A 57671-nucleotide genomic window follows, 5' to 3' on the forward strand; every position below is an offset into this window, starting at 1 on the left:
CCTGCATACCCTTTCCGGGCTGCTTCTTTTGGGTTACCCATTCCCCGGCTATGTTCTTCCACATATCGAAATACATCATGCCGACAAAATAGCGATCATTTTTATCCGCATAATAAGACAATGGTGTGATTTCCGTATTGGCTGCCGCCTTGTCGGTGGGTAAATAAAAAGGAGGGATCTGCAACAATAGCAGTACCCCCACCAGCAATATGGCCAAAATGAGCTTGGTGTTACTCATATGATTAATATCCTTTCCACGGATTAATCATCATCGGGATATAGTTCCTCGATGCGAGGTCAAAACCAATATACTCAATGTCTTGTAACTTAAAGGATTTATAGTTTTTAATCCCTAAGTACAGCTCATCAGCAGACGAATAGATCGGGTAATAAACCATTTTCGTACCGTCCCCGTTATCTTGCGTCATTTGTTCTAGTACAGGACGAAGACGTGCGTCTTTATTCTTTGTTAAGTAAAAAACCCCTCCTGAAGTAGAATTTGTTTTCACTCTCATCTGTAGGTATGGTACACCTTTAGAAGTTGTGTAAGGCTCAATTGAATATATATCGCGCAGCATCTTAACAGGCAAATCATATCGTTTGAAAATCACCACTTTATCGTATGGCTGGCCAATAACATTTTTTAAAAGACCTGGTGTTGTACCAATAGCCTTCTTATACGGCTCAATGCTCACCGCCTGATGCCCCGTATCCTCCAGCGCAGCAATCTCCTTCTTCCCAATCCATACCCAGCGGCTAACCTTATCCCATTCCACCGTCTGTCCCAAGCCTTCACTTACTAGCCGCAGCGGTACAAAAGTACGGTTCTGTTTCAAAATAATCTTCGTCTCATACGTCTTGGTCTGTCCGTCCACGGTAGCCGTGTTCTGTCCAACCGTCATGTTGACCGCATGTGCGTCATTCTTAATCGACACGGCCAACTGACCACCATTTTTTTCCCAGCCTACCTTAGCCCCCAGCGCTTCGGATACAAAACGAATGGGAACCATCACATAATCGTTCTCATCCTGAAAAGGCTTAGCGTCCGGGAATTGAATTTTTTTCGCATTCAATAAGACTTCAATCGGTTTGGGGCTGCTTGCTGCTTCCGTCGTAGGAATTGTACCTGTTGCTCCCCAAAGTAACGTGACTGCGGTCAAACTCAACATCCATTTTTTCATACTCATCTCTCGATCCCCTTTGTCTGCTTAAACTATAAACTATGTATACCAAGCCAAATCCCACGAACTTATCGCATCCCCACTTTCGGAAAATACTGGATACAACTTATATATTATATGTTTTCCCTGTCACAAAATCTATAAGAAAACTTCTAATATAAAGCATTCTAAAAAAAGCCAGGCTACATTGACCAAAGTTTTATTCCCCTAATATTCAGAAGACTAGCTCGTTCGAGTTATTGCCTTTCCCCAAAATCTCAACAAAAAAGGGCTGCCTCTCCCCTGTTAAGGAAGAAACAGCCCGTGTGCTTCACGCGCAAAATACGATAAATATATCAGTTCATACGATAATACTTGTTCCAGCATCATCCAATATTTCTTACATCATAAATCATAACTGACTAAAAATCAAACGTTACTTTTTTCTCACGAAACATCTCAAAGATCATACATGCACACCTGAACTCCCAGCTTGATATAGCTGCTCATACACGCCATATGATTGATGCATGCTATTTTCCGCCTTCACGCCTTCCTGCTCCAGCCCGAGGCTTTTGAACAGCTCCGGTATACACGCCTGCATGCTATGACACAGCCCCACCGTACGGACGCCGCCGTATACGTTCATCACATTCGTCAGTACAGCCATCGGGTTGGTGTAGTTGAGAAACCATGCATCCGGGCAAATCTCACGCACATCTGCGGCAAAATCGAGCATCACCGGAATCGTCCGTAAGTTGCGGAAAATACCACCAATCCCGACTGTATCGGCAATCGTTTGGCGCAGACCGTAGGTTTTGGGAATTTCAAAATCCGTAATCCTTCAGCCTTCCGGGGCCAATATCGAACAACGCCAGCTCAAAGCCCTGCAAAGCAGGTGTCAGCATACAATCATCAAGCACATTTTTGGCAAATGCCGTGCTGCCTGCACCCAGAAATGTAATCTTGCTCATGCCTTTTCTCCCATTCACATTCGTTTCGCAGCTTTGTACTCCAAATGCAAGAATACCCACCGCTACTCTCCCCTTTGCAGGAAGAAAGTGATGGTGGGAAAGGTTATTTAACAAGAGCTATTCGCTGTTTACTCCAGATCGTGATCCCCCTGCTGATTTAGCAGAGCTGACAGGAGCAGGTGTTTCAGGTGTTACGGAGTTAACCGGAGTTGTTGGCGTTTCCGGAGTACCGGAGTTGACAGGGGCCCCCGCCTCGATCACGGTCACCTTGGCAATCGCCTTCAATTCTGTTCCTTCTACATTGCCCTTCAATTCAAATGAACCCGGAGTAGCATATTGTGCAGGATCAATATTTTCCCACTCTACAGCTACCCACTTGGTGGAGCCTTCTCCATACGTAGCTTCCACCACGCTCGGCAGTTCAGGTTTTTCACCCGCACGTGTCGTCACGTTTACTTCTTTTATAGCCGTGATTTTCTCGGCTCCCGTCAGGCTCTGTGCTGTACCGGAAGCCAGACCTGCTACCTCGGAAGCATTCAGAGCGCGGCTGTAGATGCGGAATTCATCCACCAGACCGTTAAAATACGGATCAGGGTACTGAGACTTGCCAATAAAATTATTTTTCGTCTGGCCCAGACTGGTAGGATTCAAGGTCAGGCTGGTATTGCGTCCCACTTCTTTACCATCCACATACAAAATACCTGTGGAGCCCGAAAGCGTGACCGCAACGTGCTTCCACACCCCTGTCGACAGCACAGGAGCCTCAATCGTCTGTTCCTGCCCCTGCCCGTTGCCTTGGTTGGTAATCGCAAACAGCATCGTATTTCCGGCTTTGGGCGTGAGGAACATATATTCATTCGTCCCGGAGCCGAAGTCAAAAATCCGTACATAATCGCTCAGGCTGTTCGCCTTGACCCAACCGGATACGGTCAACTGCTGTGTCCGGCTCACGATGCCCGCTGGAAGCTGTACATAGCTGTCCTTGCCATTGAGGCTGACGGCATTGCCTTTTTTCCCTGCAGCCCATGCAGCCGTACCCTTCACGACAGCATCATTGTGACTGTCCGACGAATCCGCAGCAACAGAACCGCTGGTTTCATCAAACTTATACAACGCAAGCTGTTCAAGTAACGGAGCCGCCGGTTCTACGATTACGCTCACTCTGGCCTCCGCAGACAACAGCGAATCGCTGGCTGTCAGCTTGAATATATACGTTCCCGGCTCGGAAACGTCCACCTTCGTACGCAGCGATGCTTTACTGCTAAATGTGACCTTGGCATTCTGTGGCCCTTCGACCAGACTCCACTCGCTTGTAACCTTGCCTTGCGGAAGTCCATCATCCACAGCCGTACCTTTCAAAATGATTGGATCCGGCAGCTTCACCTTGGACGCTTTACCCGCATCTACGACAGGCGCCTTGTTCGGATCAGGCGTCGTTGGTGTCAGCTCCACCGTGTAGGAAGAGGCTGTGCCCATATCCAATTTCAGCTTGTTGGTAGGTGCATACGCATTAAATTTACCTTGCGATTGTCCGCCCACCTTAACCAAATACGTTCCCTTCTTCAAGCCATCAAATGTAACGTACGTGGAATGTGCTTGGCCTGGCGTTTGATTTTTCAGCTGGAGCCATACATAATCCTTGGATGTTGCCAGCTTGGCTTCTGTATATTGGTCCCTGTCCAGCTCGATATACAGCTTTTCCGTGATCAGATTGACCCGCTTGAACAGGCCGTCCAACGGCTTGATCGTATACACGTTACCGCTTTTGCTTACCTCTGCACCATAGCCCGTCAATCCGAAAATCGGGTCCACTGCAATGTCGGCGCTTAGCGTTTTGAGCGCACCGAACAGTCCAAGATCGGCCTCGCCGCTCATGCCGCGCCAGCCGTTAAAGAGCGGAACATTTTTACCGCCTCCGGTGCCGTTTGTTCCTTGGTTACCTTTTTCTGCCTGATAAGTCCACGCGACTGCCCCGATGTTGTCAGGGTCGGAGCTGATTTGCCCCGAGTTAATCGCCCCCACATTAGCGATTTTAGCTGCATAGGACAGACGCTGCTGTTCCTCGCGGTGATTGTCCTCATGGTGCCGAATCCAGTCGTCCATCGCATATCCGGCAAGCGAAGTCGTGTACTGGAAATTAAACCAGTTCTCCCCGGTAATCGTCACCGGATCGGTATAGTAGTACCATACTGGCATATGTCCGCGTGCTGCACGGGTTTTGGCATTGATTTTACTCATCATTTCCAGCGCCTTGCTTTGCTCGCCCTCTGTATCTATATTCTGCTTGGCTAACGTATATACGGCCTCTTCCCCAGTGTTATCGTAGCTGTATTCGGAGCCGTAAGGATATTTTGTATTTTTAAAATTGTTATATTTTCGATCCATTTTTTCCCTGAGATCGTTCGCCTCATCATCATAGCCTTCATCATGAAGTGCCTGGATAATATCCGGTGTGGTCAGTTCGCCCATCAAGCCCGTTTCCCAGTTGTACGCGACTGGCCCTTCGTACAATGCTTTGAAAATGTTATACGCCCGCAGCAAATACGTTTCCTTCGGCTGCTTGTAAGTGACAAGCTCCGGGTATTCCTTCGCAATCTTGTACATGCTGAAATAGGTGTTATACACATGCGGGTAAGCGTACCCCCGATAGGTTGGTGTATCGTTCGGCTCTGGCATCAGGAAATCATGAATCAGATAATCCTCATGATGACCGTTCATCAGATTCGTCCAGATCGCCGTCTCCAAATAATCGTCTACCGCCCGTACCTCTTTGGCAACCGGAGACAGTGTGTTTTTCTCAGCCAGGAACTGTCCGTGAGTCAGCCCCCAATCATCACCCCAGCCCCAATATCCGTTGAAAATGTTACGCTTGGATTTGTTATGCATCATCCAATCGTCAAAGACCTTGTCGCGCAGATCACCCGGTACATTCCACTGGGTTTTATCTACCATAAACGTAGCGTGCCGTTGCAGCGCCAAATCAATCGGCTCAATAGCATAAAACTGTAAAACCGACTTGTTGCCGTTTCCGTACTCCACCGTGATGAAGTTTGGACCCAGCTTGGTGAATTTCAGCTCATAAATGTGGTGCCCTCCAGTCTTGCTGTCCGTCTGCGGAATGACGGTTCCATCTGGATAGGTTACCTTGCTGATCGCCTGCTTGGTGCGCAGGTCCACTTTTGCCTTCTGATTCGTAGGCACGATCATGCCCGGTACAACCGTTGTATCCACCAGGTTTTCTTGATACAGCGTATCCTTCACATCATGCTCGTCCTTCACCGCCAGAAACTTGAAGCCATAGTTGCGGCTTTGGCCGGGGTTCAGGACCAGACTTGTGTTGGGCAAATATCCACGGTTGGTGGACTTAATTACGTTGGAGTGAATATAAAATACATTCAGTCCCTCCAGCCATTTGCCTTCATTCGCCGGATTCCAGGCCCATTTGCTGCCCGGATGCTCCTCATCCCGCCAGTGATCCTGATACTCGAAACCAGCACCCGTCGAGGAATCAGGTATCAGCAGCAGGGAAGAGCCAATGCCGCTGGGACGTCCAGCCGTAATATAGGAGCTGTTGTTGCCGACAAAGGAATGCGTCACGACCCTCGTTTCGTAAATCGCATCTCCGTTGGTCCATTGCTCATTAAAAGGCAAAGGCAAACCGAAATCGCCAATCTCCAACTTTTTGCCACTTGTGTTCTGTACCTGTATATTCCACAACACCGAACCGTTCGACTCTGCCGAATACGTTTCGATGACTTTGAAATTGCGAATGCCTTCTGCGTTGCTTGAATTCTCATACGTAACGGTAACGCGGTTGCCACTGGTCGTGATTTTGCGCGCGTCTGCCGACTTGTTCGTCCAAGCCTTCGTCCAGCTGCCTTCGTCCAATCGGTACGTGAACATCAGTTCACCGAGCCATTGATGATCCGCCGTATTCTGCTCGGGTGTTACCGTTGCGTTCATCACGTACTCTGTCGGGAAGGCATCTCCCTTGATACGGATGGATGAAATTTCGCCATGCTCGCCTGTCTGAATCGTTAGCTTGTCATTGGATAGTTCATAGGCCTCCGCCGTATGCGTCCCAAATAGTACAGAACCCGCGGTTAAAAACAAAAATGCCGCCAATATTCCTTTAAATTTCATCAACACGCCTCCTTTTGGATCCTGGGGTCCTGATTTGCTTGCCAATCACCTGAACTCTCTTCATTTCGCCGCAACCTCCTTGGAAATGTAAGCGCTACAACTCCATTGTACAAATACTTGTCCATTGGTAAAATCAACATTTTCAACCGATTTATATAGGATTTCAACCTAATAGGGGGATGAGTGCAAATTGTTCTTCCGATCGCTGTTGTAACGGGATTTTTTTATTGGAATAGGGATGTAAAGGGGAGAAGCCTGTAAAAGTTACAAACCAGCTTTTCGCGAGGCGTGTGCTGATGTAAGTAGTTTATCAACGGCAATTCAGGATCAATTCACCTTCGAATCACGATTGGCAATCTAATCAAAATCACAGTTGGTAAAAATATGTATAGCTGAATGAGAATCATAGGTGTTTGGGAAATTCCCGGCATAGATGATTCTTTTTATTTTTGACTATGGACAGTTCCTACGTTTTGATAAACTTGATAAGAACAAACAAAAATAATGGTTAATGTAACGAAAATCGCACCAATTAAGCCCATTTCCTTGAGTTTATATTAACCATATTTCTCGCTCAACTCCTTAATCAATAGAATTATTATTTTATCCAGTAGTGTTACCTTTTACTTGCAGGGACCATCTTCTTTTTAAAATAAAGTGATATAATGCTTATTATACATACGGTTGTTTATATTTCCCAGTAAATAATATTGCAATCTCTATATAAGCCGAAATAGGAATGGAGTATATCATGATCATTAACAAACAAGAATTTTATGTGAATGGACTAAATTATACTGTTAGATCGGCAATCGACAAGGATGCGGCAGATTTATCTGAATTAAGATTACAAATTGATGGAGAGACAGAGAATTTGGATAGAGAGCAAGGGGAGGCATTTATAGATGCATCGGGGTTTGAACAGATTATACAAACGGACACTGTAAAACCAAGAAATTTATTTTTAGTTGCTGTAGTTGGTGATCAAATCGTGGGGTTTTCAAGATGCGAAGGAGTTTATTTAAATAGATTCGCTCATAAAGTAGAATTTGGAGTCTGTGTTTGTAAAGAATTTTGGGGATATGGTATGGGAAAAAATCTGCTGAAAGCATCTATCGACTGGGCTGATTCCAATGACATTCAAAAAATGTCGTTGAATGTTTTAGAAACAAACGATAAGGCCATTGCACTGTATAAACAACTGGGGTTTGAGATCGAAGGTATATTAAAAAAAGACAAAATTCTGTCCGACGGTAAGTACCACAACACAGTTATGATGGGACGATTCAATGAATAATTTCAGCAATAAAGCTCCTGTGAATCATCACGGGAGCTTTGTTGTGCATGTTATGCCTTTTTACCTGTAACGTTTAGGATTATCTGTCTGATCAAGAATAAACCAAGTTGAACAAGAACGGAGTGGGCGGAATGGTGCTGTACAAGCGATAGCGTTCGCCTTTGTGCCCGGATTTCAACCTTCTTGGCTTGATTAAGAAATCCGGGCGCAACAGCGATGAGAAGCACCATCCGACCACGTAGTGGCGCCTCATGTACATTTTTAACTCAGCTTATAAAAAAAACTTTATGCAAATAACGCATAAATATCAATATGTAGCTTCCGCTTGACGTATACTTGCCTTGGGTGATGGATTTACGTGAGAACAAAGACTTAACAAAATAGTATTCATAGGAGGCATAATGAAAATGATTTTGGAGGATATGTATTATGGGAATTGGCATCCCAGTGAACCTACCGATCCTGAATCTCAAAAAGTGAATCAAAAAATTAGTGAACATATGGAGATGCTGAAAAATAAATTATCAGAAGTCGATTTTGAGCAAATGGAAATCATATTTGATTTATTGAACGAGTCCACCTCCCTGCACTCCGCAGCAGCATTCATCCACGGGTATCGAACGGGAGCAATGACGATGATTGAGGTATTTAGCGGAGAAAAGGGGGCGTGGTCAGCTAAAGAATAGGAGCCTAAAGCCAGTTTGCACCACGCCCTGAAACCTGCTCCATACTTCCTGCCTAAAAATAGGTTCATGCATAGGTCCGGCGGGGGTAACAGCGATGGGAAGCACAATCTGCACGCGCAGAGCCTCCCTGACACACCCCCACCAGTAACTATTTTTAAGCCTCCACCCGATTCAAAAACACCTTCGTCCGCTCCAGCTGCGGATTACCGAAAATCTGCTCAGGCGTGCCAGACTCGGCAATCTCTCCGTTGTCCATAAAAATCACACGATCCGCCACATCTCTCGCAAAGCTCATCTCGTGGGTCACGATGACCATCGTCATATGCTCCTCAGCCAGCTTTTTAATGACTCGCAGCACCTCGCCCGTCAGCTCGGGATCAAGGGCAGAGGTCGGCTCGTCGAACAGCAAAATATCAGGGTTCATCATCATTGCCCGTGCAATCGCCACACGCTGCTTCTGCCCCCCCGACAATCGGGATGGATACGCATCTGCTTTATCCGCCAAGCCGACTTTAGCCAGTAGCTCAGCGCTTTGACGGCGTAGCTCGGCCTTGCTCGTTTTTTTCACCAGCTTTGGAGCCAGCTCCAGATTATCCTGCACCGTCAAGTGAGGGAACAGATTAAAATGCTGGAGTACCATGCCCATCCCGGTAGTAATGCCCTTAATCTCGCCTGCCGGGGCATACTGACCATTTTCCACCAAAGCTTTATCATGAATGCGGATCGTCCCGCCCGTCACATCCTCCAGATGAACCAGACTGCGAAGCATCGTGCTTTTCCCCGAGCCAGAAGGACCGATGACCGCAACGACCTCACCTGCCTTGACGTTAAAGCTCACTCTTTTCAGAACGTCGAGCTTACCGAACGATTTTTTCAAATCGATTACTTCTATTGCGTTAGTGTTCATATCCCGACATTCCTTTTACTCGAATTTAAAACGTTTTTCCAGCGCTCTAAAGAATAGCGTCAGCACCAAGGCCAACAACAAATAGATCATAGCCGCTACAAAATAAGGCACAATCGTAAAATCACGGTTCACAGCCGTATTGGCAAAATGCAGCAGCTCCGGTACAGCTACCGCATATAGCAGCGCCGTATCTTTCACCAGTGTTGTCGCCTCATTCGTGACCGCTGGCAAAGCAATCCGTACCATTTGCGGCACAATAACTCGAATCAGCGTCTGCGACTTGCTCAGGCCCAGCACTTGAGAAGCTTCGTATTGCCCCTTATCAATCGACAACATCCCGCCTCTGAAAATTTCAGCAAAATAAGCCGCATAATTCAGCACAAACGCCAGCAACGCAGCCGTTGTCCGATCCAGCACCAGATATTCCCCGATCACAGGCAGCATCGGCAGACCAAAGCAAAAGAACAGCAGTTGCAGCAGAAGCGGTGTGCCCCGTATGACATAAATGTACGTATGCATCAGCCAGGCAATCGGCTTAATCTGGCTTTTCGCCAGCAACGTAACGATAAAACCCAGTGGAATGGACAAGATGAGCGTGATGAAAAATAAAATAACGGTCATCTGCGCCCCTTCGAGCATAGGCTTCATAATTCGTAAAATATAATCCATACTCATAACCTTCGACTCCTAAACCCTTAGTTCAATACACTACGTATTAGTTCAATACCTTATCTTCACCAAACCACTTTTTCGAAATTTCAGCAGCTTTGCCGTTCTTGTGCAGCTCATCCAAAGCGGATTGTAGCTGCGTCAAAAGCTCTTCGTTCCCTTTTTTCACGCCGATGCCGTATTCCTCAGGGGCCAGCGATTCACCAAGCAGCTTATACGTTCCAGGCTCTTTGGACATATAGTATTTGGCTACCACCTCGTCAATGACAACCGCATCCAGACGTCCGGTTTTCAGGTCGGTCAACGCGAGTACATTATCGGGATACTCAGACACCTTCACCTTGCTCTTGATCGGGTTCGCATCCAGTGCATCTGCTGCCGAGGACAATGTTTGAAGACCTACGTTTTTGCCCGCCAGATCGTCCAGCTTCGAGAGGTTGGATTTGGCCGGGAGCGCGATCACCTGACTATTTTTCAGATATGGCTTCGTAAACAGCACCTTTTCCTTGCGCTCATTCGTAATCGTATAGCCGTTCCAAATCAGATCAATACGGCCGCTGTTCAGCTCGGATTCTTTGGAAGACCAATCAATGGGCTGGAATTCCACTTGCTTGCCCATTTGCTCCGCAGCCGCTTTGGCATAATCAATATCAAAGCCGGTTAGCTCGTTATTTTCATCTCTAAAACCCATTGGCGCAAATTTATCATCAATTCCGATAATCAGCTTGCTGTTATCCTTACCACCGGAGCATCCGGCCAAAACGATCATAATCAATCCAATCATCATTGTGAACATGGCAGTTTTTCTCATCTTATTCCCTCCAGCAATGGTAACCTCCCTATCCACAGGACAGGCGGCAAACACTTTAGTTCGTTAACACGTTATCAGAGTATCATCATAACATACCGCAAGATACTCGTCGAGAGGATGGAGCGGAATCTTAGCCTTATAAAAATGGAAAACCTGTGACGAACATTTGACCATTGTTCTATAATGTAAAACCTTACCTTGACACGTCACCTAAACCGTTTTATCATTCCCAGGGTAGAACCTGAACTGATCCGTAAACTGGACATACAGCAACGTACGCTATTCCGTCAATTGGTATTCAAGCAAAATGCCTCCTCAATAACTGAGATTTGTAGGCTATTGAACGCTGGTGAACGGACGGTAAGAGAAAAGATTAAAAAATGGATTGAAGAAGGGTTCCTGGAACCAAAAGATCCGGAAGCGCAACGTATCCGTACCATCGTTCTTTCAGTCCAATATGAAGAGCTTGCCGTCGATATTCGCAATGAATCCGAAAAATATCAGTATCTTTTGGGTAGTAATGACTAAATGGACAGTATCCACCATGTTTCATTTGTTTCAATATGGATAACACAAAAAAGAGAGTTCCGCGAAGTTTAATCGTGGGACTCTCTTTTTTTGATATCTATTCTTTTTAAAAAAACTTTGTAGCATTCTCACATTACGAAGGCTTAGTCCGTCTAATTTACCATCTGCGGCGTTCGTCGCCTCTCAGGGGAAAGTCGCTTAGATCTCCGAGTTGGTCATGCGCATCTTTGTAAATTCGGATCATAGCTTGTACCTTGTTAAAATCGCTGTCTTCCGGGCCGAATCCTTCCATATACATTTTTTGAATGATATTCTGGAAAAATTCGATACGCTGGCGGATGGATTCCTGCTCCATATGCAGCACATCTTCAAAGCTGTGTGCCCCAGCAAATTCAGACAGCTCATCTGGCTCCTGCTCTTGATATCGCTCTCCCCGGGTTTCGGGATTGAGATCAATAGAGGTACGCAAGGCTGACAACAAAATATTTTCCCGTACCAGCATGACATGAAAATCCTTGTTCTTAAACAGGTCTGCCACGATCAGACGGCACATTTCCTTATTTTGCAACAGAATTCCGTCAAAAGGATGCAGCGTCCACACACCGTAATTAAAAAACAAATTAAAATTAAAGCTGCTGCTCCCATACTGATACACAATGTTGATTTTCGATTCGTCGATGATTTCAAATGAAAATTCCAGCATGCATTCTCCTTTAGGATTCCAATATTTAACTCTATCCTATCAGAAAATGCATGATTTTCAATAAAAAAATTTATTTCACAGCATCATTGAATTCCACGATAGAATCAGCTTGTTCACTACTGGCAGCTACAAGCAGATAGACAATCACACACCCCAAAATAAAGGACATCATACGCTCGTTCTCTCCTTTGTCATTTCACTTTTTAAGAGTTTATGCACGAGATGGCTATGTATGATTATCATGTCCGTTATTAGTTGCCCCCAAACCAAAAAAGACGCCTTTCAGGATCACTCTGGCGTCTTTTCAATAGGTTAGGTCTATTATTTTACATTTGTAAAATCAGTTCAGAAACGAGCTTAGTCCTTCGGAAGAATCTTTATCCTTCAAACTCTTGGGCTGTTCCTTCCCCTCTATACCCAGACGTTGGCTGAGGTCGGCATTGATTGCCGTCATTTTGCTCGTATAATCATGGCAGCTTTCAATAATTTGACGGTTGGATTTTTCGGACAGATCCAAAGCAGATACCAAATCTCCAATCGCCTGATTCACAGCCTCCAGTGACATCGAAGGCTTGCTAAGCAGATCTGTCGTTCTCTCGGTCGTCGTTTTGAGAAGCTTGGCATTTTCCTTGAATTGATTCTCAATCGTACGATTCGTGGCATCCACGGCTGAAATGATTTTGTCCTGGTCGGCCAGTGCCATCGCAATCATAGCTGATACAGTGATCAAATTCGACGTTTTATCAATGGCATTATTTACAGAATCAATCAGTTTATCATTATTATCATTAATAATATCCGTGGCCGCAATCGCCTGATTGTAGAGCAAAATCATTTCGGTCATCGACTGCGTGCGAGTAACCACCTTGCGCAGTCCCCGTTCCAGATGAGACTTCCTCAATTCATTCTCCGGCTTGGCAATCTCAGTCTCGAACAGCTCCTTCAACCGATTACCAAAGGCGATCTTCGTCTGCAAATTGTAGATTTCCTCAATGGAAGCCTTTTTCAACTGCCTCATGCTGACAATATTTTCTTCCAGATTGTCCTTACCGTCTCTCAAGGCTGTAATGATTTGCTCGATGTTTGTTTTGACCGACTGATACTTGTAAATGTAGTTCTTCAGCGGGCTTTTCCGTAGCAGCTTGCCGAAAAAGCTCACATTTTTGCTCTGCTGGAGCGTTTCACATTCATCCCGCAGCTTTAAGATCATGTTCGATACCTCAGCCCGGTCGCTGGACATGAGATCGTTCACTGGACGATCCAGCATTTTAAGAGTCTGTCCCGCACGCTCCTGCGTTTTGACCCCTAGCTTCCCGATGTCGTCCATTAAGGTATCCAGGCTCATGACATCGCTCTGTGACACCTTCTGAATGAGCTGAGAAGCCTCCTCGGTCACCTTTTGTTCGTCTTCTTTTTTCAATTCAGCCCATGGGGTCGCCATAACGCTAACCTCCTATTCTACACAATAACCGTTAACCAACGGCTAATAGTTATGGTTCAGAGCAGCTATGCTGCTGATTTTTTTAAAAAACACCCTACAATTCGGAACTGCTATACCGCTGGTGAATCAGCTCGGCTTTGGTTTGTAATTCAAGCAGATCCTTGTGCTCCACCGTGGATACAATCACCGATATCTTGCTATCCACATCCCGCAGGCCGTTTAATAACGTTCTCCGGTTGGTTCGCTTGGCATCACCGCTGAGCCGGAGAAACGGATTAATCAGTCCGTTCAGGTCCTTCAAAATCAATCTCCGAACTGTGTGGTTCACTTCGCTGTTATTTAATTCATGCAAAAGCGGAATCACCCGCTGCAAACGTGCGAACAGAGCCAATGCCTTCTCGACGATCTCGTTATCGAGCGAATCCTTTTGCCCCTCGGAGATCACCATATCCTCCAAGACCTCTAGATACTCCATGACCTGAGCAAATTCGCTGCTCACCTGTTCAGATAAGCGTGGTTTTCCAGTTACAGGCTCCGTTGGTGCCGAGGCTTCCTTTTCAATCTTCTGTGTCTCAACAGCTTGTACCTGCTCTACCGGAATAACGGAACCCGTGAGATTGGGTCGGGGATGGCGGATAGCCATAACAACATTGTATCCCCCTAAACAAATGACCGGAATCGCCAAACACACAAACAACGGCAGCCACAAGCTCAGCAAAAGCGCAATCAGATAGCTGCCCACGGCAATCGTGGTTCCCCACATTTTTGACGTCATAGCTTGTACCTCCTGACGTAAACCCTTTTCATATTGTAGAAAACACACTCTACCTGTGTCAATGTAAGGATTTACGTATGGTGATCGGCTGTTCGATATGACTGGCTAGAATGTCGTATTGCGGATGAAGCGAGCCGACCTCGTGGCCCAAAGCCGATTTCACCGCCAGATAAGGAAAATTGATGCCGGACAAGCAGGATACATGCAGCCCGCCAGACATCCGCGGATTGATCTCCAGCAGCTTGGGACGCTCGTCGTTATATTTTACCTGAATGTTATAATTGTACGGAATGTGATACGCCTCAGCCACCTTATGCGCCACATCCAGCAGCTCGGTATGCTGCTCCAACAACCGTAATCGCCCTCCCGCCTTCCTGCGTGGAACTGCTGCCAACAGCTTTCCGTTTCGATCAGCCAGACAATCAATACTGTATTCATAGCCCTCCAGCAGCTCCATCACCATCAGGTTGGGGAACGACTCTGTGGATGACAATACGCGATGTGCCTCCTCGAACGAGATATGATTCAGCGCATGACCGAACAGTTCCTCCAGTGGGTTACGTTCGTTGTCGATGATGCGAAAGCCCATTCCGCCCTCTGCATTACATGGCTTGAAGCATACCTTATGCCCGCGTGCCGTTAACGTTTCATAAGCGTGTTTAAACTGCTCCGCATTGCTGGCAATGGCATAATCGGGAATCGCGACAATATCCTTTTGGCGAATGGATTCGTAAAACAGATCCTTTTCCATTAACTGCCTCAGCAGCTCGGTATCCCGGCATACGATGACCTTCGTTCCGATTTCGTCGAACAGATGAAGATTTTTGCTAATATCAAGCATATTCCACCGTGGAATAAATACATCAATTCCGTGACGCTGACAAAAATCCGCACAATAACGTGCATACTCCACGCCACTTATGCGCGGCTCCACCTCAGCCACATCACTGGCCTGTAATGCCATATGCTGCGGGTCCGAGTGCGTCGCATAGATTTCGAACGGAATACCGTCCTCATTGTTACGAATCGCATTCATATAATGATACGCCACCGAAAACCAGCGGTTAAAATACACCTTGAGCTTCTTCACAGAGCCTTGCCCCCTTCCTGTCTTGAAATGAACTGTATTTCATGGACATAGGCCATAATCTCGTCCGCAGCATATACCCCCGACACATCCGTAAAACGGTAATTGACCTCCAGCTCATCCCGCAGCTGTTCCCGGTACAGCTCGCCATGACGTGGAGCAATCGCATAGTCGGCATAGTCCAGCAGACAACGGTCCAGCAAAGAATCCCCGGACGCTACAACAGGCCCTCCATCCGTGAGGTTACGGATATGCTCCACGGCTGCCTGTTTATTCACGGCCGCAGGCACCAGATACACCTTGCGCCCTTGAATGGATACCTCCCAGCCCATTTCACGCATGATTCGCGCCTGCTCCAGCACCTGCTCCAGTGGCATCCGCTCCCGTTCAATAACGAATGCGTAAAATAACTCGTCGCAGAAACGCTCACTTCTAACCCAATCCTCATGCAGCACCTGTCCGAATACACGACGTGCTTCTTCCGCATTAGCACCATCTCGACGTACCTGCTCGTGAATGCGGCGATTCCACTCCCGATCCACCTCGCCTCCAACGATGATGTTACCGCCATTACTGGTCACGGCATACGCCGGAACCAGCTCCGTTTGAAACACCGTGATCCGTCCATACTGTGCCATTGTGCGAGTCGTCACAGGCATAAATATCACGTCTGGCGGCAGCGCCTTCAGCAGTTGGAGGGCCTGTGCTGAAATAAACGCCGCTGTTTCCCCTTCAATGTGCTCCGCAGGCAGCAGCCCAGGCGACTCCAACGGCACGCCAAGCGAGCGTTTGGAGTAAATTAGCGTCTGATCCAGATCGCTTGCGTAGATCATTCTTGTCCTCCCTTAAGCGGCTTGATGATCCCACAGCAGGAATAGGTCAGACCTTCAAACACCTCGACAGGCACTCCCCGGTCCTTTGCCAGCAGTATAATATGCCGAAGATTCGGATTATCCTCACGGTCAATCAGGATTTTCCATGGCACCCTGCGCAGCAGTACACGGGTCGTCTCCCCCACACCGGGCTTGACCAAATTGATATCCTGAATACCAAAAGCCTTTTGTATCGCCTCGATATCCCGTAAGCCCTGCCACGTCACCACAGGTGGATTCGTTGTCATCTGTTCAGCATACGTAGCGGCGGTTTCAGCCACATGTTGAAAGTAACCGCAAACCGTATCCACAAACGTATTGGACTGGTCGACCGACCGCCAGGATTCATAAAATTTGGCCCCATGAAAATCGTCTGGGCCTATCAGATCGTCGCGCAATACCGTCCGGCTCATCAGACCCGAAACGGTCGAATTCAGACATGCGCTCGGGATCAAATAATCTTCCCGCGTACCAAAGGTATCCGAGCAGCTCCCCGGATCGGCTAGCACCGCCAGATCATCATTCAGGTGCAGCCCGTAATCTGCGTTCATCTCACGGCAAGCCTCAATCAGCACCTGCCGAATTGCCCCTTTTCCCGTCCAGCCATCGACAAATTGGAGCTCCATATCCAGCCCGTGCTGCTGTAAAATATACAAAATAGCATTCCGGTCAATGCCTTTGCCGCGAATAATGGAAATGCTGTAATGCGGCAGGGAAACACTGTACTTCCAGTCAATGTACCGCTTGATCAAGATACCGATGGGCGTTCCTGCTCTGGCAAGCGACACAATCGCCGTGTTCAGACCCCTTTTTCTCACAATCATTTCAGCCACAGAAGCTGCGGCTAATGCGACTTTTTCGGCCGATTGAGCAAGCGTTTCGTGAAACAGTGCAATATACTCCGCTGTAGGCTCATATTCCACCGGAAGCATTTCTGAATAATGGACGCCTGACTGAATCGCCTCTTCACGATCCTCGGTCCCCTTTTCCAACGTAACGCGGCTCAAATCCTTCAATAAAAAAGTAACATCCGATGCAGGATAGCTCCCCAACGGCTCGGGTGGATGAATGTTCTTCTGCTGTATTTGCTTCATGAGTGTCTGCTTCATATCCGCGCTCCTTTACTCTCCTGCTCAGCTAAACGATTAAAATAAACAACATGCACTTGGTCGCAGCCAAGATGGGTCAAGGCATCCAGCATGGGCTGCATTCGCTGCGCTTCTGATTCCCTTTCGATCAAAACAAAGATCTCGTCATACTGACCAGGGTCTACATTATAAATAAAATTGCGTACCGTCCCATCCTCAGGCGAGGGATAAGGCACACCACAAGCTACGCCATATCCCTCCTCACGATGGGGGTAAACCGGGCTACGCGTCGTCGACTGATAATACACTTTCGGGCCTAGCTCCGCTGCAATCCGCATTGGAATGTACATAAATTCCCCCGTGCCCATCACCAGCGTGCGCTGCCCTGAACGAAGCTTCTTCAATCGTTCCGCAGTACGCGTAATCTCCGCATCCAACGCAGTATTATCAGCCGATTGCAGGCCGAAACGACCTGTATATTTCAAATAAGGAGCCTGATTGGCGTATCCGTCCGTTGAAATCGAGCTGTGTACTACCCGTTCAAAACCAGACGCAGCCTCTGCAAAACAGTGGTCAATTATTCCAGAAGCATCTGTCGTATCCTCTGCTATGCTGGTAGCAGCATGTTCTGTGTGCCTGGCTCGCCCACCGTATTCTGCGTGATCCAGCATTGGCACTCCCTGTACCTCAATCTTTCCTTTGAGCAAGCTTAAAGGCGTAATCGTAATGCCCAGCTCTGCCTCCAGATCGGTGAAGGCCTGCTCATCGCTGTCTGTCCGCCAATCCAATAACGAAGCAATCACATATTGCTTTCTTGGAAAATGTGCCTGAATATCCCGAATAATATTAAGGGTCGTTTTGCCCGTCGTGATTTCATCATCTACCAGCACAATGGGGCCATCTCCCTCAAATACTTGCTCATTCAGCGCATAGCAGCGATGATCAACAGCATGCGAATGCTCTTCTTCAAATCGAATGATCGGCTGAAGACCCGGAATATCCTCGCGTGTCGTATGAATATACGAGGCACCGTCCGCAAACACCTGATACATGGCGTGTCCCAGCGCCGTAGCCGTCTCGGCAAAGCCAACAAACTTGATCGGCTCCGCAAAGGCCAAACGTTCTTCCATCAGCTTACGATAAGCTTCTTGGGCATAGTGCGAATCCAGAAGTCCCTTCACAGCCTCTCCAATCAGCTCATCCATCTGTTGTCCTGCCTGTGGGACAAGCTCCTTGTACAGCAGTATAGCCAGCGCCGCACCACTCAACAAAGAGGTGTAAGGGTTCACCGGAATATGCTTGCCCAGCACCTTGCTGACAAACAAAAACGAACGCTTCTTGTTCACCCGCGCCGCCATCGCAAACAGCTTGTCTACTGGAAGGCAGAATGGATTATGTGTTTCCGTAATTTTAACGCTGAACTGCTCCAGGATCGGCAGCAGATGTGTTTTCGTGGTTGGGTAAGAGACTGACAAAATGTTGTTGTTCATGTAACACCCCGTATACTTTTGATCTGTTTATAATACGATAAGCCCAATTTAAATGCGGCTTAATTTCATTCATTTTGTTGGCATAGGTGCTTTTGAATACACCCAGACTACCGTCATTACGCTCCACAATCGCGAGGGCATCCATGTACTCTTCATGTGTCACTGCGTACATGGCCTGTACCGGCTTAATATGGGAAGGATGGATGATTGTTTTGCCGATGATGCCATTTTCCTTGTCCATCATGACCTCTCGTATTAGTCCGTCCACCGCATCTGAAATGAAGTCCATTCGCAGATTGCGTCCCTGCTTACCAAATGCATCCTCAAAGGGCGACACTCTTAATTGAGGCTTAAATACACGTTCCCGATGGGAGAAATATTCCCATACTGGGCCGGAAATGACATAATCCGAATCTACCCGTCCAAACAAGTTAATAATATCAGCGATGCAATCCCGAATGACGGCAATTTCATAGATTGTAATATCCGGGCTACGTCTCAAGCCGAACAGGCTGGAAAAATCAGTTGCCCCAATTCGTACATTCAGCACATATTCCTCATACTCATCCAAAATCTCTTTGATCGACAGCAGCTCATTCCAGCGGGTTTCCCGATAAATAATGTTGGAGCTTTCGAGGATCGGTAATCCGTACAGCACAGGGATGTTCCGTTCAGCCTTACCCCGGTTATATCTGGCAATGAGTTCAAAATATGCTCGTCCATTGTGAGAAGAAAACTTGGGCAAAACAAAGCCTGTCAGCAGCGACAGAGATTCTCCCAACCCGTTCAGTAGCCGTTCCAACTGTTCCACAGATCGCACACGTACAAACAGCAGCGGTAAACTCTGTTCACTCATCACGCCTGTCCGTACATACGATAATAGTTGAAGCAACTGCTGTGTCAGCGACTGTTCTGCCTGCCCGACCTGCTGATCCCCTATGGCATCCTCCAAATCCAGCATGACCGTCGTCAATCCTTCATGTTTTCCATTCTTGATCTCTTCCGCTACTTCCGAACGGGTCGCAGGCATGTACAAAGCCGCTCCTACCGCATAAGCCAATACACTTTTTGGGGATCGGTTATTAAATTCGGACGGCGGCGTACAAAAGATCGCTTCTACTTCCTCAGAGGTCAAATCATTAAAATATTTCAGGGCCTTCTCCTCCTCTTGCTCTTTCTTGCCTGACTGAAGCCCTGTGCCTCGGGTATACAAGAAATCCCCCCTTAGGTTCAGGAGGGATTTCGCTATACTTTGTACATTAAGCCTCTTCGTCGGCCTTTTTCTTTCTTTTCGCCGAGCTAATCACCATTGTGCCTACAAAGACGGCAATCAAAATGCCGAAGAATAAAACCTGCGACATATGAAAGCCAAAAGCAGCAGCCAGCATCTTACCCCCGATAATGGCGATCAAAATAAAGGCTGTCTGTTCCAGTTCCGGAAATTTATCAATGAGCTTGAGGAACACTTGTGCAACACCGCGCATCATCAGAACGCCGATAATACCACCCAGGAACAGAACCCATACCTGTTCACTTACACCAAAAGCGGCAATGACACTGTCAATACTGAAGGCAATATCCATCAGCTCTACCATTAATACGGTTTTCCAGAAAGAAATAGGTTTGTTCTCCACTTCTCCATCCGCTTCGGACTTGAATAAGCCCTTATATGCAATATAAAGAAGATAGGCCGCACCCAGTACCTTAATCAGCGTGAACTTAATCAGGAATGTACCCAAGCCGATCGCGAGGAACCTGAATATATACGCTCCCAAAATTCCGTAAAACAAGGCTCTCTTTTGTTGCTCCTTCGGTAAATGCTTAACCATAACTGCGAGAACCAAGGCGTTATCCGCCGACAAAAGACCTTCCAGCAAAATGAGAGTTCCAATAATCCCCCAACTCACCGGGTCAGAAAGTGTAGCTACAACATCACTCCATGAAAAAAAATGGCCGTAGTTCTCGCTGATATTTTTAAATAAATCATTCAACATGAAAAGAGTGCCTCCGATAATTCAGTTTATTTGCTACCCTGCGACCAGCGCATGCCCCAGTTATATGCACGATCCAACTCACGATGGCCGCCATAGAACTGCACGAGTCTTTCAATGCTGAACGTTTCATCGTTCACGTTTTGGAGCATGGCAATCGCACACATCCCCTTGCGGTTGTCATGTTCGTTCAAGTGAACAACAATGTCCGGTCCGTCCTTCTGATGCAACGTGACCACTCCGTCCGCCTGCGACCAGTTCGTAACCCCTTCATAGATAAAGGTAAACACCAAAATTCGCTTGATTTCAGAAATTTTAGCGCCGTTGATGCGGAGATTCTCCCCTGTTTTCACAGACCCTGTACGGTCGTCGCCGTCCAAAGCAATGTATGGGAAGCGATTCAGCGAGCCGAAAGCTTCACCCAGCGCCTGAACCACCCCTTTATCTCCGTCCTTCATCTCATACAAGCAGCCCAGATCCAGATCGACACCCTTGGAGCCACGACTGAAAAAGCCCTTGCTCTGCTGTACCTGATTCCAGTTCAGATTGATCAGGAGCTCTCCTAATCCACCTGAGCCTTTTTTCAGATTGATGGTGTCGCCCTTCTTCTTCAGCTCAATTTTGCGCAGGTTCAGATTCACTGGTGTTGCAGATGGCTCTGGCTTCGGAGCAGGTGGCGCTGGCGGCGGTGTTGGTGCTGGTCGAGGCGCTGGAGGCACTGGCGCCGGAGGAGCCGGATTATTTTCCACTTCAATCCCAAAATTGACGCACAACGCATCCAATCCACCGGAAAAGCCCGCGCCAATCGCGTTGAATTTCCATTCCCCGTTATGGCGATACAGCTCACCAATGACAATGGCCGTTTCCACTGTAAATCCGCTGTCCAAATTAAGCCGCAAAACCTCTCCGCTAACCGGATGAGAAAAACGAATGAATCCGCCTTGAACCTGTCCAAAATTTTGCCGTTTCTGATCCGCATCATAAATCGTCAGCGTGAACGCAATCTTCTCAATGTTGGCAGGAATCCGCGTTAGATCAAGTGCAAATTGCTTTTTGTCACCCGACTGTTGTCCGTCTGAATACGTGATGAAGGGCGTGGTCGGATTGTTGTAAAAGATCAAATCCTCATCGCCTGACACCTTTCCTCCAGAGCCTAACAAAAATGCCGAAGTATCCAGTTCCAGTGTCGCTGGGGACTCCCAGCCGATCCCTACGTTGACCTGGGTCAGACCCGGATTCGTTTTCGTCAAATCTGCCTTCTGTCCCTTTACTACGATAACAGCCATGATTGTGTCACCTTTCTGTCCGTTTGTCATGTGTCAGCGCATGCAATTTAATGGCCTAAAAAAAAGGGTAGCGCCCTATGGACACCACCCCAAGTGGATATTATTGAGCGTCCAAGCCATAGTTTTTAGCAAGCGCACCCAATCCACCAGCAAAGCCGCTACCGATTGCCTGGAATTTCCAGTCCGCATTTTGACGGTAAAATTCACAGAATACCACGGCCGTTTCAGTGGAGAAATCCTCTCCCAAATCGTAGCGCAGCACTTCACGATCCGTCGCTGCATCTACCACACGTACGAAAGCATTGGACACTTGTCCAAAGTTTTGCGCACGCGCCTCGTAATCATAAATGGTAACCGTGATCCCGATACGGTGGATGTTCGCAGGAATCTTCGCAAAATCAACGATGATTTGCTCGTCATCCCCATCCCCTTCACCTGTGCGGTTATCGCCTGTATGGGTCACAGATCCTGCTCCGCCGTTTGGATTGTTGTAAAATACAAAATCATCCGCAGCTTTTGCTTTGCCGTCTTCATACAGCAGGAAAGCCGAAGCATCCAGGTCAAAATCCGCGCCACCGCTGTATTTATTCGTATCCCATCCAAGACCTACGACAACACGGGTCAAGCCGGGATTGGTTTTGGTCAGATCAATGCGTTGTCCTTTGGAAAGACTAATAGTCATACCGCATACCTGCTTTCTTTGTACAGATTTTAGTTACGCCAAACCGTAATCGCGAGTCAATCCTGCAAGACCATCCTGATAACCACTACCGATGGCACTGAATTTCCACTCACCGCTGTTACGATACAATTCGCCTACAACAACGCCCGTTTCGATCGAGAAATCTTCTCCCAAATCAAAGCGGATCAATTCTTCATTGTTCGCTTCATTTACGATACGAGCATAAGCACGGGACACTTGTCCAAAGTTTTGGCTGCGTTCTTGTGCTTCATAGATTGTAATTGTAAAAGCGATCTTTTCTACGTTAGCTGGCACGCTGCCCAAATCAATTTTGATTTGCTCGTCATCTCCGTCGCCTTCGCCAGTACGGTTATCCCCAGTATGGACGACAGAGCCGTTCTCATTTTGCGGGTTATTGAAAAAGACGAAGTTCTTATCCGATTCTACTTTACCTTCTGCATTAGCCAAAAATACAGATACGTCCAGGTCAAAATCTTTACCGCCATCGTATTTATTCGTGTCCCAACCCAAGCCAACCGTGATTTTGGACAAGCCTGGATTTGTTTTCGTCAAATCAATCTTTTGACCTTTGGATAAGTTAATTGCCATGATAAGAACCCCTTTTCCATAATTAAGTTTGGTATTCGTAAAATAAAATTACATGTAGCGCTGAGCCAGCACATCAATATGTACGGCATTCGTGCCTTCACCGATGGCAGCAAACTTCCATTCGTCGTTATGACGATAGAGTTCTCCACAAACCAATGCAGTCAGCCCTTCATAATTGTCAGATAAATTAAACGTGACCAGTTCCTTGGAATTAGAACCGTCCAGAATGCGGATATACGCTTTCTCGATCATGCCAAAATCCTGTTTCCGGTTTACGCAATCATATATATTTACAACAACAAGCACTTTGTGGACACTGGCAGGAATACGTGCCAAGTCAATTACAATTTGTTCATCATCACCGTCACCTTGTCCAGTCAAATTATCACCGGAATGTACGATTGAGCCACATGGGCTTTTTTTATTGTGGAAGCATATTACGTTATCCGACTGAGTCAGTTTTCCGTTGGCGTCCAACATAATGGCAGAAGCGTCACAATCAATATTCGGTTGCTTCTTGAAGCCAAAAAATCCTTTGGACTGCACAGGGTCCCATCCCAATCCAGCAATAACTTTGGTTAGACCTGCGTTTCCTTTGGTCAAATCAATTTTCTGGCCCTTAACCAGATTAATTACAGCCACTGATTAACACACCTCCCTTCCGTAAAATTTACAGACTAAATTCAGACGGATTCAAACCCAGCGCACCGCAAATTTCAGCGACAATTCGTTGTTCATCTGCATCAAAGTCACCGTCAGCAGCACCAATGGCACTACATACGCCAACGACGAGTCGGCCCACTTCAGGCTTGCCTTTCAATTTGCCAATCGCTTTGAGTGCTTCCTGTTTGCCGATTTCAGGCGAAAATTCAAAGTTCGCTACATAGTGATTGAAACGGCTAATGACCTCGCCCATATCAAACACTTTCAATTCTTCACTGAGATTTATGTATCCGGCCATCTTTGATTTCTCTTCCGGACTAATGGTACCGTCAGCAAAGGCTACCAGCGCACAACCCGCAACAACAGCTTCCATGAAATCTTTATTTTTAAACTTCTTAACCTGGTCTCCAAGACCCTTCTTAGTCGTGCTCAGCCAATTTTTAAATGTACTCATGTTGCCCTCCACAAAATCGTATTTGGGTGAAACGCATACTAGTTAATTTCTTCCTTTACTATAACCTGAATTACGATCTTTTTCTACAATAATATACAAAAATACGGTAAATCCGGTCTATTTTTTGTCGGTATCCTCTCTATCTTTAGCCCTATTTTCTGAAAAAAGACCCTCTTCCATCATCTATCATTTGGTACCCTAATTGCAAGTCCATAGATACCACACAGATATAACCATATGGATTATGAAGCTAAATACAGCCCTATTCTTCTAGATGGATTGACAGTTTGAGAGGAACAAGATATCATTCTATCAAATCACAAGTATTTCGCTAGGAATAATATAAAATAGTACAGCTAATTTAGGAGGAAATTTCACATGACCGCACCTTTGACTAGCCTAAGATCGTCCTCTTGGAAAATAATTCCTCTATCCGCCGCTCTACTCATCGCTGCCTTTTCCAGTCCTGTTGATTCCTATGCCGCACCCGCGGCAGCCCCGGTCGTCCAGCAAGTAACCAGCTCCGCTTCTGGCTCTGTTACTGATTCGGACCACCAGCTCACCTATCTAAAGGACCGTTTTAACATCCAATTATCCTCATCCCCGACAAGAGGGGAATATATCGCTTCTCTTGCCACTGTGCTGAACCTGAACAGCTCAAGTACAGCTTCTGCGGACAAAAACACCGCCTTTACAGGCTTAAAGTCAAATGATCCGTTGTATGCCCAAGCGGCAGCACTGTATGCAGAAGGTATTCTGGATAACACTGACATAAAACCGTCTGTTCCCCTGACACAAAATGACGCGATCCGTATAGCTGTAAAAGCCGCTGGATTGACTGAGTTGGCTGCTACATACCCTGCGGATAAGGCGCAGGCCGTGCTAACAAAATCGGGGATTCGTACATTGGCTCGAACTGCTGAGACCCATCTGGCAGTCGCTGTAGATACAGGACTGCTGCCGCAAAGCGCGCTGTCCTCCTTCCAGCCGGGCGAGCAAGCCGATGCGTCATTCACCGCCGAGGTGCTAAGCCGTGTGCTGGCATTCCACGGCGAATACAAAAATGCCATCGGCCAAGTGCAGGACGACGATATTTTTGCTAAAATCCATCAGGCCTATAATACACAGATACTCGTCCAATCCCCGGAGCTGCAAGCCCTGTTCGACACAGGACTTCAGCAGAATCTGTTCACAGGCTACAATATCAAGGACAGCCGCTATGATGCCCATTTTGATCCGAAGCTGTCCCTCACCTATGGACACAGCGATCTCAAGCACGCGATCCAACTGATCGGGCTGCTTCGCAGCGAGGGTATTCAAGCCAATGTACAGCTAGAGCCAAAAACTTCGGCTTTTGTATACTTGAAAGAATGGGGACAGCCTGTCCAGACCGAAGACTATAAAGTCGCACAAAGCAACAACGGCAACTATATCGCCTACTCCAAGGAATATGACCTTGCCCTCGAATTTGCGACGATCGGGCAGAAGAATCGTTTTGACTCCATCATCAACCAATACGCCAAAAAGAACAGTAAAGACCAAGCCGGTCTGATCGCTCAGTCCTGGTGGCAGCCGCTCTATTCCTCCCTGTCCTCCCCCGGCTCAGCCTACACGGAGATTGCGAACAATCGGGTCAGCGCGGGACGCTATTACGCCCAGTCTTTTTCGCTGACGGACAAGGCTTCCTCCATTGCCGATGGCTTACGTAAGATCAAGCCAGGTGTAGAGGTGGAAAGCTACCACTTCTGGGTGGATGCTCCCTTTTATCGTTATTTGAACGGGGAAGCTCAGTAAAATTTAATTTAAAAAACAAAAGGCGCAGCCTTCCAATTCAGTGGAAGTCACTGCGTCTTTTTTCAATTAAGAAACAAAAAAATCTACAGACTTCTCCAGCTAGCGAGTTTTACAGTTTTCAACTGCCACTCACCGTTCCAGAAAAAAAGACTGTAGATTGTATAGATACTCCTATTCGAGTTGCTAATGTCGTTTCATACCCTGGACCACTTCTATTTATAGTCCTCCCAATAGCTGTATTCCATTTCATTCTCACCTTTGGTGACGATGATCATGTTTTCGATATGTCCGGTTTCCTTGTCAGTTCGGTAGATCATGGTGCGGGTTTCGCCTTCATCCGATACAGAGAATAGCACCTGGTCACTGATCATACCGCCACCGATGCCGACGACATGCTCTTCCCAGCCGGAGGCTGCGCTGGAACTAATGCTCGAGCCTGCGTCACTAACGCCAGTCCCACGCGACAAAATAAGACCTATGCCATATCCGGTGACGGTCTGGGCCGTTTTACCCAGAGCGTGCTCTCCGGCGGATTGGGTATGCTCTTGGACCCAATAATCATATTTGTCGGTATTTTGCTCGTAACTGACAATATTTCCTTTTTTATCTATATAAATATCCGTTTTCGTGCCATCCTTCCCCGTCAGCTCGGTGACGGCAACGAGAGAATCGGATGTGATCTTGGACGTTTCTCCTGTATTGTAATCTGTGCGGGTAACTGAATCCTCATATTGCAGCCGCAGGACGTTCATCTGGTCGTGGATTTTCTGCATAGCTTGCTTGTCTCCAATCGCCTCGGCATCTTTCAGGAGTTTGTCATATTGCAGGTATTTATCGGCGTCAGCCTGATCCCAATCATCTATGCTTTTGGGCGACTTGGAGGCATCCCCAGCATGGTTTCCAGCTTCTCCATCGCCCTCCAGCGCTGCACTTGCGCTCATAGCCGCCGCCAGCGCGGTCCAGAAGCCACGCGGGTTATCATCCGCGTTTCTAAACTTCGAAGCTATGCTTTTCAGCTCAATTTCAATGGATTGAACCTTGTTCAACACGGAAGAAAGCGTATATTTAGCCGTTCGATAGTCGTTATAAAAGCGATTTCTCTCCATACCGTCCCACTGGCTGTGAAGGCTGTTCATTGTGCTATCCAGGCCGTTTAACTGGTTATTCAGTGTTCCGTGAGCATTGGCAAATTGGGAGGCCACGTGATCCAGTTGCTCCGGTGTGACTTGAATTTTAGTTATGATGATCACATCCCGTCTATGAAAATAGGAGATAGGCATTATATTTTACAGTAATCCTTATTTTATATTGTAAGCTATAGAAGACAGACATTCATGAGGATTTATACGTATTTGTATATTCAGAAGCAGTTCCTTTGATATAATGAATCCATATGAGTTCATTTCGACAATACATTATTGAAAGTCAGGTGTAAGAACATGTCAGACAAAAAAATTATCTTTTTCGATATCGACGGTACATTACTGGACGATGACAAAAAAATGCCACTAACGGCTGAAAAGGCTGTCTTTGCTTTGAAAGAGCAAGGTCATGAGGTAGCCATTGCCACAGGACGCGCGCCGTTTATGTTCAAGGAAATCCGTGAGCAGCTGGAAATTGATTCTTACGTCAGCTTTAATGGTCAATATGTCGTGCTTCGGGGAGAAGTGGTTGCTACCAATCCGTTGAACAGAGAAGCTTTGCAAGTGATGACTGATATGGCTCTCACTCATAACCATGCGATCGTATATATGGACCATGCCAACATGAAGGCTAATATTCCTAACGATGAGCTTGTACAAAAATCACTTCAAACGTTCAAGGCCAAGCTGTCGGTTGGATACGATCCGCTTTATTTTCAGGGAAGAGATATTTATCAGACGCTGTTGATGTGTACGGTAGAAGAAGAACCCTTCTATGAAGCAGTATTCAAAGCTTTTGACTTTGTACGCTGGCATCCGAGTTCTGTGGACGTTGTTCCTCACGCCGGCTCCAAAGCAATAGGCATCCGCGAAATTACGTCCAGACTGGGCATTGCCGATGAAAATCAATACGCTTTTGGCGACGGCTTGAACGATGTGGAAATGCTGACGGCTGTACATCATAGTGTCGCAATGGGTAACGGCTGTGATGAAGCCAAGGCCGCAGCTAAAATGGTCACAAAACGCGCAGATGAAGACGGCATTTTGTACGGGCTGCAAAAGCTTGGCTTGTTATAAGCTAACAGGGTTGCTGACTGACTGGGCCATGTTTAGGGAAAAATAAGGTCTGTTTAAAGACTTACATCGAGAAAATAGGGGGTTGTCGTTGGAAATGGAGACGGAAGGCTTACGCAATGTTGAACAGCTAGCCATGAAGAAGTACAAAATTTACAAGCAAAGCCTGCTCCGCTATGTGGCTCGTTCCATGCTGGCGAGTATGTTCATCGGGTTCGGCGTGATTGTGGCCTTCAAGACGGGCAACTTTTTTTACATGGAGCAATCTCCATTCACTTATCCTATGGCAGCGCTCACGTTCGGGGCGGCCATCATTCTGATTGCTTACGGCGGCGGGGATTTGTTTACAGGCAACACCTTTTATTACACCTATGCTGCGCTCCGTAAAAAGCTGCGCTGGGGACAGGTGCTTCGGCTGTGGGCTGCCAGCTATGGCGGTAATTTGCTGGGTGCCGGGGTGTTCGCACTCCTTATTTTCTTAACTGGGCTGTTTGAGTCCTCCAATGTGAACAGTTTTTTGCTGAACGTGGTGGAGCACAAGATGGAAGCGCCCGCAATGCAGCTGTTCTTCCGAGCTATTTTGTGTAACTGGCTGGTCTGCCTTGCCTTTTTTGTTCCGATGTTTATGAAGGAAAATGGCGCGAAGATGTTTGCGATGATGCTGTTCGTATTTTGCTTTTTCATTTCGGGATATGAGCATAGTGTGGCTAATATGTGTACTTTCGCCATTGCGCTCGTGCTGGACCATCCGGGTACGGTCTCTGTTGCTGGTGTGATCCATAACCTCGTTCCGGTTACGCTCGGAAATCTGGTTGGCGGTGTGCTGCTGATGGGTGTGATGTACTATTCGGTGAATCTCCCGTTTTTGGACGAGGAGGAGCATTAAAAAAGAAGCCGTGGGATCTAAGCATTCCACGGCTTCTTTGCATTATTTTTAGTTAGAGCATGCAGCGTCTACAGGTGTTTACGTGTCTGTTATCCTTCTTGAGCAGGAAAATGAATAAATTCCTCCAGCTCCTTAAACAGTTTTTTGGGATTAACGGTGTCGGGTACCACCAGAGTCAGCGGTTCATCCAGCTTTAGCACATACATGCCCAAAATAGATTTGGCATCTGCCATGCCGCTTTTGCCATGAATCCAAATATCATAGGTATAATTCGAAACGATTTGATTGATTTTTTCAATATCCTTAACGTCTTTTACCTTGATGGGTGTCATCATTGCACAGCACTCCCCTGCCTTGAATTGGGACTTACGAAACAAGCCTCAACCTCACTTTACTCCATTTGTGAATAACGTAGCAAAATCTTAATTTAGAAAATGATATGCGGCGCGGAGCTGATTTTCCAGTAGCTGCCGACCTTTTCAAAATTCACGGTGATTTTCTCGTTCGCCTGCTTGGTTCCTGCCGGATAAGGCACAGTCAGCAGATAGCTGCGCTTAACCGGAGTCATCGTCACCATTTTCGCTGTAGCCCGATTGAACTCCAGCAGGTTACCACCATCTGCGTTCAGCTGAGCTAGTTTTCCGTTGGCTTCAACGAAAAATTTGCTGACAAATTGCTCACTGGCCTGCTTGGTGTAGGCCTGCGACAGATAGCTGATCAGCTTGGTCTTGGTGCCTATGTCCTCGGACAGATAGCGGTAGCTTTTGCCGTTCCACTGGAACGATTCGCCCACCGTGCTGCCACCGCTGATCGCGTACAGATAACGTGACTGCGCCTCCAGCACGAGCGGAATGGCGCTCTCGTGATTCAGCTTGTCCAGCTGCGTTGGCTTCACGCTGGCAGCCGCGGCTGCTGCTGGCGCCGAGGTGGACGGCTGCTGCGGCTTAGACGGCTTCGCAGTCGACGGCACGGACGGAGCAGCCGCTGGCGCTACCGGTGCGGATGGACGCGGTGCTGGCGCAGACGGAGCTGCTGGTGTAGCGGCCTTGGCGGAATCGACGGCTGGAGCCGGGGCTGATGTAGCTGGAACCGACGGCGCTTGTGCCGGGGCCGGCGTCGTAACCGACGCAGATGCTGCTGGCACCTGGGCCGGGGCTGCTGCGGCCGGACTGGCAAGGCCCGGCTGCGTCGCTTCCGCTGGAGCGGTCACGACAGGCGCGGCGGCGGCGGCCTGCGCCACGCTCATAAGTGCGGCTGCAATGCACAGCGCGGATAGCTTCGTATTTATTTTCATACCTGTTTTCATCATTACATGCACCTCCATAATCATATACCTGCATAAACTGCACACGTTTCTATTATAAGAATCTCCTGCCACAATTGGGTTGCTAAATTGTTTCTATTTGCCTTGATTTGTTCATTCTGCACGAAGTTTGTCCGTATTTGTCGGGCACGGTTCTTTTGACTGCTTCACCCGCTTTGCCTCCACCTCTTCCAGGGATCGTGACAGCTGCTTAACAGACCGGTCAAGCTGCTCCAATCTGCGGCTGAGGGTGACAAGGATGTATTTTAACAGAATCAGACTTAATGCAGCAGGGAACCCGACATTGGTTACGAGCGCAATCATACCTTCGGTCGTTAGAGTAGTCACATATCCCGCCTCCTTTTTCATACGTATATTTCACCAATAAGAACTAATGTTCCCTTTTTTATGAAAATCATACGTTGGCTCTCTTCTGAAAAAGAAGGCTGCAAAGGTGATGCCACATCTAGCCTGTCAATCTCTGCTCCCGAAGTTGTCGTTCTCTTTTTTGCTCCATAACATGCTGGCAGTATAAGCCCACCAGCATCAGGTTAAGAGCGCATATGGAAAGCCATCCTCCCAAGCTAATATCAATCTGCAAATAATCAAAATCGGAAAAAGACTTGCGCTCAAAGCGGGCTGCCACCATGTTTCCTACCTTCTTGACAATGGGTACAAAATCGGTGAGCTGGTGTACGTTCATCATGTAATCACGGACCTCTATTTTTAGCAGTTCCACTTCACTCCACGAAAACGGGTAAACCCATAGCAGTTCATTGTTTTCGTTGGTAGAGAAGGCTACGACAAAATCGTTTTTGTTCCCGCCCTCCCATTTGTCCTGAAGCGCGAAGCCATAGTCCTGTGTTTTATTCAAGCCCACATTAACAAAAATCAAATTGACCTGCTTCCATGACTTGGTTTTTCCCGGTTTTTCCGGGTTGGGTACAGGCTTGTTCAGTTCAGTGTTCATGCTCGCCAGCATACGTAATGCCTTTGCTTTGTTAGGAACCTGACCGATAATACGGTGAATATCAATATAATTGAGTACAGCCTTGGGGTACTCCGGCAGGTCGGAGTATTGCTCCACGTCTATATCCTTATGTCTGAAAATGGAGTAGGAAGCCTGTACTTTGTTCAGATAATCATGCGTCGAAGCACTCGGTGTGCCATAGGGCCAGAACCATTTCAGTGTCGCGGTATTGTTGGGCCAGCTATCCCCAAACGTGCTGCCATCGGGCGCACGATCCACACGAATCCATCCGTCATCTGTGGTATAAATGGAGTTTTCCGCTTTGTGATGCTCCCAGTAGCCGCTATGTCTCGTACACTTCTCTTTACCATTACTGTCTTTACTACAGCTTTTCCTAGGCGGATGCCACTCATCCCACTCTTCCTTATGGTGCCAATCTGTGACTTTGCCGGACCATACCTCGGTATCCCAAGTCTCTATGCGGAAATCAATGTAGATCGTCACAGCCGTCAATACAGCACTGAAAATAGCAGTCCAAATGATCGTTTTCCAGCGGGTCCCGGTCAGTAGCTTCACTGGAATCAACCCTACGAATATGATGAGAGGGATAAACCAATACATACAATGATCCCCCTATTTCAGACGGATTTCATCCGCTTTCTTCTTGGTAAAAGCATCCTCGGTTTGGTCAGAAGTTACGATATATTGGGACATATCATATGTTTTCATATTAGTCAGGGAAGCCATAATAAAATGTACCTTGATATACGTGTTATATTCCCGCACGATATCCATCATTTGCTTCTGGTTGTTATCAAACTGCTGGCGACTAGCGGCAATTTCACGCTGTAGATCCGTATAAACAGATGTGGCCAGACGGGGATTTTGTTCATGCACCGCTTGATACAGCAAATTCGTATCATTATATCGTCCGGTAATCATTCCGGTATATACCTCTTTGACCTGTCCAGCCTGTAAATCCGTGACCTGCGTCATTTCCTTAAATTTCTTCCACATATTATCGTAGCTGGACTGGTTCGATAGATATTGAGCCTCAATTCTTCCTTCCAGCTTCACAGCCGTATTCCGGTGACTCCAGATCGAACCTACCGTAATCACGCAAAATAAAATAATGACGCCCATAAATATAGCAAAACCAATCAACACTTTTCTTCCCATTCGTCATGCGCTCCTTCTATTGTTGTCATTCATAGAAAATGTGTATTACTTTGTATTTTATCGGTAGATTCCTGCGTGGATATGAATAACACACCTTATCGGATCTACTACATAATTACATGACAAAAAGAGCTCCGATCAACCCGGGGCCCTTTCCGTTTTTGTTCATTCTCGTTTCATTTCGACCTTCAGACCAACCTGTAAATCAAGGGGTGTATATATTCGGCTGCGCGGGCTTCGACATCCCTTCTCCCAGATAAAACCCAGTGTGCGGCGGCTGATTATAGGCCAAGTTCTGCCACGCTATACTCAAACGATACAACGGATCATGCATAAGTGTATAAAAACGATACTCTGACTCATACGGCGTTGTGTAGATTCGTAGGGCGGAATTGTCGCTTTTGCGCCAAATCACTTCCTCGCGCCAGTCGCCAAACAGATCAGCCTGCAAGGATGGTGTTCCTTTCGTTCCGTTATTGGAGCTGGTGCCTGTAGCCGTAAGCAAATTGGAGGTAGTCGAGTTGGTATAGTTCCACTTGTCGATTTTACCAGCGCTCGATGAGGTATGATCCAGCAGCTCACGCAGCAGATCGCCATCCCACCAAATTCCAAAGTTAATGGAGGACGGCAGCGTATTCGTAATAAGCTCTCCTTTAGCCGAACGCACGCCGATCCCCGGCGCCCATTGCTCGTTTCCTTTTGTACGGGGATCAATGTCTGCCGACATGCCTCTCCCGGTATCCTTGCCTGTATTTACGCCCCATAAAATGTTTCCATTACGCGGGTCATACATGGCAGCGCCGTAGGTCGCATTTTTGTCCTCGTTTACCTTGAACACTTCATAGCCTGAACGGTCCGGGTCCAAATCTCCGACATGAAGCGCATCCCCATGTCCCATGCCCGTGTTAGCCAGCTTCGCTCCGTTATCGTCCACCACCAGCGAACCGTACACAATTTCATCCTTATCGTCTCCATCCACATCCGCCACACTCAAGCTATGGTTGCCCTGTCCGGCGGTTCCGGCATTGATCGAGCTGCTGCTATCAAAGGTCCAACGTCGATTCAAGCTACCATTACGCCAATCATACGCGACCAGAACCGTTCGAGTGTAATACCCCCGTGCCATGACTATGCTCGGCCGTACACCATCCAGATAAGCAATCCCGGCGAGAAAACGGTCCACCCGGTTGCCATAATTATCTCCCCAGCTGGATACCGTTCCCCGTGGCGGCACATAGTCAATTGTGCTGAGTGCTTTGCCCGTATCGCCCGAGAACACGGTCAGAAATTCGGGCCCGTCCAAAATATAACCACTGGCATTACGATAATCCGCCGAAGCGTTGCCGATGGTTACACCTGTGCCGTCTTTAGTGCCGTCTGCTGTTTTGCATACGATTTCCGCCTTGCCGTCTCCGTCAAAATCATAAACGAGAAATTGCGTGTAGTGCGCTCCAGCCCGAATGTTCCGGCCCAGGTCGATTCGCCATTTGCGTGTTCCATCCAGCTTGTAGCCGTCCAAAAATGCATTTCCCGTGTAGCCGGATTGCGAATTGTCCTTGGCATTGGAAGGGTCCCATTTTAACACAATCTCATACTCGCCATCCCCATCCAGATCACCTACACTGGCGTCATTGGCATTGTACGTGTAGCTCACATTATCCGGGGTTGTACCGCCTGCAGGCTGCTGGATGGGAACATCCAGATAGTTGTTGCTCCAAACCTTTACCGCAGGAGAAGCAGCCTGTTCTGTTCCATTCACCACGGCACGAACCGTGTACGAAGAGGAAGTCGTACCTGTCTTGTCCAAAAAGTTGGTTTTCGACGTAATCGGCGCATCATTGACCTTGCTTGTCCCTCTGTACAGATTGAAGCTGACCGAATCCGCTTCTGTGCCCAGCAGCCGCCAGCTCACCAGCACGCCCTCTGGCATCTTGACCGCAACGACTCCCCGGTTCAGCTTTTCCATTTGCCTCGTAGATGCAGCAGAGACCTGGCTATCCATCGGGGGGACTGTTCCACACAAAATGACACCGAGACAGAGCAACGCGGTATACCGAAATCTTTTTTTCATCTGAATCCTTAACTCCTTTCATGGTTTGTTTTTTCAATAAATTTATTTTATCTGACTGATAGATTATTGTTGTTTAAATTTTATGTTAGCGCTTACATGAAAGTAAAGGGACGCATTCGCCCTTTTTGTTCAAAAATCCGAGCTAATGCTTTAAAAATCAGAGGTCCATGAATAAGCGTTCTTCATCCGCTATGCTTTGGATATCCTCTGAGCTAATGCTGATATATTGATAGCCTTCTGCCTGTTGTTTTTTCAATGCCATTTCTTTCATAAAACGTGGGCTGCCCTCCCCGGCATCCTCGTCATAAACGAGCAATAAACCATCGGTTTTGCGGAAAAGCAGTTCATCCCGTGCCTTGAGCTGCCATATTCCCTGATAAGGCTGGCGACTGACGACTCCCACATAGTCAACTCCCTCACAAATCTGCTGAAAATACTCCTTTTTATCCTCCTTCCACTTTTCCTCCATATTTTGATAGGCCACCATAATCGAGCATTTTAAGTGAGGATACTGCTGCTTCAGTGAAATTGCTACTTCACAGGCCCACAGATCCACTCCGTACTGACCCGGGGTAATAATCCACTCCAGTCCTTCTTCAATCAGGGGAATGAGCCTGCCTGTGATCGCCTTTTTGATATATGGAATGCCTTCGTGCTTTTGGTTGAAAATATTCAATTCATGGGCACGGTAGCCCGAAACGAGCAAATTTTTCATCATCTCAACGTCCTTCTCGAATGGTCATAATGGTTATTGTACCACTTGCAAGGAGGCCGCTACATCACTTAGTTCTTTGGAGAGCTGAGTGGATATGTCCAAAAAGACGAGCCTCGATCCATGTTTGCTGGATGAGATTCGTCTATTGGAATTCGCTACTGGTTTCGTGTTCATGCCGATCTAATCGGTCTGATCGCAACAGCCGCACTGGCTCAAGCGACATGTACAACACCCTACCGTACATTTCTGAAAATTCCATTGAAAAATTCTAGGAACTACTCCCTATGAACATTATTCATTTTCATATCAGCCAACTTGTGGGGATTGCATTCATTCCAAATGGTGTACACAAAAAAGTCGAAAGAGCTTAAAAAGCTCTTTCGACTTTAAGTGGTTTATTCTTTAATCAATTCAATTCAATTCAATTCAATTCATAATTCAATTACTCAAAAGGATATCGAAGCCCCCACTGTGCGCGAATCTGATCCATCAGCTTCATAATGCCCAGTGATTCATCCAAAGATATCGTGGAACTTTCGAGCAAGCCTTCATTCAGGCAGCGCCCCACTTCTTCTGCTTCAAAGGCATACCCTGTGGAAGCTCGGTCATCCTGAAAGGTTTGTACCTCTTCGCCGTCCACATGTAAAGTAGCCGACGTGCTATTCAGGAAAGATGGAATGCGGATATATCCCTTTGTGCCATGGATATATGCCTCATTCGTCAATCCGAGACGAACCGCCCCATTGAGCACAGCCGTACGTCCATTTCCGTAATCCAGCAGGATGGAAAACGTCTCGTCAACACCCGTTTCCCCGATATGAGCGGTACTCCATACATGCTTGGGTTCAGGACCGAACACCATCGAAGCAAAAGAAACCGGATAAATTCCCGTATCTAATAAAGCACCTCCGCCCAAATCGGGGTTCAGTAGCCGTCCCTCGGGATTCCAATCTACGCGAAAACCAAATTCCGCCTTAACCAGCTTCACCTCACCAATTCGTCCCGCGTCTATCCACTCCCGCACTTGGCGAATCGGAGGCAAAAAGCGTGTCCACATCGCTTCCATCAGGAATAGCTTATGTTCACGTGCTAAGCCGATCAGTTCCTCCAGTTCCCCACTATTCACGGTGAAAGGCTTCTCACACAGAACGGCTTTCCCCGCCCGAAGAGCCGTCAGAACATTTTCTTTATGAAAAGGATGAGGAGTGCCTATGTATATAGCATCTACCTCGGGATCTTGAGCCAGTTCCTCGTAGCTTCCATAAGCGCGTGCAATTTGATGCTTGGCTGCAAATTCGGTAGCGCTTTCAATAGTGCGTGATCCTACAGCGTACCCTTCCCCGTTCGTAACATGCGCCAAATCCGCGACGAATTGATCTGCAATCCATCCTGTGCCGACAATTCCCCATTTGATCTTCTTGCTCATACTTGTGTCCCTCCCTGCAATATGGTCAACGTTGACTTACACAATCCCCTTTATTCTAGCAAACGCCTGCCAGGAACAAAAGAATTATCTGGGCACAAATAATGAAGCCCTGCCACACGGATCTGCATGGACAGGGCTTCACGCTACTTCAATATGAATCTCTATATCACAGCTTCTATCCTACGCCTGAAGCTGCGTAAGAATTTGCGGGTCCTTGATTTTCTGATCCTCAGCCAGCAGTACAATTTTGGATAAAATCTCGGCTGTTCTTGGATCTTCATCCAGGAACGGCAGGAAGATGCGCCCACGATGCTGCGAATGCACCGGAATGATATGCAGCGCTCCCTTCGCCTGCTTGTAGACACCGCCGCTTCCCAAATGCACCGCATATTCACCAAGACTTCCGTCTACGCGCGCATAATTGCCATCCAAACGTACATTACTGATTTTCAGCAAACGCAGCGATTCCTGCACAATAACGCTGCGCATTTCAAGGGTCGTAAGACTGGCTTCCGGATCAACACCGCCCACATGGGCGACACTGACGACCAAATCTACATCCCGCATGACTTCCGAGAACAGCACGGGAGGAACTTCCTCCAACGGCACACTCTTATACGTTGTCCGATCAAAGAATTGCACCGTCTCCAGTGTAGGAGCCTCGGTATCGGCTGGTGAGAACCAATCTGCCATCGCGTACAGGTTAGCAATCAGGTTTTCGGCATAATACACCTTCTGTAGTCCTTCCTCATAGCTGACCGTCCACTGGCGACCTTTCAGCAGGGCTACCGTCTTATTCGGCTGTACCTGATGTCCTGCATATCGACGGGAAACGGTGGCACTTGCACGTTCATCTGCATTCGGCAAATACAGCTCACGGAACACCTGTTTAAACGGCTGCCGAATCTGGCGGTCAAATAAATCCTTCTGGAAGTCGCTCCAACGACCACTTTCATACAAATGGAGCGGATGAGCGATGATCAGCTTGTCCTCTTCACCTACAGGATACTGTTGACCCGAGGGATCAGCCAACCCTGATGTATCTTCATTGAAATATCCCAGGCGTTCTCCAGCCTTGAAAACTAGCGTCCGCACCAACGGAGCAAGCACAGGGTTGCCTAATAATCCCGTTAACTCCTTCATCATAAAGGCCGTGCCGGACTCCATAGAGCGTTCCAATTCCTTGCGGGCTCTACGGTACTGATCTACCAGATCGCCTTTAAGCTCCTTCAACGCAGCAACATACTCATCCTTCTTGAAGCGAGCCGGAATAGATTTCAGCGTCTTCCCTTTGCTGACAATCTCAATATCTGCCGTTCCTTCCTCATCAATGACAAGCTGTATCGTTGTAGCCTCTTCCAAAGCATGTGGCTCAAAATAAGACCGGAGATCCTCCAGCTTACGGGCTTCCATATCCCACACAAGCCGGGTTACATCATCATAGCCTGCGTTACGTGCCAAATTCCCAAGCGCAATTCGTGAAACCAGAGCTTCACTGGCCTTACGCTGTGCCCCAAATTTTTTGCTCTGTTCCAGAAACTTCTGGATGAAGTCATAACGTTCCCGTACATCTGGTTCAGGAGGTTTCACAAGAGGAATCAGACTGTAGGTCAGCAAATGTTCCTTGTTCCGTTTGTCTTCCACCGACTTTTTCATTTCACCCAGTCTCAGCTTACCCAGCGTCGCATCCGCAAATAACTGGGATCGGCGATGATTGGCTCCAGCCGAAATATATTTGGCACAGTCGTACAGCAGGTCAAATCGTTCCTCGCCCAACGTCTCATAGGCCTCATGAAACCAGTGAATATCGAAGGCTCCATCATTAAAATCCTGCGGAGCAATCGGCGAATAATGAGCTACAATCGTTTCCTTCTCGGCGGAAAAACCTTCATTGATATGCGCATGGAAGTACCATGCAGCACTGCGAAGACCTTCCCATCCAAGATAACCTGCTACAATTTCAATCCACTGTGGAGCATACATTGCCGCCTCCAGCAGACGTTTATCCGTAATTTTAGCGTTATTCAGCTTTTCCTTAAGCAAAGCAGCATCCTCGCCATCACGCGGATAACATGCCTTGAGCAGGTGGCTGAACGATTCTTTTTTGGTGATACGATCACCGTAGCCATACACATAACCACGCACGAACGTTTCCTTGTCGAGTCCCTCCAGAATACGAATGAAATAATCCATCCCTTCAATCCGGCTCAAGCCCATCACTTTTGGCGTGGCCTCGGTAGGCAAATCACCTCGAACCAATTCAACCTTCAGCAGTCGGTCAATAACCGTACGCCGTATTTCCAAAAATTCCGGATTGCTGGCAATCCATGTATTGCGGGCATTCGTTAAGGAACTCATATGTCTTCTGCTATCACTGCCAGCCAACAGTTCCCGATACACTTCTCCTACACCGATCAGCCCTTTTTCATACGCTTTAAAATAATCCTCCAGATCCAGCGGTGAATAAAAGTGATTTAATACAGCTGCCAGTTCATTATAGTTAACAAAAGTATGGAAAAAACGTTTAAAAGACTCATCATCATATACACGCCCTTTCTCCAACCCGATCCACGGGCTGGACAGCAGGTGCAGCATTCCCATGTCCTCAGCAGGTCTGCCCTTGGGCATAGCTTGCATCAATATATTCAACGAGAAATCAATGGTATCAAAGGTTTTATCACCGGGAGTGTCCAGAAAATAAGCATTAATCAGCGTGCTTACCTGATCGTTATACGTCAACTCTGCTATCCATTGCTGCATCTCGTTAATTCGATCTAAAGGATACATTTGTTCAGCGAAATCTTTACGCCATCCTTCCAGCAGCTTGTGCTTTCTCAATTCTGAATAGTCCATGTTATGATTGGAGAAATAACGGTAGTAGCGATCAAGTGTTTGATCCATAGAATCCAATCGGTCATATAAAACAAGCTCTAGCAGTTCACTTGCTTCCATGTCGCTCTCCTGCAAATAACGACTCCATTCCTCGTGAAGAGGATATAAAGACAGCATGGGAACTGCTTCCTCATTAGGCTGAGCCAAGCGTACGGTACGAAAATTAGCGCCGATTAGCAGCGTTTCTTTGTAGCCCGAATAATACTCAGCAGTATATTCTACATCACGATGCTGGTGGACAAGTTCATTCAGTCCGCTCAGGAACCGCTTCATCTTCTCCAATGAACCCACAAAAACATCACCCAACCGGAAATCACCCAGATCCGGCTGCTTCTCCAGCCAAGCCTCCTTGGCAGCAGGCTCGTACAAGCCAAAGCCGTTTGTCCCCGTATAAGCATCCTCCTGCCCCAGCTTGGACAGCAGTTGTTCCTCCTTAGCCGTCGGCTGCTGAATGATATCTGCTAAAGGCTGGATCGTTTCATACTGCTCGGCACGCTCGGGATCTGCATAAATCTTCGTCAATATTTCCAGTCCGCCCAATCGTTGCAGCTCCGCCTTTGCCCGAAGCAACCGCTCCAATGAACTATTCAGAGACTTCTCCGGCTGTGCCAGTAGTACACCAATGACACTTTGCCGCAGAGAACCTGTCTTGAGCTTCAATAGCCCCTCCATTTGCTGCATTTCCTCTTCCGCCAGCGTCAGCTTGTGCGCCTTGGCAACAGCGAACTCGCGAATGCTCATACTTTTGTCGGACAGGCTTGAGAAAATAAATTCACGTTGCACCGTATCATCCGGATTCCGCACAAATTGATTCAGCAGCTCGCCACGCAGATCAGGGCTCATTTGATCCTTTAAGGCTATGATTTGTCCAATCCAGGTCGCATCCATATCATAACTGACGAGATACAGCATTTTTTGAATCGGTGCATCCGAACGGTGATAAACGTTTACAAAATCCAGCACCTTGGAGGGCTCGGCAGACTCGCCTTTTTTCATCTTTGCAAACAGAGCATGAAGTCGCTCAAAATCCTTGCGTCGCTCTTCTTTATTCTCCAGTAATGGAGTATGCACCACTTTAACGATTCGATCCGCGACCGTCCCGCCTTCTACCCATTCGTAAAAATAATTACTTGTATAGTTCGTCAATACCCAATATTGAAGCTCCGGGTCCGCCTCATTCAGATATTCTCTGGCAATCCCCAGACGCACATCCTTGTTTTCACTGTTAGAGAGTACATAAAGCGCTACAATCTTCTGATAAGGTGCTCCCTGTTCCATGACTTGTCGAACTTGTCCATACAGATCACGTTCCTCATGTACTGCGGTAGCCCACAAGCTCATATATACCTCATTGGCATTCGCGCTAGTCAGCCATTCCTGACGCAGCTCGCTATTCGTCAATGCTTCATACGCCTGCTCAATCAGTTGGCGAACCACCCGCTGATTAGCAGACTCCAAGCCCATGCCTGTCCATACCGCAAGCGCCCGTACCACCGAGCTGTAACGAATGAAACCCTGGTCGATCATCACCTTCAACAGATATACAAGAGCCTCCGGGGTTCCTTCATCCATTTGCTCCACGATGCTTTGGCGCAATCCCTCCTGAAGCTTGGCAGCTGCCAAAAGCTCGCCGACCATATGGTAATTCTCCTTTTGATGGCTCAAGAGCATTCCTTTTATCATGGCACGCGTAAGAAGCGCAGTCTGGTTATCGCCATAAATAATACCTTTAAGCGCCTCCAACACCTGCGGATTACCGTTGTCCAACTCATAGGCTATCCAATCACTAATCGCCTCTTGAATCCGATAGTCATTCCCATGTTCATAATCCTTTTTCGTTAAATAATCTATAAGCGAGAAGCCGATCCAGTCCATTCGGATAAGCTGCACCATTCTTTTATAAATCCGCGACGTATGGAATGTGATATCCGAGGTACGGAACGGTTTACGCTCATACCCTGTACTGTAAGGATATTCAGTCACATGCTCCGTTATATATGCGAACACATCCCCAGCCGTTGTTCCAATCAACTGACGCAGCACCTCTGCCAGTGGCTTGAACAGCGGCTCTCCGCTTGCTTCTGCCTGTACTTTTAATATGCGCTGGCATTCGTTAAAAGGCTCCTCATTCTCGCGTATGTAATGAATTCGACCCAGTTCCATAACATGTTGGGCCAATTCCTGTTGTTGTCCATCCAGTTGCGCCGCGCGCCCCTTCAGTTCGGTGAAATATTCCTGCTCATTTTTCTCCTGATGCATATTTCATTTCCCCCTCTACCATAGGCTTCCGGCCAGCATTGTGAACCGTATAAATACAATCTCGTTTCCATCCTCAAGCAACAAAGGGGCATCCAGCACAGCGGCTTCCTCATCACGTACAAAAACTCTGTACAACCCGTCTTCAAAAGCCTGCATCGCCGTGTTTACTGCATCCTCCACATCAGGAACGCCATCATTATAGATGGACCCGAATCCTACCTTGCCTGTCTCGCCCTGCGCCTGAACCTCCTGCCCTGTGAGGAACGGAATCAGTGCGACACTCTCCTGCTTTTCACGCAATCTGCGGACATTCAGGACGACGGTAGCAGCAATCAGCTCTCGCAAAGTTTCAGGGGCAGGATTCAGCTCTATTTCCTGTTTTGCGAGTTCCGGCTTTCTTTTCCCTAAACTTTTTACAGTTACAGCCAGTTTCATGCCGTTCCCCTTCTTTCCTTGCTTCCACTTTTGATCCGTTGTCAGCTGAATTTTTTGACCCCTACAAAAAAACTGTTAACAAAACCAAAAACGAATGCTTGTTCGTATATTTATTTTAATATGCTCGCAAGCAATACTCCATCACCCTTAATGACTAAAATTTATAGCAGTGTATGCACCCTAAAACCTTAAAAACTAAGACTTTATACCCTGTTTTCGCTAAAAAATATCCATATAAAGGATATAAAAAAAGACCTGCACAAGGAACTCCATCTGCTCATCACAGACTTCATTACCTTATACAGGCCACAACTCATCATAAAACAACGTTTCAACTCTCGTTTTCACTTAAAATGCTGGAATGACGCTGTCCTTGTAATTATCCTCGAAAAATTTGCGAACCTCTGGACCCGTCATTCGCTTCGCCAGCTTTTGAATGGCTTCCGAATCCGCATTATCCTTGCGCGCTACCAGATTAATGGAAAAGTGAGTATCATCCTTTTCAGTAATTAGCGCGTCCTTCTTCGGTGTCAGGCCCAGTGGCTTGGCATAAGCGGGATACATGGCAGCCATGTCCACATCATCCAGCGACCGCGCCAGCATCAAGAGATCCACTTCTTTGAACACAAACTTTTTCTTGTTTTCAATAATATCAGCCTGTGTAGCATTATAGCCTACGCCTTCTTTAAGCTTGATCAGACCGTTTTGCTCCATCATCACGAGAGAACGTCCGGTATTTGCTGGGTCGTTGGCAATTGCAATCGTCGCACCTTCAGGCAGGTCTTTAATTTTCTTGTATTTTTTGGAATATGCGCCATAGATGGCGTTGTAAATCGGTTTGACTGCTACCAGATCAGACTTGTTGCTTTCATTGTATTGTTGCATAAAAGGAGCATGCTGAAAGAAGTTTGCATCCACTTCATGGGCTGCCAATGCGTTATTCGGCTGGATATTGTCCGACAGCACAACGATTTCCAGATTAACTCCGTCCTGCTTGAGCAATGGTTTTACGATATCCAGCACATCCGTCATCGGTGGAATCAGTGTCGCCACTTTCAAAGTCACTTCTTTTGGGGAAGTCGCTTCTTTAGGCTGTGTTTCTTGTGCCGCCTGCTTTTGACCGCCGCATCCGCCAACCAGCAGCATGACGACAGCAAATAGTGTAAGTAATTTCAGGTTAGTTTTTATGTTGTTGTTCCGACTCATTAGGTGAGAAACCTCCAAGTAAATTTATGATTGGGAAGAGGAAAATGAGTTACAGTGGAGCCGCTTCGCGTGCAGATTGTTCTTCCGATCGCTGTTACCCCCGGATTTTTTTCATTTAGTAGAACATTATTAGGTAAAAATCCGGGGGTAAAGGCGAACGCTAACGCTTCTTTAGAACAATTCTGCCCGCTCCGCTTTTGAGGCACTGTAAAGTCATTCTCATTTCCCATAGTGGGTGGTGCAAGTGTATTTCAATAAAGCATCCGTCTTAACGTAGCAAGCTACAATATACTATCGCTTGTCGATCCGGCGGGAAATGGTGCTTCCGGTGAACTGGATTGTTTGCACTAAAATAATCATGACAACGATGGTGAACGCCATCAACCCGGTTTCAAAACGCTGGTAACCGTAGCGAATGGCGAAATCGCCCACGCCGCCGCCGCCCACAATGCCCATCACCGTGGAGTAGGAAATGAAGCTGATGGTGGACGTGGTCAAGCCAAGTACAAGCCCGGAACGGGCTTCCACGTACAAAAATTTAAAAATAAGCTGGAGGGTAGACGCTCCCATAGAAGTAGCAGCTTCGATTACACCCTTGGGTACATCCAGCAGTGACTGCTCCACCAGCCTTGAATAGTAGGCAATGGCTACCACTGACATGGGAACCGTAGCCGCCATCGTACCCAGTGCCGTACCCACGACGAGACGTGTAAATGGAATCATAAACACGACCAGCAACAAGAACGGGAACGAGCGAATCACATTGACCAGACTGTTGAGTATGGTGAACAACAGCCGATTTTCATATTTTTGCCCCTTGCCGCACAAATACAACATCGTTCCTGCCGGAAGCCCCAGCAGCACGGCTGCTGCGATAGAAATACCCACCATGATGAACGTCTCTCCGATGGCCTTCCATATCTCGGACTGATACTGCACAATAATGCTCAACGTTTCATTCACAGGCTTCACCTTCTCCCGCTTTTGAACTGTCCGATGGACCGCCTACAGGCTGCGTTGAGAGCAGTCGCCCATCCCGCATCTCCGAAACGCGGCTACAAATGCTCCGCACCACGTCCATATCGTGCGTTACGATCACAATCGTAACCCCCAGTTCACGGTTGATCTCCTGCAACACGCCTAGAATATCCGCCGTTGTCTGCGGATCAAGCGCTGAGGTCGGCTCATCACAAAGCAGCACCGCAGGTCGATTCGCCAGCGCTCTGGCAATCGCCACACGTTGCTTCTGGCCTCCGCTCAGTTGTGCTGGATACTGCTCTGCTTTGTCAGCTAAACCGACGAATTGCAGGCATTCGCGCACACGTGCTGCTCTCTCTTTTTTCGGGACGCCTGCCAGCTCCAGCGGCATTGCCACATTGCCACTAACCGTACGGTTGTGGACGAGATGATAATGCTGAAAAATCATCCCGATGGATCGCCGCGCTTCACGGAGACGTTTTTCCGGCATGCGGGTCAGCTCGTCTCCATTTACAACCACATTTCCCTCATCCGGCTGTTCCAATACATTCATCAGCCGAAGCAACGTTGACTTACCGGCACCGCTGGCACCTATGATACCGTGAATTTCCCCTTCCTCCACTTGAAGGGACACGGATTGAACCGCTTGAAATGGGCCGCTTGAGGTCGTATAATGCTTGCTTACCTGATGCAGCATAATCATGAAACTGGCCTCCTGATGATCCATTTCTCAGGGAAAATGTAATAGGCCCGCCAGCCCAGTCAGGTCTGTACGAGCCGTCAATTCCCATTGCATTAATATAACACAGAGCAGAAATCGGGCAAAGCCTTTTGACAGCAAATTAGCGCACATCCCACACGCCCACATAAGGAAAGCGGATACCGAGCCCCCAAGCCAGCGTAAGCATCACCACAAAATAGCAAATAAACACACTATCTACAGCCGAATAATGGATCGCATAATAGTACGTGCGCTTGGTTTCATTGGCAAACCCCTTGGCCTCCATGGCAATAGCAATTCGCTGGGCGCGCCGGATGCTTTGAGCCAGCAGCGGAATCGCATATCTGCGGAGCGTAGCATACATATTCCATTTGGACACATGCTGATGTACACCCCGAATGCGGTGGGCATGTCTCAACGTTTGGAATTCCTCCAGCATCATTGGCATCATCCGCATCGCCGCCAAAAAGCTGTACGCATATTTCGGAGGAAGCCTCCATTGCTGCATCAGCGAATAAAACAGGTTTACCGGGCGTGTCGTCAAACCAAATAATAATCCTGCCGCCGCCATACTCAGTGCACGAAATCCAAGATGCATTCCCCGATAAAAGCTTTCCTGCGTAATATGGATCAGGCCCCATGTCCACCAGGTCGTCACCCCTTTGCCGAACATCATCATGCCTGTGGAGGTTGAAATAAACACCAGTATAAAGGGAGAACCATACAGCAGCAGTCGCTTCCACGGATGGCCTGACCAGACGAGCAACAGCAGCATAGCGCACGCTACATTGAACATCACGTTCGGATTGTGAATCAGAATGACGACCACGAACAACAAGGAAAACATTACAAGCTTTAATCCCGGATTAACCCGGTGAAGCCATGTTTCATGATGGGGAAAAGACAGGTTCATGCCGCAGTTCCCCCTTCTGTATCCGCCATATATCCGTGCAATATCGACGGACAATTTCCGGGTCATGCGTGACCATCACAATCGCCGTGCCCGCCGCTCTAAGCTGCTCCAGCATGTCCAGCATGACAAAGGTATTGCGGGCGTCCTGCCCAAAGGTCGGCTCATCCAGCAGTAGCACGGCTGGCTCACGGATCATAGCTGTGGCAATGCTCAGCCGCCTTTTTTGCCCCAACGAAAGCTGATACGGATGACGTTCATCCAGCCGTTCCAGCCCGAACTGTAAGAGTATTCGATCCACTCGCTCCCGGCGCTGTTTATCCGTAAACAAGCTCTCCGGCAACGAATACTCCAGTTCCTTCCGTACGGTATGCGCTACGAATTGCAGCTCCGGATTTTGAAACACGAACGCGATACGCTCTGCCAGCTGTTCCGTACCGCCCGCCTCTTTTCCGTCCACACTGTAGCTGCCCTGCGTTCGGATTAAGCGCATCATGGAGAGCAGCAGCGAGCTTTTACCAGCCCCATTTTCACCGATCACACCAATCCAGTCCCCCGGCTTCACCTGTGCTTTCTCCACATGAATGACCGGGCTCGAACCCCGAAGGCCGCTAAAATGCTCCAGCTCCAGTATAGGAGTACCCGCAGCCGCCTCTTCTACCTGATGAGAAATATTTAACTCATTCAGTTCACAGAAGATGTGTCCCTGTGCCTCTTGTTCACTCCAACGTGGTGAAGATGCCTCATTCCATACGCCCGGATACCATACACCGTAATCAGATAACGCCTGCCGATGCACATGAAATACCTCTTCCGCAGTTCCGTCTGCCATGATTTCCCCTTGAGCAGAAAGCACCACAATCCGATCCACATCATGGACAATTTCATTTATTTTATGCTCCACAATCACTAGCGTCTGATCTGCTGAAATGCGGCGAATCGTATCCCACACCTGTGCGGTGCCTTCTTCATCCAGCAAAGCCGTCGGCTCATCCAGAAAAAGCATCTCCGGCTCCATCGCCAGCACTGACGCAATCGCCAGCCGTTGCTTCATGCCCTGAGACATGCTGCCAATCGGCATATGTATCTCATCCGTTGAAAGACCGACCTGCGTCAGCAGCTTGCGGATACGAGACGGCATTTGCTCACGGGGAACCTGATTATTTTCCAATACAAAAGCCAGCTCCTCGTCCGCATACGACATACAAAACTGCGTATCGGGATCTTGGAATACGACACCCGCACACTCCGGAATGACAGCAGCATCACATTTCATCGGCATTTCTATCGTGCGCGGAATCAGACCACTCAGCACCTGGAGCAGCGTTGATTTACCGCATCCACTCGGTCCGAGCAGCAGCAGCTTTTCCCCTTTGTGGACGGATACAGACATGTTGTGAAAAAGCAGCTCCTGCTCACCGGGAAATTTCAAACGAAGACGGGTGACCGACGCCACCACATCTTCGGCTACCCAGCTCATTAGTCCAGCCCCTTATAGTCCTGTTCCGTTGCAGGTCTCAAGGTGCGTGTCACCCCGGTGACTTCCAGCGCCTTAGCCAGATAGAACGCGAACACCCCGGCAATCACAATACTGCCAATCAAGCGGAATCCGACATACAAAACATAGTTCCAGGTCGAAAGCTGATCAATATACCCGTAATTGAGGTCCAAAATCAGGGAGGCTATAGCCGATCCAGCCGCAGCCAGCGAAGTGACCCACAGGTTGGCGTTCCGATACAGAAAAGCCGCAAAGAACAGCTCTGCTCCCAAACCTTGCAGCAAGCCGTAGTACAAGGTGGACATCCCCCATTCACTTCCCAAAAAAGCACTGACCGTTGCCGCTGCCACCTCTGCCAAAATCGCAACTCCCGGCTTGCGGATAATAAGATATGCGAATGTGCCCGCCATAAACCACATGCCATACATCAATTGCTCGGCGTTCAGCCCAAGCGGTTTCACCAGATCATACGCAGGCCCCCATATTTTATAGACCAACCCAAACACAACGGCGATCACAATCGTGACCAAAATATCCGTCAGCTTCAATCCTTTAGACGCTTGTACAGCAGTATTCATGATGATGTACTCCCCTTTTCCCTTAAAATGGGCCTCGTGGCCATGAAAAAAAGCTTGTCCGGAGCTGAATCTCCAGGCAAGCTTTATGCGCAGTAAAAGGTGGATCACCATACAAAACATCATTCGTCGATATACCTCATACAACCAATAGCCTAAGCGCAGCCGTCTAGCTTGATTATAAGATATGAACCGAATCTATCGACAACCGCAAAACAAGCGGCATTCCTGTATAGTGTTCTAGGTTTCTCTACGCTGGCATTACCCAGATCAGATTTCACGGTCGATGGCAAGGGCCACCCTCTCAGCCTGACTTTCTCAAGCTCCCGACAATGCTTTTTAATTCACTATAATGTACACCACATCTATTGCTTTGACAATCCTACAATCCGGCTTGCCATACTTCCTTCACCGCAGCGCGGAACAAATCATCCAGTTGCTGATCACGTCCACCCTCCATATGCTGGAGCAAAGGCGCCTTTTGTTCAAAATAAGCTATTTGCTGCTGGATATAATCATTGACCACAGAAAGCTGTGGCTCAATATCCAGTTCCTCGCCCGCTTTTTTACGTTGCAGCAAATGTCCGATCACCTGATAAAGCTCTGTATCTGCCGGAATTAATTCCTCCAGCAAGTCTTCGAATTCCATCGGAGGCATACTGTTATAGCGTTCAATCCAGCCACACGCCAGCAACGGGCGCAGCACATAAAAATACTTTTTAATCTTCACCTGTTCTCCTTGCAAATAATCCCGATAGTTTCCTCGCGCCATATTCAGATAATGATACATACAGGACTTAGGCGAAAAAGTTAACGGCGATATAGCGCGAATCTGTTCTGCCACTGAATATGGCTCCAGATAGGGAATCGGGGATTGCAGCCATTCCAGTAAAGGCGGATTGGACTTGCGAAACAGATTGAGCGACTTTTTCAAGTCCCAGCCGTTGATATCCAGCAAATCGCTGATTGGACGCTCAATCACATCCCGTTTATCAAAAATGGACAAATACCACTCCACCGGCCTTACATAAATAAAACGCACATCGTAGTCACTATCCTGTGAAGGAAATCCCCACGCCCGACTGCCTGATTCACAGGCATATACAATACGCACCTGCTCCTCCTGCTCCAAAGCACGCAGCTCCTGCAATATCGTTTCACGCATTTCCGGTCTGATTGAATTCCGTCCATGTTTTATATCTGTCATGCTATTCCCTCCCTAACCACCGCTTTTATATCTTGATATTTCCTGAATGCTCCACATTCATTCTACGCCCCGTCTTGGCTGACGGATTCTACTTGGTATTTATATCATCCTATATTTTGCTTGCCGCGAACATGGCGAAAGTATTACAAGGATGAATAAATTCCCTTTTTCCTGCATCTCTTCCCTGTTAGAATAAAGGGATACTTATTTTCGGAGAACGGCAACAGAAACGGGGAATCCGCCATGGCGAGAGAGAGCTTTGATAAAGAAATTCAATTTCTGCGCATGCTGACACTGACGAGCGGCGCTTATAATCGGCAGCAATTTGCAGACAGACTGGGCATTTCCGTACATACCTTTGATAAAACGATCCGGCGTCTCAAAGAAATCGTTCAATCCGTGCAGCAGCAGTTACCAGCGGAGCAGGGACATGACTTCAATGAAATGCTGCGCTTCAACTACTATGAATCCGCTGATCCACTACTGCTATTCCTGTTTCGGGCCAAATCGCTCAAGGAGTCGGAAAGCGTCCGCCTAGCCCTTCTGTTGACAGCGCTACAGTCACAACCGCTAACCACCATGGAACTGCTGGATGCCTGCTGCGATGGGCTGCCTCCCGACAGTACGCTACCGGATGAGAAAACGATCCGTTCGGACCTGAAATATCTGGTCGAAGTCGGCGTGGTTCGCAAGGAGCCCGGCGGCAGACCTTACCGCTATGCTGTTCGCAATGATCTGGTCACTGGACTGACGGACGAGGAATTACTGGACCTGTATGACTTTGTGGACATTATGGCGAATACGCACCTCCCCTCTGTACAGGGATATCTGCTGCGCGATCTTTTAAAAAAAGCCATGCGTCGTCAAGCCGGAGATCAGGAAATGGTGGAACCTTTTTTATACAAATACCACTATTACTCACGCATTCTGGATGAGGCCCATATTCATCCGCTTCTTCACGCCATTCGGCAACGTCGCTGTGTGACTTTTTTGTACTTTTCGGCGGCCAAACGAAGCATGTATGGGTCACAGAACACGAATCCGCTGTTTGAAAAAGAAACCGAAGGCCGTGAGCACACCATTCTTCCCTTGCAAGTCATCTATGATCATCAATATGGACGTTGGTATGTACTGGGTCAGGTGGACGGCAAAGGGATCATGAAGTTTCGCATGGAGGGCATGACACAGTTGGCGGAGGGCGAACCCGTGTCGGAGAAGCGTTTTGCCGACCTGCTGGTCGTGTTGGAAGAAAGAACGCGGTATAGCTGGCTTGTGGATACCGGGCGCACCGTGAAGGTGCAGGTACGTTTTTTCAATCCCGAAGGTGCCAAACGCAACTTTATTCGGGAACGCGTGCTGTTGCAGGGACAATGGGGAACGATCACGGAGGAAGAAAGTGAATCCTTTATCTATGAAATTACAGTGAACGGAATCACCGAGATTAAACCGTGGCTGCGCAGCTTTGGATCAAGCTGTGAAGTGTTGGAACCCAAGCGGCTGCGTCAGGAATTCAAGCAGGAATGGAAGGAGCTTCAAGCCTATTATGAGCCTATTCGAGAAAATATTTAACTACCAAATCGTCTCGCGGCTGGATGAATCGGGCGCTTTTGCTACCACATCGCAGGAAAGAATCTGGCTCCAGTCCATGCTGGCAGATCCGTCGGCGACAGAAGCTTTTACCCCGTCTACGCTCGATAAGCTTCGGCTGATGCTCGCAGATGACGAGCCGTTGGAGGTCGATGGCAGCTTGAGGGAAAAGGCCGGCATTCCTGCCTCCCCGGTTTATCATCCGCTCCTGCGTATATTGCGTCCCATCCTGCGGTCACGCTCAGGTATCTGTATGAGCTACAGAATGCGCAACGGGCGTGTTCATGAGCGTATGTCCGGCTTTCCGTATAAACTGGAATTTTCCATGGTCAAAAAGGAATGGAGCCTGCTTTGGTACAATCGCAGGCACCGTGCGCTGATGTCCACCAAGCTGCCTAACATCGTAACCATCACCGAAGAGGAAATTCCACCTGAAGAGACCGAGAAATTCACCCAACGCATACTCGGTATTCTGGAGTCACGCAAGGAACAGGGCATTATCGAAATTATACCTGTGTACAACGGGGAATTATCCCGTATTTTATATGCCTTTTCCTGCTTTGAGAAAGAGGTGGAGTATGTTCAGGATGTGGATACCTATCGTATTACGCTCACTTTTCAGACAGACGAATGTGAATACGTACTGTCCAAAATCCGCTTTCTCGGCAAACGCGTCAAGGTCGTCCAAGGCTCCCGGATCATTTCCCGAATGAAGGAAACAACCGCCAGGGCACTTGCCAGATACGAAGAGGATTAGCCACTGGAAAAATGCTTAATAATCCTACGAAAAAAGGCCCGCACTCTGTCCATTAGACAAAAGGCAGGCCTATTCAATTACGATTTGCACTGCGAAATCATACTTTTTTCCAAAAAAATGTCTGCTGTAACCAGCTGAAAAGCACTCGCCAGGTTACGGTAAAGCTTGTCCCCGTGCACTCACATATAAAGTATACCATTCGTCGCGGGTCATTAGCTCGCTCTGTCGCTCCGCATCCTGACACGCCTTGATCCGTTCAGGATTAGCGCTGCCAATGACGGGCTGAATCCGCGCCAGATGCTTCATAAGCCAGCCAAGAACGATGGCCTCGCGTGTCGTTTCCTTTTCAGCAGCCAGCTTTTGCACCAGCTCTGCTGTTTGGCGTATATGCTCCGGCTGCCCTTCCAAAGAACCACCGCTAAAACGCCCCTGTGCCAGTGGCCCCCACGCTTGAAGCTGAATATCCTCCGTTTGGCAGTATTCCAGCAAGCCTTCGCCAAAATGAACATGCGTCCCGGCCTGCTGATTCACATGCACCGTCTGATCTACAAAATGAAGATGCGCTAGGCTCATCTCCAATTGATTAGCCACCAGCGGGCCGGCTAAGCTGCGCTCCAAAAACTGAATTTGGCTTACATTCATATTGGAAACGCCAAAATGCCGTACTTTGCCGGATGCCTTGAGCTTGCTGAACGCCTCCGCCACTTCTTCCGGCTCTACCAACGGATCGGGACGGTGCAGCAGCAGGATGTCCAAATATTCGGTACCCAGACGCTTCAGAATACCATCCACAGACTCCATAATATGAGCATATGAAAAATCAAAACGGGTCGGGAGCGTACCATCCGGAAGACAAATACCGCATTTGGACTGAATCACGATCTGCTCGCGCAAGCCGGGTTGTCCCTTCAAAATTCGACCGAAAATCTCTTCCGCTTTCCCTGCTCGATAGATATCTGCATGATCAAACATCGTAATGCCAATGGAACGTGCGGCTTCCACCGCTCTTTCTGCTTCAACTACATGCTCCTGTGTATACGGCGTACGATCCCATTCCCCGCCAAAAGGCATACAGCCAAGCACCAGACGGCTATTCGAAATGTTGCGTTTCTGTAAAGGCATAATTTTCATGTTGCTCCTCCTTCACTCTTTTTATCCGAAAATACCCATACTCAAATATCGCTCTCCTGTATCCGGGGCAATACAAAGCACCCGTTTGCCCGGTCCCAAGCGCCGAGCTTCCTGAACTGCCGTCCATATTGTAGCTCCGCTGGAAGGTCCGACGAGAATTCCCTCCTGAGCAGCAATGGCCCGTGTCATCGCAATCGCATCCTCATCCGAAACCTGTATGATTTCGTCATAAATATCCGTATTCAGTACAGCAGGAACGAATCCCGGGCTAGTACCAACCAGCTTATGCGGACCAGGCTTGCCTCCTGATAGCACGGGCGAGCCCTTCGGCTCTACCACGACAACCCGCAGATTCGGCAAATGCTGGCGCAGCACCTCCCCCGTTCCCGTAATCGTACCGCCTGTTCCCGAAGAAGCGACGAACACGTCCAGCTTGCCTTCTGTCTGCTCCAAAATTTCAATTGCAGTCGTTGTACGGTGGATATCCGGGTTGGCCTCGTTTTCAAATTGATGCGGGATAAAGCTCCCTTCGATCTCAGCCCCTAGCTCCAGCGCCTTGCGAATCGCTCCTGACATCCGTTCCTCCGCTGGTGTCAGCACGACCTCAGCCCCGTATGCTTTTAAAATATTGATTCGTTCCCTCGTCATATTCGACGGCATCACCAAAATCGCACGGTAGCCTCGGGCAGCCGCATTCATCGCTAAGCCAATCCCCGTATTCCCGCTGGTCGGCTCAATAATAGTTCCACCCGGCTTTAAGTGTCCAGCCTTTTCCGCCTCGTCAATCAAATTGCCCGCCGTCCGATCCTTAACACTGCCGCTGGGATTAAAGTATTCCAGCTTCACATACACTTCCGCATCCTGCGGTCCGGTTAATCGCTGAAGCCGTACACAAGGCGTATCTCCAATTAAATCTGTAATGCTATGTACCACTTTAAGCGTCATCATTGTATCCTCCTTGGATAGATCCATACTATAAAAATAACATATTTAACCCGCTCATACCTGTCGCTTTTGTAAAATACATAAATCTTATCTGCTTAGTATGTAAAATTCTTGCAAATGGGTCGCCAGATGTGGTTTCTAATGATATACTCGCATTACTATTTTTCAGGAGGATACAAGACATTTATGAGTACTCAAGAAAATTTGACAGCCAATCGCTTTCCCCCCTCCTTGCTATGGTTGACGCTCGGTGCCTTTGCCATCGGCATGACCGAATTCGTCATTATGGGGCTTCTGCCCAATGTGGCCCAGGATCTTCATGTCACCATCCCGCAAGCCGGACAGCTCATCACCAGCTACGCGCTTGGTGTGGCCATTGGCGCACCTGTGCTCACCGTATTAACTCACAAGGTACCGCAAAAAAAGCTGTTATGCCTGCTGATGATTATATTCATTTTGGGCAATCTTTTTTCCGTCATTGCTCCCAACTACGAGCTTCTGATTGCAGCCCGTATGGCTACCGCGCTATCGCACGGAACCTTTTTGGGAGCCGGCTCCCTGATCGCCGCCCGACTGGTTCGCCCTGACAAGCGGGCTGGTGCCATTTCTATGGTGCTGACCGGACTGGCCGTAGCCAACATTATCGGCGTGCCCTTTGGCACCTTTATCGGACAGCAGCTCGGATGGCGTGCTTCCTTTGGAGCCATCGTCGTGATCGGCCTGATTTCCCTCTTTGGCATCATCCGGTACATTCCGGTCATGCATCAGGACAAGCCCTCCAGTCTCAAACAAGAAGTCCGAAGCCTGTTTAATCCGAAGGTACTGCTGATGCTGCTCACAGGTGCTGTCGGTTGCGGTAGTCTGTTCACCGTCTTTACGTACATTACGCCTTTACTGACCGACATTAGCGGCTTTGCCGAGCATAGTATTACGTGGATTCTCGTCCTGTTTGGCCTTGGCGTAACCATCGGGAACATCGTCGGCGGCAAGCTCGCGGATTGGAAGCTGCTGCCGTCGCTGATCGCAAATTATGCCATACTGGCTATTATTTTGGCCATCCTGACGTTCACGCTACAAAGCCCGGTGCTGGCCGTCATCACTGTCTTTATCTGGGGCATTGCCGCGTTCGGCATTATGCCCGGCATTCAGGTTCGCATCATGAATCTGGCCTATGAGGCTCCTTTGCTCGCCTCTACCTCCAGCCATTCCGCATTGAATCTGGGCAATGCAGGAGGCGCTTTTATCGGCGGGGTCGTCATTAACCAGATGGGACTTGCCGCCATCCCATGGATCGCATCTCTTATCACTGTCGGTGGCCTGCTTCTCATGCTGGTCAGCTACGTCATCGACCGCAGAATGGCTGATTCTGAAGCCGTAGCGGGGATACATTCCTAAAAAGGAAGGACTTTCGTTCACTTGAGCGAAAGTCCCTTTTTAAATCATCCTCTAATTCTGGACGCTTAAACGCTGTTGAAACCGAAGTATTCTGCCTCGCACTCAGCTTAACCAATTCTCAAAAAAGTCCCGATACCCCTGCTTCATCACCCTGCTCGAAAACTTCTCCATGGCATACGACTGATTTTCCGTGGAAACCCGACGAGGTGAGGCGGTAGCCATATTGACCAGCTCGAACCAGTTTTTCTCATTGCCCGAAAAAGAGTGCGTGGAGCTGATATGTCCGTAGCAAGGATGCTCAGGCTTCACGACGATTTTCCCCATAGCCAGCGCTTCGGTCAGCGGCATCGCAAACGTGTCGAATTTGGAGCAGCTCCAGTATACTTTGGCCGTATTCATCAGCGCAAATACCTCATCCTGCGTCAACGCAAATTGGAGCTTCACATTGTCAGGGATATCGTACTTCTTCATGCTTTCCTTATAGCGTTCTCCGCCAAACACCATGTAAACTTCCTTGTCGGGATTATGCCGCGCATACTCCAATACCAGATCAGGACGCCGATTCTCTTCATCCCTTCCGATCCACATCACCCGATTCTCCACGACCTGCGAAGGGTCAAAATGCTTTTCCACCAGCCGCTCATTAAACCCAATCGGGATAACTGTCACATCCGTTACACCAAATTTGGATGCCATCTCCTGCTTGAGAAAATCAGTCTGCACAATAGCCTTGTCCACGATCTGATAAAAAGGCTTCATCATCTCATAGCCTGTAAGCGCCGGATCAGGAAAACTGTGCGGAAAAAGCACGCTGTTTTTAAAAAACATTTTCAAATATGTAAAGCCGGATACCGTATAAATAACATCCTCAATCTGCTGCTCATGAAGCTGATCGAGTACCACGTCATAATTAACAAGATCACCCTTTTCATGCTCATAACCGGGAAGCCAGTCATGGCTGCTAACATGGCGCTCCGGTGACACAAATACGATATCCACGCCCAGCTCCAGCCCGATCTGCTTCAGACGTTCCGCAAAAATACGCGGGCCCTGCGCTTCGGCAAACTGTATTTTTCTCATGACCAAACCGACTTTTTTCATATATGTCCCCACCTTTGTTTACGATCTGTACACACGCTGTAGCTCAAACTCTTTATTCACACCTTCTGACTTGTCCCCATTCCAGCATCGCTGCGCATTGGTTCAAACAGGCTAACGCCTCGCCCCGTTGGGCTTCTAATTGCTCTTTTGACCATTTATCACCGTTTATATGCAATTTCGTTCCGATCCTTCGCAAATCACTTTCAATTAACAACAGCATCCACAGCGAAAATACCACAGCAAACATGCCATATTCTTGCATAAATGCGCCTCGCTCCAGTCCTGCTCCCAACAGCTCCAGCTGCTCCAAATACCTGTCCAGCAAGCAAATTCGCAAGTCGGACGTCATACGCCGGGGAAACAATGGGTGGGACATGTCGATCAGATGATACACATCCCATAGCGGTGTGTTCAAATGGGCATGCTCCCAATCCAGCACCATTAGCCGCTCCCCACTCAGCGCATAGTTGCCCGGATGAAGATCACCATGAGACAACACAAGCTGGGTGAAAAAGCGAAGTGATCCAACTGTGCATACATACGCTGAACCTGCTGTTTAGGAAACCCTAACGAGCTGCAAAGCTTCAACACATCAAGCTTGCGCATGTACAACTCAGAAACCAAATCCTGAATGAGCGGCTTGGGTCCTCGAAGTGGCATTCCAGCAAAACGATCCGGTGGCAAAGCATGCCACCCTGCTACAAGTCCAACAGCCCGCAACATCGTTTGTTCTTCGTGTAGATGATGCAACGGACCAATATCCTCAAAAATCATCCATTCCACTCCGCCATCTGTGCCTGCGCCAGAACAGGCCAGCAATCGGGGATAGATGGGTGGCAACGTAGCAAGCACATGCTCATATACCCATCTCTCCCGGCCTGCTTGCTCATCATTGGTTAATGGCTTGAACACATAACTCTCAGAAGGTGACACGTAAAAACGTTCAACCTGCCGACCATTTGTACCTGTATATAAAACTTCCCGCCTCCACACCTGCGTATCATTCAAAGTACCGTCAACATTCACATATGGATGAAATAGATTCATAGCTTCCCAACTTTTTTGTATAAAATGTAATAGCAAGATCATATCACAGTACTCGTTCTGAACGAAGCCCGGCTTGTCCATCAGATCCAAACGATCTGTGGGACAGCCCCTTACCTGTTCAATATCATCCATATGATGATGAACACCATTT

At 47.9% G+C, this 57671-nt stretch carries 52 protein-coding genes and 1 pseudogene (1 of these 53 only partly in view); 9 read left to right on the forward strand and 44 right to left on the reverse strand.

Annotated elements, in window-relative coordinates:
- The 4 genes and pseudogenes from ACIFQM_RS09860 to ACIFQM_RS09875 form a co-directional block, all read right to left on the reverse strand.
- Positions 1-238 carry the start of a DUF5704 domain-containing protein gene (locus ACIFQM_RS09860; RefSeq protein ID WP_430065397.1) on the reverse strand. Its footprint begins 2984 nt before the window's first position, so the window shows 238 of its 3222 coding nt (coding positions 1-238); its start codon is at positions 236-238; the stop codon falls past the left edge of the window.
- Positions 239-242: 4 nt separating this feature from the next.
- The gene (locus tag ACIFQM_RS09865; RefSeq protein ID WP_430042409.1) at positions 243-1187 is read right to left on the reverse strand and encodes a copper amine oxidase N-terminal domain-containing protein; all 945 of its coding nucleotides are present in this window, start codon (positions 1185-1187) and stop codon (positions 243-245) included.
- A 450-nt stretch (positions 1188-1637) separates the two neighbouring features.
- Positions 1638-2134, reverse strand: a pseudogene (locus ACIFQM_RS09870) (alpha-glucosidase/alpha-galactosidase); the annotation flags it as partial.
- Positions 2135-2251: 117 nt separating this feature from the next.
- A complete protein-coding gene (locus tag ACIFQM_RS09875) occupies positions 2252-6277 on the reverse strand; it encodes a DUF5695 domain-containing protein (protein ID WP_430065399.1) in 4026 nt (1341 codons plus the stop codon).
- Between the two features lie 751 nt (positions 6278-7028).
- Between ACIFQM_RS09875 and ACIFQM_RS09880 the strand changes: the two genes are divergently transcribed.
- Positions 7029-7574, forward strand: coding sequence for an N-acetyltransferase family protein (locus ACIFQM_RS09880; protein ID WP_430042406.1), 546 nt, complete (start codon positions 7029-7031; stop codon positions 7572-7574).
- Between the two features lie 407 nt (positions 7575-7981).
- Positions 7982-8260: a DUF6809 family protein gene (locus ACIFQM_RS09885; protein ID WP_430042501.1), complete on the forward strand. Its 279-nt coding sequence runs from the start codon at positions 7982-7984 to the stop codon at positions 8258-8260.
- 154 nt (positions 8261-8414) lie between these two features.
- Here ACIFQM_RS09885 and ACIFQM_RS09890 read toward each other — a convergent pair whose 3' ends face one another.
- From ACIFQM_RS09890 to ACIFQM_RS09900, 3 genes are read right to left on the reverse strand one after another with little or no spacing between them, the layout of a single operon-like run.
- Positions 8415-9167, reverse strand: a complete 753-nt coding sequence (locus ACIFQM_RS09890; protein WP_430065401.1) for an amino acid ABC transporter ATP-binding protein — start codon at positions 9165-9167, stop codon at positions 8415-8417.
- Positions 9168-9182: 15 nt separating this feature from the next.
- Positions 9183-9842, reverse strand: coding sequence for an amino acid ABC transporter permease (locus tag ACIFQM_RS09895; RefSeq protein WP_430042404.1), 660 nt, complete (start codon positions 9840-9842; stop codon positions 9183-9185).
- A 40-nt stretch (positions 9843-9882) separates the two neighbouring features.
- Positions 9883-10647 carry an amino acid ABC transporter substrate-binding protein gene (locus ACIFQM_RS09900; protein WP_430065403.1) on the reverse strand — a complete coding sequence of 255 codons (765 nt, stop codon included), beginning with the start codon at positions 10645-10647 and terminating at the stop codon, positions 9883-9885.
- 198 nt (positions 10648-10845) lie between these two features.
- On the opposite strand from ACIFQM_RS09900, the gene ACIFQM_RS09905 reads away from it, so the two are divergent.
- Positions 10846-11175, forward strand: a complete 330-nt coding sequence (locus tag ACIFQM_RS09905; RefSeq protein ID WP_430065405.1) for a hypothetical protein — start codon at positions 10846-10848, stop codon at positions 11173-11175.
- 157 nt (positions 11176-11332) lie between these two features.
- On the opposite strand, the gene ACIFQM_RS09910 is transcribed toward ACIFQM_RS09905, so the two are convergent.
- The 14 genes from ACIFQM_RS09910 to ACIFQM_RS09975 form a co-directional block, all read right to left on the reverse strand.
- A complete protein-coding gene (locus ACIFQM_RS09910) occupies positions 11333-11878 on the reverse strand; it encodes a hypothetical protein (protein WP_430042397.1) in 546 nt (181 codons plus the stop codon).
- Positions 11879-12218: 340 nt separating this feature from the next.
- On the reverse strand, positions 12219-13319 hold the full coding sequence (locus tag ACIFQM_RS09915) for a toxic anion resistance protein (RefSeq protein WP_430065407.1): 1101 nt from the start codon (positions 13317-13319) through the stop codon (positions 12219-12221).
- A gap of 94 nt (positions 13320-13413) precedes the next feature.
- Positions 13414-14094 (reverse strand): hypothetical protein, encoded by a 681-nt coding sequence (locus tag ACIFQM_RS09920; RefSeq protein ID WP_430042393.1) that lies wholly within the window; start codon positions 14092-14094, stop codon positions 13414-13416.
- Between the two features lie 58 nt (positions 14095-14152).
- A complete protein-coding gene (locus tag ACIFQM_RS09925; RefSeq protein WP_430042391.1) occupies positions 14153-15184 on the reverse strand; it encodes an ATP-grasp domain-containing protein in 1032 nt (343 codons plus the stop codon).
- Positions 15181-16014, reverse strand: coding sequence for an HAD family hydrolase (locus ACIFQM_RS09930; RefSeq protein ID WP_430042390.1), 834 nt, complete (start codon positions 16012-16014; stop codon positions 15181-15183). The genes ACIFQM_RS09925 and ACIFQM_RS09930 overlap by 4 nt, the downstream gene beginning before the upstream one ends.
- The gene (locus ACIFQM_RS09935) at positions 16011-17162 is read right to left on the reverse strand and encodes a cysteine protease StiP family protein (RefSeq protein ID WP_430042389.1); all 1152 of its coding nucleotides are present in this window, start codon (positions 17160-17162) and stop codon (positions 16011-16013) included. Before ACIFQM_RS09935 ends, ACIFQM_RS09930 begins: the two co-directional genes overlap by 4 nt.
- Positions 17159-18499, reverse strand: a complete 1341-nt coding sequence (locus ACIFQM_RS09940; protein ID WP_430065413.1) for a phosphoribosyltransferase family protein — start codon at positions 18497-18499, stop codon at positions 17159-17161. The genes ACIFQM_RS09935 and ACIFQM_RS09940 overlap by 4 nt, the downstream gene beginning before the upstream one ends.
- 52 nt (positions 18500-18551) lie before the next feature.
- Complete coding sequence (locus tag ACIFQM_RS09945; RefSeq protein ID WP_430042497.1) at positions 18552-19766, reverse strand: HpcH/HpaI aldolase/citrate lyase family protein; 1215 nt, start codon at positions 19764-19766, stop codon at positions 18552-18554.
- Between the two features lie 124 nt (positions 19767-19890).
- Entirely contained in the window at positions 19891-20625 is a 735-nt protein-coding gene (locus tag ACIFQM_RS09950) for a TerC family protein (protein WP_430047565.1), read from the reverse strand.
- Positions 20626-20651: 26 nt separating this feature from the next.
- Complete coding sequence (locus tag ACIFQM_RS09955) at positions 20652-21908, reverse strand: TerD family protein (protein ID WP_430042385.1); 1257 nt, start codon at positions 21906-21908, stop codon at positions 20652-20654.
- A 100-nt stretch (positions 21909-22008) separates the two neighbouring features.
- Complete coding sequence (locus ACIFQM_RS09960) at positions 22009-22590, reverse strand: TerD family protein (RefSeq protein WP_430042383.1); 582 nt, start codon at positions 22588-22590, stop codon at positions 22009-22011.
- A 33-nt stretch (positions 22591-22623) separates the two neighbouring features.
- Positions 22624-23199: a TerD family protein gene (locus ACIFQM_RS09965; protein WP_430042381.1), complete on the reverse strand. Its 576-nt coding sequence runs from the start codon at positions 23197-23199 to the stop codon at positions 22624-22626.
- 48 nt (positions 23200-23247) lie between these two features.
- On the reverse strand, positions 23248-23841 hold the full coding sequence (locus ACIFQM_RS09970; RefSeq protein WP_430042380.1) for a TerD family protein: 594 nt from the start codon (positions 23839-23841) through the stop codon (positions 23248-23250).
- A gap of 28 nt (positions 23842-23869) precedes the next feature.
- Positions 23870-24316: a tellurite resistance TerB family protein gene (locus tag ACIFQM_RS09975; RefSeq protein ID WP_430042378.1), complete on the reverse strand. Its 447-nt coding sequence runs from the start codon at positions 24314-24316 to the stop codon at positions 23870-23872.
- A gap of 378 nt (positions 24317-24694) precedes the next feature.
- On the opposite strand from ACIFQM_RS09975, the gene ACIFQM_RS09980 reads away from it, so the two are divergent.
- The gene (locus ACIFQM_RS09980; RefSeq protein ID WP_430042377.1) at positions 24695-26110 is read left to right on the forward strand and encodes a hypothetical protein; all 1416 of its coding nucleotides are present in this window, start codon (positions 24695-24697) and stop codon (positions 26108-26110) included.
- 212 nt (positions 26111-26322) lie between these two features.
- Here the strand turns inward: ACIFQM_RS09980 and ACIFQM_RS09985 are convergent, their stop codons facing one another.
- On the reverse strand, positions 26323-27390 hold the full coding sequence (locus tag ACIFQM_RS09985; protein ID WP_430065409.1) for a WXG100 family type VII secretion target: 1068 nt from the start codon (positions 27388-27390) through the stop codon (positions 26323-26325).
- Between the two features lie 159 nt (positions 27391-27549).
- On the opposite strand from ACIFQM_RS09985, the gene ACIFQM_RS09990 reads away from it, so the two are divergent.
- The gene (locus ACIFQM_RS09990; RefSeq protein ID WP_430042373.1) at positions 27550-28329 is read left to right on the forward strand and encodes a Cof-type HAD-IIB family hydrolase; all 780 of its coding nucleotides are present in this window, start codon (positions 27550-27552) and stop codon (positions 28327-28329) included.
- 94 nt (positions 28330-28423) lie between these two features.
- A complete protein-coding gene (locus ACIFQM_RS09995) occupies positions 28424-29212 on the forward strand; it encodes a formate/nitrite transporter family protein (protein WP_430042495.1) in 789 nt (262 codons plus the stop codon).
- Between the two features lie 89 nt (positions 29213-29301).
- Here ACIFQM_RS09995 and ACIFQM_RS10000 read toward each other — a convergent pair whose 3' ends face one another.
- From ACIFQM_RS10000 to ACIFQM_RS10080, 17 genes are all read right to left on the reverse strand, one after another.
- Positions 29302-29547, reverse strand: a complete 246-nt coding sequence (locus ACIFQM_RS10000; RefSeq protein WP_014279995.1) for an HPr family phosphocarrier protein — start codon at positions 29545-29547, stop codon at positions 29302-29304.
- 92 nt (positions 29548-29639) lie between these two features.
- Positions 29640-30506 (reverse strand): DL-endopeptidase inhibitor IseA family protein, encoded by an 867-nt coding sequence (locus ACIFQM_RS10005; RefSeq protein WP_430042493.1) that lies wholly within the window; start codon positions 30504-30506, stop codon positions 29640-29642.
- 123 nt (positions 30507-30629) lie between these two features.
- Positions 30630-30863 carry a hypothetical protein gene (locus tag ACIFQM_RS10010; RefSeq protein WP_430042369.1) on the reverse strand — a complete coding sequence of 78 codons (234 nt, stop codon included), beginning with the start codon at positions 30861-30863 and terminating at the stop codon, positions 30630-30632.
- 118 nt (positions 30864-30981) lie between these two features.
- Positions 30982-32106 carry a hypothetical protein gene (locus tag ACIFQM_RS10015; RefSeq protein WP_430042367.1) on the reverse strand — a complete coding sequence of 375 codons (1125 nt, stop codon included), beginning with the start codon at positions 32104-32106 and terminating at the stop codon, positions 30982-30984.
- 12 nt (positions 32107-32118) lie between these two features.
- Entirely contained in the window at positions 32119-32664 is a 546-nt protein-coding gene (locus ACIFQM_RS10020; protein WP_430042366.1) for a hypothetical protein, read from the reverse strand.
- Between the two features lie 205 nt (positions 32665-32869).
- Positions 32870-34666, reverse strand: a complete 1797-nt coding sequence (locus ACIFQM_RS10025; protein WP_430042490.1) for a rhamnogalacturonan lyase — start codon at positions 34664-34666, stop codon at positions 32870-32872.
- A gap of 226 nt (positions 34667-34892) precedes the next feature.
- Positions 34893-35450, reverse strand: a complete 558-nt coding sequence (locus tag ACIFQM_RS10030; RefSeq protein WP_044646637.1) for an SLOG family protein — start codon at positions 35448-35450, stop codon at positions 34893-34895.
- A 442-nt stretch (positions 35451-35892) separates the two neighbouring features.
- Positions 35893-36876 (reverse strand): Gfo/Idh/MocA family protein, encoded by a 984-nt coding sequence (locus tag ACIFQM_RS10035; protein ID WP_430042365.1) that lies wholly within the window; start codon positions 36874-36876, stop codon positions 35893-35895.
- A gap of 180 nt (positions 36877-37056) precedes the next feature.
- Positions 37057-42027: a DUF4132 domain-containing protein gene (locus ACIFQM_RS10040; protein WP_430042364.1), complete on the reverse strand. Its 4971-nt coding sequence runs from the start codon at positions 42025-42027 to the stop codon at positions 37057-37059.
- A gap of 15 nt (positions 42028-42042) precedes the next feature.
- Positions 42043-42462, reverse strand: coding sequence for a hypothetical protein (locus ACIFQM_RS10045; RefSeq protein ID WP_430042362.1), 420 nt, complete (start codon positions 42460-42462; stop codon positions 42043-42045).
- Between the two features lie 348 nt (positions 42463-42810).
- Positions 42811-43668: a MetQ/NlpA family ABC transporter substrate-binding protein gene (locus ACIFQM_RS10050; protein WP_430042360.1), complete on the reverse strand. Its 858-nt coding sequence runs from the start codon at positions 43666-43668 to the stop codon at positions 42811-42813.
- Between the two features lie 291 nt (positions 43669-43959).
- Positions 43960-44631: a methionine ABC transporter permease gene (locus ACIFQM_RS10055; protein WP_430042358.1), complete on the reverse strand. Its 672-nt coding sequence runs from the start codon at positions 44629-44631 to the stop codon at positions 43960-43962.
- On the reverse strand, positions 44624-45349 hold the full coding sequence (locus ACIFQM_RS10060) for a methionine ABC transporter ATP-binding protein (protein WP_430042356.1): 726 nt from the start codon (positions 45347-45349) through the stop codon (positions 44624-44626). Before ACIFQM_RS10060 ends, ACIFQM_RS10055 begins: the two co-directional genes overlap by 8 nt.
- Before the next feature lie 139 nt (positions 45350-45488).
- A complete protein-coding gene (locus ACIFQM_RS10065; protein WP_430042355.1) occupies positions 45489-46280 on the reverse strand; it encodes an energy-coupling factor transporter transmembrane component T family protein in 792 nt (263 codons plus the stop codon).
- Positions 46255-47757 (reverse strand): ABC transporter ATP-binding protein, encoded by a 1503-nt coding sequence (locus ACIFQM_RS10070; RefSeq protein WP_430042353.1) that lies wholly within the window; start codon positions 47755-47757, stop codon positions 46255-46257. Before ACIFQM_RS10070 ends, ACIFQM_RS10065 begins: the two co-directional genes overlap by 26 nt.
- Positions 47757-48353, reverse strand: coding sequence for an ECF transporter S component (locus ACIFQM_RS10075; protein ID WP_430042351.1), 597 nt, complete (start codon positions 48351-48353; stop codon positions 47757-47759). The genes ACIFQM_RS10070 and ACIFQM_RS10075 overlap by 1 nt, the downstream gene beginning before the upstream one ends.
- Positions 48354-48732: 379 nt before the next feature.
- On the reverse strand, positions 48733-49557 hold the full coding sequence (locus ACIFQM_RS10080; protein WP_430042349.1) for a nucleotidyltransferase domain-containing protein: 825 nt from the start codon (positions 49555-49557) through the stop codon (positions 48733-48735).
- A gap of 243 nt (positions 49558-49800) precedes the next feature.
- Here ACIFQM_RS10080 and ACIFQM_RS10085 point away from each other — a divergent pair, with 243 nt between their 5' ends.
- Both ACIFQM_RS10085 and ACIFQM_RS10090 read left to right on the forward strand, forming a co-directional pair.
- Positions 49801-51126: a helix-turn-helix transcriptional regulator gene (locus tag ACIFQM_RS10085; protein WP_430042347.1), complete on the forward strand. Its 1326-nt coding sequence runs from the start codon at positions 49801-49803 to the stop codon at positions 51124-51126.
- On the forward strand, positions 51101-51901 hold the full coding sequence (locus tag ACIFQM_RS10090) for a WYL domain-containing protein (RefSeq protein ID WP_430042346.1): 801 nt from the start codon (positions 51101-51103) through the stop codon (positions 51899-51901). The genes ACIFQM_RS10085 and ACIFQM_RS10090 overlap by 26 nt, the downstream gene beginning before the upstream one ends.
- Positions 51902-52054: 153 nt before the next feature.
- Here ACIFQM_RS10090 and ACIFQM_RS10095 read toward each other — a convergent pair whose 3' ends face one another.
- Both ACIFQM_RS10095 and cysK read right to left on the reverse strand, forming a co-directional pair.
- The gene (locus ACIFQM_RS10095) at positions 52055-53032 is read right to left on the reverse strand and encodes an aldo/keto reductase (protein WP_430042344.1); all 978 of its coding nucleotides are present in this window, start codon (positions 53030-53032) and stop codon (positions 52055-52057) included.
- Positions 53033-53053: 21 nt separating this feature from the next.
- Positions 53054-53977: a cysteine synthase A gene (gene cysK / locus ACIFQM_RS10100; RefSeq protein WP_430042342.1), complete on the reverse strand. Its 924-nt coding sequence runs from the start codon at positions 53975-53977 to the stop codon at positions 53054-53056.
- A gap of 186 nt (positions 53978-54163) precedes the next feature.
- Here cysK and ACIFQM_RS10105 point away from each other — a divergent pair, with 186 nt between their 5' ends.
- Complete coding sequence (locus ACIFQM_RS10105) at positions 54164-55372, forward strand: MFS transporter (protein ID WP_430042339.1); 1209 nt, start codon at positions 54164-54166, stop codon at positions 55370-55372.
- Between the two features lie 102 nt (positions 55373-55474).
- Here the strand turns inward: ACIFQM_RS10105 and ACIFQM_RS10110 are convergent, their stop codons facing one another.
- From ACIFQM_RS10110 to ACIFQM_RS10120, 3 genes are read right to left on the reverse strand one after another with little or no spacing between them, the layout of a single operon-like run.
- The gene (locus ACIFQM_RS10110; protein WP_430042337.1) at positions 55475-56473 is read right to left on the reverse strand and encodes a glycosyltransferase; all 999 of its coding nucleotides are present in this window, start codon (positions 56471-56473) and stop codon (positions 55475-55477) included.
- Positions 56474-56525: 52 nt separating this feature from the next.
- Positions 56526-56915: a hypothetical protein gene (locus tag ACIFQM_RS10115; protein WP_430065411.1), complete on the reverse strand. Its 390-nt coding sequence runs from the start codon at positions 56913-56915 to the stop codon at positions 56526-56528.
- A 14-nt stretch (positions 56916-56929) separates the two neighbouring features.
- Positions 56930-57652, reverse strand: a complete 723-nt coding sequence (locus tag ACIFQM_RS10120) for a hypothetical protein (protein WP_430042333.1) — start codon at positions 57650-57652, stop codon at positions 56930-56932.
- Between the last annotated feature and the right edge of the window lie 19 nt (positions 57653-57671).

Source organism: Paenibacillus sp. NRS-1782 (genome assembly GCF_050467685.1).
In the GTDB taxonomy this organism is placed as follows: domain Bacteria; phylum Bacillota; class Bacilli; order Paenibacillales; family Paenibacillaceae; genus Paenibacillus; species Paenibacillus terrae_A.

What these genes read in the sequence shown, in the direction of transcription:
- ACIFQM_RS09915 (WP_430065407.1), bottom strand. Translation starts at nt 13,319, where the DNA reads ATGGCGACCCCATGGGCTGAATTGAAAAAAGAAGACGAACAAAAGGTG.
- ACIFQM_RS10035 (WP_430042365.1), bottom strand. Translation starts at nt 36,876, where the DNA reads ATGAGCAAGAAGATCAAATGGGGAATTGTCGGCACAGGATGGATTGCA.
- ACIFQM_RS09990 (WP_430042373.1), top strand. Translation starts at nt 27,550, where the DNA reads ATGTCAGACAAAAAAATTATCTTTTTCGATATCGACGGTACATTACTG.
- ACIFQM_RS10015 (WP_430042367.1), bottom strand. Translation starts at nt 32,106, where the DNA reads ATGTATTGGTTTATCCCTCTCATCATATTCGTAGGGTTGATTCCAGTG.
- ACIFQM_RS10040 (WP_430042364.1), bottom strand. Translation starts at nt 42,027, where the DNA reads ATGCATCAGGAGAAAAATGAGCAGGAATATTTCACCGAACTGAAGGGG.
- ACIFQM_RS09885 (WP_430042501.1), top strand. Translation starts at nt 7,982, where the DNA reads ATGATTTTGGAGGATATGTATTATGGGAATTGGCATCCCAGTGAACCT.
- ACIFQM_RS10085 (WP_430042347.1), top strand. Translation starts at nt 49,801, where the DNA reads ATGGCGAGAGAGAGCTTTGATAAAGAAATTCAATTTCTGCGCATGCTG.
- ACIFQM_RS10070 (WP_430042353.1), bottom strand. Translation starts at nt 47,757, where the DNA reads ATGAGCTGGGTAGCCGAAGATGTGGTGGCGTCGGTCACCCGTCTTCGT.
- ACIFQM_RS10025 (WP_430042490.1), bottom strand. Translation starts at nt 34,666, where the DNA reads ATGGATAGCCAGGTCTCTGCTGCATCTACGAGGCAAATGGAAAAGCTG.
- ACIFQM_RS10045 (WP_430042362.1), bottom strand. Translation starts at nt 42,462, where the DNA reads ATGAAACTGGCTGTAACTGTAAAAAGTTTAGGGAAAAGAAAGCCGGAA.
- ACIFQM_RS10095 (WP_430042344.1), bottom strand. Translation starts at nt 53,032, where the DNA reads ATGAAAATTATGCCTTTACAGAAACGCAACATTTCGAATAGCCGTCTG.
- ACIFQM_RS10075 (WP_430042351.1), bottom strand. Translation starts at nt 48,353, where the DNA reads ATGAATACTGCTGTACAAGCGTCTAAAGGATTGAAGCTGACGGATATT.
- ACIFQM_RS09910 (WP_430042397.1), bottom strand. Translation starts at nt 11,878, where the DNA reads ATGCTGGAATTTTCATTTGAAATCATCGACGAATCGAAAATCAACATT.
- ACIFQM_RS10020 (WP_430042366.1), bottom strand. Translation starts at nt 32,664, where the DNA reads ATGGGAAGAAAAGTGTTGATTGGTTTTGCTATATTTATGGGCGTCATT.
- ACIFQM_RS10000 (WP_014279995.1), bottom strand. Translation starts at nt 29,547, where the DNA reads ATGATGACACCCATCAAGGTAAAAGACGTTAAGGATATTGAAAAAATC.
- ACIFQM_RS10120 (WP_430042333.1), bottom strand. Translation starts at nt 57,652, where the DNA reads ATGGATGATATTGAACAGGTAAGGGGCTGTCCCACAGATCGTTTGGAT.
- ACIFQM_RS10050 (WP_430042360.1), bottom strand. Translation starts at nt 43,668, where the DNA reads ATGAGTCGGAACAACAACATAAAAACTAACCTGAAATTACTTACACTA.
- ACIFQM_RS09975 (WP_430042378.1), bottom strand. Translation starts at nt 24,316, where the DNA reads ATGAGTACATTTAAAAATTGGCTGAGCACGACTAAGAAGGGTCTTGGA.
- ACIFQM_RS10030 (WP_044646637.1), bottom strand. Translation starts at nt 35,450, where the DNA reads ATGAAAAATTTGCTCGTTTCGGGCTACCGTGCCCATGAATTGAATATT.
- ACIFQM_RS09985 (WP_430065409.1), bottom strand. Translation starts at nt 27,390, where the DNA reads ATGCCTATCTCCTATTTTCATAGACGGGATGTGATCATCATAACTAAA.
- ACIFQM_RS09960 (WP_430042383.1), bottom strand. Translation starts at nt 22,590, where the DNA reads ATGACTATTAGTCTTTCCAAAGGACAACGCATTGATCTGACCAAAACC.
- ACIFQM_RS09930 (WP_430042390.1), bottom strand. Translation starts at nt 16,014, where the DNA reads ATGATCTACGCAAGCGATCTGGATCAGACGCTAATTTACTCCAAACGC.
- ACIFQM_RS09890 (WP_430065401.1), bottom strand. Translation starts at nt 9,167, where the DNA reads ATGAACACTAACGCAATAGAAGTAATCGATTTGAAAAAATCGTTCGGT.
- ACIFQM_RS10060 (WP_430042356.1), bottom strand. Translation starts at nt 45,349, where the DNA reads ATGATTATGCTGCATCAGGTAAGCAAGCATTATACGACCTCAAGCGGC.
- ACIFQM_RS09875 (WP_430065399.1), bottom strand. Translation starts at nt 6,277, where the DNA reads ATGAAATTTAAAGGAATATTGGCGGCATTTTTGTTTTTAACCGCGGGT.
- ACIFQM_RS09965 (WP_430042381.1), bottom strand. Translation starts at nt 23,199, where the DNA reads ATGGCAATTAACTTATCCAAAGGTCAAAAGATTGATTTGACGAAAACA.
- ACIFQM_RS09935 (WP_430042389.1), bottom strand. Translation starts at nt 17,162, where the DNA reads ATGAAGCAGACACTCATGAAGCAAATACAGCAGAAGAACATTCATCCA.
- ACIFQM_RS10090 (WP_430042346.1), top strand. Translation starts at nt 51,101, where the DNA reads ATGAGCCTATTCGAGAAAATATTTAACTACCAAATCGTCTCGCGGCTG.
- ACIFQM_RS09940 (WP_430065413.1), bottom strand. Translation starts at nt 18,499, where the DNA reads ATGGCGGCGCGGGTGAACAAGAAGCGTTCGTTTTTGTTTGTCAGCAAG.
- ACIFQM_RS09900 (WP_430065403.1), bottom strand. Translation starts at nt 10,647, where the DNA reads ATGAGAAAAACTGCCATGTTCACAATGATGATTGGATTGATTATGATC.
- ACIFQM_RS09880 (WP_430042406.1), top strand. Translation starts at nt 7,029, where the DNA reads ATGATCATTAACAAACAAGAATTTTATGTGAATGGACTAAATTATACT.
- ACIFQM_RS09995 (WP_430042495.1), top strand. Translation starts at nt 28,424, where the DNA reads ATGGAGACGGAAGGCTTACGCAATGTTGAACAGCTAGCCATGAAGAAG.
- cysK (WP_430042342.1), bottom strand. Translation starts at nt 53,977, where the DNA reads ATGACGCTTAAAGTGGTACATAGCATTACAGATTTAATTGGAGATACG.
- ACIFQM_RS10065 (WP_430042355.1), bottom strand. Translation starts at nt 46,280, where the DNA reads ATGAACCTGTCTTTTCCCCATCATGAAACATGGCTTCACCGGGTTAAT.
- ACIFQM_RS09865 (WP_430042409.1), bottom strand. Translation starts at nt 1,187, where the DNA reads ATGAGTATGAAAAAATGGATGTTGAGTTTGACCGCAGTCACGTTACTT.
- ACIFQM_RS10005 (WP_430042493.1), bottom strand. Translation starts at nt 30,506, where the DNA reads ATGAAAATAAATACGAAGCTATCCGCGCTGTGCATTGCAGCCGCACTT.
- ACIFQM_RS09895 (WP_430042404.1), bottom strand. Translation starts at nt 9,842, where the DNA reads ATGAGTATGGATTATATTTTACGAATTATGAAGCCTATGCTCGAAGGG.
- ACIFQM_RS09980 (WP_430042377.1), top strand. Translation starts at nt 24,695, where the DNA reads ATGACCGCACCTTTGACTAGCCTAAGATCGTCCTCTTGGAAAATAATT.
- ACIFQM_RS09920 (WP_430042393.1), bottom strand. Translation starts at nt 14,094, where the DNA reads ATGACGTCAAAAATGTGGGGAACCACGATTGCCGTGGGCAGCTATCTG.
- ACIFQM_RS10110 (WP_430042337.1), bottom strand. Translation starts at nt 56,473, where the DNA reads ATGAAAAAAGTCGGTTTGGTCATGAGAAAAATACAGTTTGCCGAAGCG.
- ACIFQM_RS10080 (WP_430042349.1), bottom strand. Translation starts at nt 49,557, where the DNA reads ATGACAGATATAAAACATGGACGGAATTCAATCAGACCGGAAATGCGT.
- ACIFQM_RS10115 (WP_430065411.1), bottom strand. Translation starts at nt 56,915, where the DNA reads ATGGTGCTGGATTGGGAGCATGCCCATTTGAACACACCGCTATGGGAT.
- ACIFQM_RS09955 (WP_430042385.1), bottom strand. Translation starts at nt 21,908, where the DNA reads ATGGCTGTTATCGTAGTAAAGGGACAGAAGGCAGATTTGACGAAAACG.
- ACIFQM_RS10105 (WP_430042339.1), top strand. Translation starts at nt 54,164, where the DNA reads ATGAGTACTCAAGAAAATTTGACAGCCAATCGCTTTCCCCCCTCCTTG.
- ACIFQM_RS09950 (WP_430047565.1), bottom strand. Translation starts at nt 20,625, where the DNA reads ATGTTGAATGATTTATTTAAAAATATCAGCGAGAACTACGGCCATTTT.